Here is a 57671-nt window from a genome sequence, read left to right on the forward strand (position 1 = left end):
AATGCCGGTATGAGTAGCGAAAGACAAGTGAGAATCTTGTCCACCGAATGCCTAAGGTTTCCTGAGGAAGGCTCGTCCGCTCAGGGTTAGTCGGGACCTAAGCCGAGGCTGAAAAGCGTAGGCGATGGCCAACAGGTTGATATTCCTGTACCACCTCCCCGCCGTTTGAGTAATGGGGGGACGCAGTAGGATAGGGTAAGCGCGCTGCTGGATATGCGCGTTCAAGCAGTTAGGCTGATGAGTAGGCAAATCCGCTCATCATAAAGGCTGAGCTGTGATGACGAGGGAATTATAGTACCGAAGTTCCTGATTCCACACTGCCAAGAAAAGCCTCTAGCGAGGCGGGAGGTGCCCGTACCGCAAACCGACACAGGTAGGCGAGGAGAGAATCCTAAGGTGATCGAGAGAACTCTCGTTAAGGAACTCGGCAAAATGACCCCGTAACTTCGGGAGAAGGGGTGCTCTGGTAGGGTGTATAGCCCGAGAGAGCCGCAGTGAATAGGCCCAGGCGACTGTTTAGCAAAACACAGGTCTCTGCGAAGCCGCAAGGCGAAGTATAGGGGCTGACGCCTGCCCGGTGCTGGAAGGTTAAGAGGAGGGGTTATCCTTTGGGAGAAGCTCTGAATCGAAGCCCCAGTAAACGGCGGCCGTAACTATAACGGTCCTAAGGTAGCGAAATTCCTTGTCGGGTAAGTTCCGACCCGCACGAAAGGCGTAACGATCTGGGCACTGTCTCAACGAGAGACTCGGTGAAATTATAGTACCTGTGAAGATGCAGGTTACCCGCGACAGGACGGAAAGACCCCGTGGAGCTTTACTGTAGCCTGATATTGAATTTTGGTACAGCTTGTACAGGATAGGTAGGAGCCTGAGAAGCCGGAGCGCTAGCTTCGGTGGAGGCGTCGGTGGGATACTACCCTGGCTGTATTGAAATTCTAACCCGCGGCCCTGATCGGGCCGGGAGACAGTGTCAGGTGGGCAGTTTGACTGGGGCGGTCGCCTCCTAAAATGTAACGGAGGCGCCCAAAGGTTCCCTCAGAATGGTTGGAAATCATTCGTAGAGTGTAAAGGCACAAGGGAGCTTGACTGCGAGACCTACAAGTCGAGCAGGGACGAAAGTCGGGCTTAGTGATCCGGTGGTTCCGCATGGAAGGGCCATCGCTCAACGGATAAAAGCTACCCGGGGATAACAGGCTTATCTCCCCAAGAGTCCACATCGACGGGGAGGTTTGGCACCTCGATGTCGGCTCATCGCATCCTGGGGCTGTAGTCGGTCCCAAGGGTTGGGCTGTTCGCCCATTAAAGCGGTACGCGAGCTGGGTTCAGAACGTCGTGAGACAGTTCGGTCCCTATCCGTCGTGGGCGTAGGAAATTTGAGAGGAGCTGTCCTTAGTACGAGAGGACCGGGATGGACACACCGCTGGTGTACCAGTTGTCTTGCCAAAGGCATCGCTGGGTAGCTATGTGTGGACGGGATAAGTGCTGAAAGCATCTAAGCATGAAGCCCCCCTCAAGATGAGATTTCCCATAGCGCAAGCTAGTAAGATCCCTGAAAGATGATCAGGTTGATAGGTCAGAGGTGGAAGCGTGGCGACATGTGTAGCTGACTGATACTAATCGATCGAGGACTTAACCAAACTTTTAAAAGCGTAAGCTTTACTCAGCAAACTGTTATCTAGTTTTGAGAGAGCAATCTCTTGTCTGGTGGCGATAGCGAAGAGGTCACACCCGTTCCCATACCGAACACGGAAGTTAAGCTCTTTAGCGCCAATGGTAGTTGGGACTTTGTCCCTGTGAGAGTAGGACGTTGCCAGGCCAATAAAAAGACTAGTCATTCAATGACTAGTCTTTTTTGTTTCTAAAAATTACAGCGTGAATTTAACTTTTAAATTATGTTACACTATAGTGGATTCATTTAATTTTTTAGTATAAAAGTTCTTTTTGACGTTGTAAGAAACTTCTTTCAAACTGGAGGCTGCATTTTGGGTAAGAAATCAAAAAAAGTACTATACGAATTACAGGAAAATGAAACAATCGCAAGTTGTTTAGATCGGATGAAAAAAGATGGGTATATGCCCGTTCGACGAATGGAAAAGCCTATCTTTGAAGAAAAAGAAATAAATGGTAAAAAAGAGTATATTCCGGTAAAGCAACAGATTGTTTTCGAGGGGAAAAGTCTCTAAATACGAACATTTTAATGATAAAAATAGTAAACATTCGATTTTCGGGTTGACTTTTTTCTGGTTTGGCTGTTATTATTAAGTTGTCAATTGAGATATCCGAAACCTCATATAATAGTGGGAATATGGCCCACGAGTTTCTACCCGATGACCGTAAATCATTGGACTATGAGGAGAGTACAATTACTAAATAGGTAAACATGATTCCTTTTCAAAAGGAATGTTGATACATGAAACCTAGGGTAGTTGTGGCTTTCCTTTAGTGAGCCATAACATACCCTAGGTTTTTTTATAACGTGAAAAAGGAGCTTTTATTCATGAATGTAAAAGTTGCTGTTGTAATGGGCAGTCAGTCAGACTGGAGCACTATGAAATATGCGTGTGACATTTTAGATGAATTAAATATTGAATATGAAAAGAAAGTTGTATCAGCACATCGAACGCCGGATTATATGTTTGAGTATGCTGAAACTGCTAAAGAACGAGGGATTAAAGTTATTATTGCTGGCGCTGGTGGCGCTGCTCACTTACCTGGTATGATTGCTGCAAAAACAATTTTACCTGTAATAGGTGTACCAGTTAAATCAAGTAACTTAAACGGTTTAGATTCACTTTTATCGATTGTTCAAATGCCAGGCGGCGTACCGGTAGCTACAGTAGCTATTGGAAAAGCTGGTTCTACGAACGCTGGGTTGCTAGCAGCACAAATCTTAGCAACACAGGATCCAACGTTAAGTGATCAACTTGAAAATCGTAGAGAGTCTATTAAATCATCTGTGTTAGAAAGTAGTGATCAACTTGTCTAATTTACTTATACCTCCTGGTAAAACAATTGGAATCGTAGGCGGTGGACAGCTTGGGAGAATGATTGCACTATCTGCTAAAGAAATGGGTTATTACATTGCAGTGCTTGAACCAACAGAAGATTCTCCTTGCGGTCAAGTAGCAGATATTAAAGTCATTGGCAACTATGATGATAGAAAAGCGGTTGAAAAGCTTGCTGAAGTGTCAGATGTCATCACCTATGAATTTGAAAACGTTGATGTTGAGATGATGAAATGGCTAGAAACAAAATGCTACGTGCCACAGGGCAGTCATTTACTAGCCGTTACACAAAATCGCCGTTTAGAAAAAGAAATGATTACAAAGCTTAATCTAGACGTTCCTGACTACGCAATCGTTACGACTGAAGAAGAACTTTTAAAAGCTGTCGAAACAATTGGTTATCCTTGTGTTGTAAAAACTTGCCGAGGCGGATATGACGGTAAAGGGCAAGTTCTAGTGAAAAATGAAAATAATATTCGTGAAGCAGCTGAGCTATTAGCGCAATCGGAATGTATTGTAGAACAGTGGATGAATTTAGATAAAGAAGTATCAGTTATTGTGCACCGCAATGCAAAAGGCGAAACGGTATGTTTACCAGTAGCTGAGAACATTCATAAGCATCATATTTTACACCAAACAATTGTTCCAGCACGTATTACAGCAGATCAAGAAGCGAAAGCTCTTCAATATGCACAAGAAATAGCAAAAGGATTAGATTTAGTTGGTACATTAGCAGTTGAGATGTTCCTAACTAAAGAAGGTCAGCTTTATATAAATGAAATGGCACCTAGACCTCATAATTCAGGTCATTATTCAATCAATGCTTGTGATCTTTCTCAATTTCAGCAGCATGTAAGAGCCATTTGTAACTGGACCCTAGCACAGCCAACTTTATTAAAACCTGCTGTTATGGTTAACCTATTAGGGGAACATATTGAGAACACAATGGCAAAAATCGAATGTTTAGATGATATGCACTTGCATTTGTACGGAAAAAAAGTTGCAAAAGAGAAGAGAAAAATGGGACATATCACGGTATTAGCTGATAAGATAGATGAGGCGATAGAAAAAGCCGAATCTCTAGGAATTTGGGAAAGAACGGAGGAAGTAACAACATGATTGAACGTTATACAAGACCAGAAATGGCAGCTATTTGGACAGAAGAAAATAAATTTAAAGCTTGGTTAGAAGTTGAAATTCTAGCTTGCGAAGCATGGTCAGAATTAGGACACATTCCGAAAGAAGATGTGAAGTTAATTCGTCAAAATGCATCTTTTGATATTAACCGCATCAATGAAATTGAACTAGAAACGCGTCATGACGTAGTAGCTTTCACTCGTGCAGTATCTGAAACGCTTGGTGAAGAGCGCAAGTGGGTACACTACGGTTTGACTTCAACTGACGTAGTTGATACAGCTCTATCTTATTTATTAAAGCAAGCTAATGAAATCTTGCTAAGTGACGTAGAGCGCTTTGTAGAAGTACTAAAGGAAAAAGCTCAAGAACATAAGTATACGGTTATGATGGGACGTACGCACGGTGTACACGCTGAGCCAACGACATTTGGTTTGAAAATGGGATTATGGTACGAAGAAATGAAGCGTAACCTAGAGCGTTTAAAACGTGCTGCAGCTGAAGTGGAATTCGGTAAAATGTCAGGAGCAGTTGGAACGTTCGCTAACATCGATCCTTTCGTTGAAAAATACGTATGTGAGAAGTTAGGAATTTCACCAGCACCAATCTCTACGCAAACATTACAGCGTGACCGTCATGCACACTATATGTCAGTACTAGCGTTAATTGCGACATCTATTGAGAAATTTGCAGTAGAAGTTCGCGGTCTTCAAAAGAGTGAAACACGTGAGGTTGAAGAGTACTTTGCAAAAGGTCAAAAAGGATCATCTGCAATGCCTCATAAACGTAATCCAATCGGTTCTGAGAACGTAACGGGACTTGCTCGCTTAATTCGCGGCTACATGGTTACAGCTTATGATAATGTACCGCTTTGGCATGAACGTGACATCTCTCATTCATCAGCAGAGCGTGTCATCTTACCTGATGCAACGATTGCTTTAAATTACATGTTAAATCGTTTTGCAAACATTGTTAAAAACTTAACAGTATTCCCTGACAACATGAAGCGCAACATGGATCGTACACTAGGATTAATTTACTCACAGCGTGTACTGTTAACACTAATCAATAAAGGCATGGTACGCGAAGAAGCATACGACTTAGTACAGCCAAAAGCAATGGAAGCATGGGAAACGCAAGTTCCTTTCCGTTCTTTAATTGAAGGCGAAGAGCGCATTACTCGCCACTTATCACCAGAAGAGATTGAAGATTGCTTCGATCATAAGCACCATTTAAAAAATGTAGATATGATTTTTGAACGTTTAGGTCTTTAATAAAAAAGGCAAGGCACGTCCTTGCCTTTATCTAAGAACGTGTATCTGAATATTCTGTATGTAGAGGTGACAGCATGGAAAAGCAAGAGTTACTTTATGAAGGAAAAGCGAAAAAAATTTACGCTACTGATGAGCAAGATGTATTGTGGGTTGCTTATAAAAATGAAGCTACAGCATTCAACGGTCAGAAAAAAGCAGAGATTAGCGGAAAAGCACAGTTGAACAATCAAATTAGTAGTTTACTATTTTCAATGTTACATGAGCAAGGGATTACAACTCACTTTGTGAAGCAGCTTTCAGATCATGAACAAGCGGTTAAGAAAGTAGAAATTGTCCCGCTTGAAGTTGTTGTACGAAATGCTACAGCAGGAAGCCTTGCGAAGCGAATTGGCGTAGAAGAAGGTATTCGTTTTGAACAGCCAATCGTTGAACTTTACTACAAAGATGATGCGCTTGGTGATCCATTAATTCTTGCAGAACATGCGATTTTCCTTAAGGCTGCAACTCAAGAAGAGATTGATAGTTTAAAGGCACAAGCACTTCAAATCAACGAAGTATTATCGAAATTTTTCAAAGATAAAGACATTTTCTTAGTGGATTTTAAATTAGAATTCGGCCGTACTTCTCAAGGCGACATTATTTTAGCGGATGAAATTTCACCTGACACTTGCCGCTTCTGGGATGTTCATACGAACGAAAAATTAGATAAAGATGTATTCCGCAGAGATTTAGGCGGTTTAACAGAAGCATACGAAAAAATCTTACAGCGAATCGGAGGATAACCCAACCATGTATAAAGTAAAAGTATTTGTCACATTAAGAGAAAGTGTATTAGACCCTCAAGGAGTAGCCGTTAAAAATTCATTGCACCGTATGTCTTATGAAGAAGTAGAAGAAGTACGCATCGGTAAATTTTTAGAGCTAACAATCGACAGCACAGATTCATTAGATGAACGCGTAAAAGAAATGTGTGAAAAGCTTTTAGTTAATACAGTAATTGAAGATTACCGTTACGAGGTTGAGGAGGTTGTCGTACAGTGAAATTTGCTGTAATTGTTTTTCCAGGATCAAACTGTGACGTCGATATGTATCATGCCATCAAAGATGAGCTTGGTGAAGAAGTAGATTACGTTTGGCACGATACAGAATCATTAGATCAATATGATGGTATCTTGCTTCCAGGTGGTTTCTCATATGGAGATTACCTTCGTTCAGGTGCTATCGCTCGTTTCTCAAATGTAATGGACGCTGTAAAAAAAGCAGCAAGCCAAGGAAAGCCAGTACTAGGTGTATGTAATGGATTCCAAATTTTATTAGAAGCAGGATTACTGCCAGGTGCTATGCGCCGTAATGAAAACTTAAAATTCATCTGTAAAACAGTGAATTTGAAAGTAGCTAATAACGAAACAATGTTTACAAATGCTTATGGCAAAGATGAAGTAATTGCTATTCCAGTGGCACACGGTGAAGGCAACTACTATTGTGATGAACACACGTTACAAAAATTGATTGAAAACAACCAGATTCTTTTCCAATACGCAGGTGATAATCCAAACGGAAGTCTTCAAGATATTGCAGGGATTACGAACGAAACAGGCAACGTATTAGGAATGATGCCTCACCCAGAAAGAGCGGTAAGCGATCTTTTAGGAAGCGCGGACGGACTTAAATTATTTCAATCAATCGTAAAGCAGTGGAGGGAACAAAATGTCGTTACTTCTTGAACCAAATGTAGAGCAAATTAAAGAACAAAAGTTATATCGAGACATGGGATTAACAGACGAAGAGTTTGCGAATGTAGAGCAACTGCTTGGTCGTACTCCTAATTATACAGAAACAGGCTTATTCTCTGTTATGTGGTCAGAGCACTGCAGTTATAAAAACTCTAAGCCTGTACTGAAAAAATTCCCTATCACGGGTGAAAAAGTATTACAAGGTCCTGGTGAAGGAGCTGGTATCGTTGATATTGGTGACAACCAAGCCGTTGTATTTAAAATCGAAAGTCATAACCATCCATCAGCAATTGAACCTTATCAAGGAGCAGCAACTGGTGTAGGTGGTATCATTCGTGACGTCTTTTCAATGGGAGCAAGACCGATTGCACTTTTAAACTCTTTGCGTTTTGGTGAATTAACTTCTCCAAAGGTTCGTCATTTGTTTGAGGAAGTAGTAGCGGGAATCGCAGGTTACGGTAACTGTGTAGGAATCCCAACAGTAGGCGGAGAAATTCAGTTTGAAGCTTCATATGAAGGAAATCCGCTTGTTAACGCTATGTGTGTGGGTTTAATTAATCACGAAGACATTCAAAAAGGTCAAGCTAAAGGCGTTGGCAACACGGTTATGTATGTAGGGGCAAAAACGGGCCGCGACGGTATCCACGGGGCAACATTTGCTTCTGAAGAACTATCTGATCAGTCAGATGAAAAGCGTCCTGCTGTACAAGTAGGAGATCCATTTATGGAAAAACTTCTTCTTGAAGCTTGCTTAGAACTTATCAAGTGTGACGCTTTAGTCGGTATTCAAGATATGGGCGCTGCGGGCTTAACAAGTTCTTCAGCAGAGATGGCAAGTAAAGCAGGTTCTGGTATTGAAATGAACCTTGATCTTGTACCTCAGCGTGAAACAGGTATGACACCATATGAAATGATGCTTTCAGAATCTCAAGAGCGCATGCTCATCGTTGTTGAAAAAGGCCGTGAAAATGAAATCGTAGAAATCGTAGAAAAATACGGATTAGAAGCTGTTTCAGTTGGTCACGTAACCGACGATAAGCGCCTTCGTTTAACTCATAACGGAGAAGTAGTAGCAGATGTTCCTGTAGATGCATTAGCAGAAGATGCACCGGTATACCACAAGCCATCTCAAGAACCAGCATACTATCGTGAGTTCCAAGAGCAATCAGCATATGCTCCTACTGTTGAAAATCACAGTGATATGTTAGTAACACTTTTAAAACAGCCTACTATTGCAAACAAAGAGTGGGTTTACAACCAATATGACTATCAAGTACGTACAAACACAGTTGTATCTCCTGGATCTGACGCGGCGGTTGTTCGTGTACGTGATACAAATAAAGCATTAGCGATGACAACAGACTGTAACTCTCGCTATTTATACCTAGACCCAGAAGTAGGCGGCCGTATTGCAGTAGCAGAAGCTGCTCGTAACCTTGTATGTTCAGGTGCACAGCCTCTTGCAATTACAGACTGCTTAAACTTCGGTAACCCTGAAAAACCAGAAATCTTCTGGCAAATTGAAAAAGCAACAGACGGTATGAGCGACGCTTGCCGTGAGCTATCGACTCCGGTTATCGGCGGTAACGTATCTCTTTACAATGAAACAAAAGGTGAAGCAATTTACCCAACTCCTGTTATCGGAATGGTTGGTTTGATCGACGATATCAACCATATTACAACTCAATATGCGAAGCAAAAAGATGACTTAATCTATATTATTGGTAAAGCAGAAGCAGAATTCGCAGGTACTGAACTTCAAAAAGTACTAGAAAACGGTACAGTATTTGGCCATTCACCTAAATTAGATTTAGCAGTTGAAAAAACACGTCAAGATCAGCTTCTTCAAGCAATTCGTGAAGGTGCAGTTCAATCTGCTCACGATATTGCAGAAGGAGGATTCGCAGTAGCCTTAGCTGAAAAAGTGATGAACGGCAGCGGATTAGGTGTGGACGTAACGGTAGATGGCGAAGCAACAGCAGAGCTATTCAGTGAAACACAATCACGCTTTATCGTAACGGTTTCTCCAGAGAATAAAGAAAAATTCGAAATGCTTGTACAAGATGCAACATTAGTAGGACGCGTAACAGAAGACGCAACATTAACTGTTAAACATCAAGAAAATGTTCTTGTTCAATTATCAGTTGAAGAATTAACTACTGCTTGGAAAGGAGCGCTTCCATGCTTGCTGAAATCAAAGGCTTAAACGAAGAATGTGGCGTATTCGGTGTATGGGGACATGAAAATGCAAGCCAGATTGCTTATTACGGTTTGCATAGCTTGCAACACCGCGGACAAGAAGGCGCTGGAATTGCTGTAACAGACGGTGAAAAAGTGACAGTAATGAAAGGCGTTGGTCTTGTTAACGAAGTATTTGGCCACGGAGAGTTAGAGCAATTAAACGGTAAAGCAGCAATTGGACACGTTCGTTATGCAACAGCTGGAGGCGGAGGGTTTGAAAATGTTCAACCCCTTCACTTCCGCTCTCATAGCGGAAGCATTGCGTTAGCTCATAATGGAAACTTGGTTAATGCAAATGCATTAAAGCATCAGCTAGAAAACCAAGGGAGTATTTTTCAATCAACATCTGATACAGAAGTACTGGCTCATTTAATTAAACGAAGCGGCTATGAAGATATGAAAGATAAAGTGAAAAATGCTTTATCAATGGTTAAAGGCGCATACGCATTCGTTATTTTAACAGAAGATACGATGATGGTTGCACTTGACCCTCACGGACTGCGTCCGTTATCAATTGGACGATTAGGTGATGCTTATGTAGTAGCTTCCGAAACGTGTGCGTTTGATATTGTTGGAGCAGTTCATGAGCGTGATGTAGAGCCTGGTGAATTACTCATTATTAACGATGAAGGTATTCAATCAGAACGTTTCACATTAAACGTAAACCGTGCCATTTGCAGTATGGAATATATTTATTTCTCAAGACCAGATAGTAATATTGATGGAATCAATGTTCACTCTGCTCGTAAAAACCTTGGGAAACAACTTGCAGTTGAGTCACCGATTGAAGCAGACGTTGTAACAGGCGTTCCGGATTCAAGTATTTCAGCAGCGATTGGTTTTGCAGAACAGTCAGGGATTCCATACGAATTAGGTTTAATTAAGAATCGATACGTAGGCCGTACATTCATTCAGCCTTCACAAGAATTGCGTGAACAAGGTGTAAAAATGAAGCTGTCTCCCGTACGTAAAATTGTAGAGGGTAAACGTGTTGTCATGGTAGATGATTCTATTGTTCGCGGCACAACAAGCCGTCGCATTGTTCGTATGCTTCGAGAAGCAGGAGCAACTGAAGTACATGTACGCATCAGTTCACCACCTATTAAAAATCCATGTTTTTATGGAATTGACACGTCGTCGTCCTCTGAGCTAATTGCTGCTACGCGCTCTGTTGAAGAAATTCGTGAATTGATTGAAGCTGATTCACTTGTTTTCTTAAGCAACGAAGGGTTAGTAGATGCAATCGGCAGACAGTATGAAGGCAACGGCGGACAGTGTATGGCATGTTTCACTGGAAAGTATCCAACTGAAATTTATCCAGATACTGTACACCCTCATGAAAAGGTAACTTGTTAGTTTTAACGTAAAAAAGGAGTGACAACATGTCATATTCATATAAACAAGCTGGAGTTGACTTAGAAGCAGGATATGAAGCTGTTTCACGTATTAAAAAGCACGTAGAACGCACTGCTCGTGCAGGTATTATGGGAACAGTCGGCGGCTTTGGCGGAATGTTCGATTTATCTACATTGAATTTAAAAGAGCCTGTTCTTGTTTCTGGTACAGATGGAGTAGGAACAAAATTGAAACTTGCTTTTCAAATGGATAAGCATGACACAATCGGTGTGGATGCAGTGGCCATGTGTGTAAACGACGTTTTAGCACAAGGAGCAGAGCCTCTTTACTTCTTAGATTATATTGCTTGCGGGAAAGCAGTTCCTGAAAAAATTGAATCGATTGTAAAAGGAATTGCAGACGGCTGTGAACAATCCAACTGTGCGTTAATTGGCGGAGAAACAGCTGAAATGCCAGGTTTATACGAAGAAGATGAATATGATCTTGCAGGGTTTACAGTAGGAGCAGTAGAAAAGTCAGAAATTATTACTGGAGATGAGATTAAAGCTGGACAGCTGTTGATCGGTATTTCATCTAGCGGTATTCACAGCAACGGCTACTCTCTTGTACGTAAAATCGTTGATGATCAAGGATTAAATCTTCACGAAACTTACGCTGGTTTTAATGAAAAGCTCGGAGTTGAGTTATTAACGCCAACAAAAATATACGTGAAGCCGGTCCTAAAAGCATTACATGCAGCTAAGATTGCAGGTATGGCTCATATTACTGGAGGCGGATTTGTTGAAAATATCCCTCGTATGCTTCCTGAAGGTTTAGGTGTAGAAATCGATTACGGTTCTTGGCCAATTCCATACGTGTTTGATTTCCTTGAAGAGCAAGGCAAGCTGGACCGTAAAGAAATGTTTGAAGTATTCAACATGGGAATCGGATTTGTTTTAGCTGTTGAACCTGAAGATATGAATAAAGTCATTGAAGCAATTGAAAACGAAGGCGAAAAAGCATTTGTTATCGGACGTGTAAAAGAAGGAACAGGTGTTGAATTTGCTGGAGGGACGTTTGCATGATAAATATTGCAGTGTTTGCTTCTGGAAACGGCAGTAACTTTCAATCCATCTACGAAGCAACTCAGTCAGGTCGATTAAAAGCAAATATTGCGCTTGTTGTTTGTAATAAACCGGATGCATACGTAATTGAACGAGCAAAAGCATGTGGAATACCATGCTTTGTTTGTTCGCCTAAAAACTATGAAAATAAAGAAGCGTATGAAGCAGCAATTCTTGCAGAGCTTACATCAGCTAAAGTAGAATTTCTTGTTTTAGCAGGATATATGCGATTAGTTGGTTCGACGTTGCTTAAGCCATACAAAAATCGTATTGTTAATATTCATCCGTCGCTTTTACCTGCATTTCCTGGGATTGATGCTATTGGTCAAGCTTTTGATGCAGGAGTAAAAGTGATTGGAATTACCGTGCATTTTGTAGATGAAGGAATGGATACAGGACCAATTATTGATCAGCAGGCTATTCGCATCGAAAAAGGCGATACAAGAGAAACAGTTGAGGCCCGTATTCATGAAATTGAACATCAATTTTATCCCGCGGTACTGAATGAATTATTTGAACAAGCCGCAGTTAAATAAATAGGATGTAACCTTGTCAAAAAAGTTTTAATCCTTTACTATGGTAGAGTAGTAGTGAAAGAAAGATTTTAAATGAGAGATCGGATCAGGAGGAGTTTACAAAATGACAGCAAAACGCGCACTTATTAGCGTATCTGATAAAGAAGGTATTGTTTCATTTGCACAAGAACTAAAGGACTTAGGAGTAGAAATTATTTCAACTGGCGGTACAAAACGTACCCTAGAAGAAAACGGCATTGACGTTATCGGAATTTCTGAAGTAACTGATTTCCCAGAAATTTTAGATGGCCGTTTAAAAACGTTGCATCCTAATGTTCACGGTGCTTTATTAGCGTTACGCGATAATGAAGAGCATCAAGCACAAATGAAAGAGCATAATATCTCGCCAATCGACTTTGTAGTTGTAAACTTATATCCATTTAAAAAGACAATTGAAAAAGAGGATGTAACGCTTGCTGAAGCGATTGAGAATATTGACATCGGTGGACCTACAATGCTTCGTTCAGCTGCGAAAAACTATCGTTCTGTCTCAGTTGTAGTAGATCCAAGCGATTACGCAACCGTAGTAGAAGAGCTAAAAGCTGATGGCAATGTTTCATTTGAAACCAATCAACGATTAGCAGCAAAAGTATTCCGTCATACGGCAGCTTATGATGCATTAATCGCTGAATACTTAACAAACATTACAGGTGAAACAACTCCTGAGAAATTAACAGTAACGTATGAGCGTGTTCAAGGCTTACGATACGGAGAAAACCCTCACCAACAAGCTTCTTTCTATAAAAAGCCGTTAACACAAAAAGGTTCTATTGCAACAGCTACGCAGCTGCATGGAAAAGAGTTATCATACAATAATATCAACGATGCAAATGCAGCTCTTCAAATCGTAAAAGAATTCAAAGAGCCGGCTATCGTAGCGATCAAACATATGAATCCTTGCGGTGTAGGTGTGGGTGAAACAATTGCTCAAGCTTATCAAAAAGCATACGAAGCGGATCCTACATCTATCTTTGGCGGCATCGTAGCAGCTAACCGTCCTATCGACCGTGAAACGGCTATTCAGTTAAAAGAAATTTTCTTAGAAATCATCATTGCTCCTGCGTTCGATCAAGAAGCATTAGATGTATTAACAGCTAAGAAAAACCTTCGTTTACTAACGATAGAGCTTGATGAAAAAGCAGAAAAAGAAGCATTCTTAACATCTGTAAAAGGCGGCGTGCTCGTTCAGGATGAAGACGTGTTCGGATTTGATGATGCAACAATTACTGTTCCAACGAAACGTGAGCCAACAGAAAAAGAGTGGGCAGATTTAAAATTAGCATGGAAAGTTGTTAAAAATGTTAAGTCTAATGCTATTGTACTTGCAAAAGATGACATGACAATCGGCGTAGGGGCTGGTCAAATGAATCGCGTAGGCGCTGCAAAAATTGCGATTGAACAAGCTGGTGAAAAAGCACAAGGTTCAGCTTTAGGTTCAGATGCGTTCTTCCCAATGGGCGATACAGTAGAAGCAGCAGCTAAAGCAGGAATCACAGCTATTATTCAGCCAGGCGGATCAATTCGTGATGAAGAGTCAATTGCAAAAGCAGATGAATACGGTATTGCAATGGTATTTACAGGCGTAAGACATTTTAAACATTAATGAGGTGAAGAACGTGAATGTTTTAGTTATTGGAAAAGGCGGAAGAGAGCATACAATTGCATGGAAAGCTTCAAAAAGTCCACTTGTTAACGAAGTGTTTGTAGCACCAGGAAATCCGGGCATGAGAGATGTGGCAACGATTGTACCAATCGATGAAAGCAGCCAAGAAGAGCTTGTGCTATTTGCAAGAGAAAACAAGATTGGATTAACAATTGTTGGACCAGAAAATCCGCTAATTGAAGGCATTGTTGATCGATTTGAACAAGAAGGTCTTCCAGTCTTTGGACCGCGCAAACAAGCAGCGATGATTGAAGGAAGCAAAAGCTTTGCAAAAGAGCTCATGAAAAAGTATGATATTCCAACCGCAGCGTATGAAACATTTACGTCTTACGAGGAAGCAAAAGCATATGTGGAAAAGCAAGGCGCTCCAATTGTTATTAAAGCAGACGGCTTAGCGGCTGGTAAAGGTGTAACTGTTGCTTTAACAGTGGAAGAAGCTGTAGATACATTACGTGATTTTCTAGTTGACCAAAAATTTAAAGAAGCAAGTGCAAAAGTAGTTGTAGAAGAATTTTTGGATGGTGAAGAATTTTCATTAATGGCATTTGTACGCGGTACAAATGTATATCCAATGGTAATTGCACAAGATCATAAGCGTGCTTTTGACGGGGATCAAGGTCCGAACACAGGAGGCATGGGAGCTTACTCTCCTGTTCCGCAAATCAGTGATGCAGAAGTACAAGAGGCTGTGGAAAACATCTTACTTCCAATGGCTAAAGGATTAGCTGAAGAAGGCTGTGAGTATACCGGAATTCTATATGCTGGTCTGATTCAAACACAAAAAGGACCAAAAGTTATTGAATTTAATGCGCGTTTTGGAGATCCTGAAACACAGGTTGTACTGCCGCGTATGAAAAGCGATTTAGTCGATGTGCTTCTTCGCATTTTGAAAGAAGAAAAAGTAGAAATTGAATGGGATGACGAAGCGGCTATCGGAATCGTATTAGCAGCAGCAGGCTACCCAGAAGATTATCAAAAGGGTGCGCCAATTAACGGGTTGGATGCGATTAGTGAAGACGCGCTTGTTTTCCACGCTGGTACAGCTTTAAAAAACGACACATACGTTTCAAACGGCGGCCGTGTTCTATTAGTAGGTGCTAAAGGAGCAACTCTTCAAGAAGCGCAGCAAGAAGTATACAAACAAATGGCTCATATCGATGTAGAAAAAGGCTTTTTCTATCGCAAAGACATCGGCCATCGTGCATTAACAAAAGCAGCTTTAAAATAAAAAAGGAGAGCTCCGGCTCTCCTTTTTACCTTATGAAGGATTATACGTTTCTTCATTTCCATTTGGATGGTGTTCATGTTCATCGTGTTTTTGACATGAATCATATGCGTACGTAAGGGGGCAAAAACGCGTGATGCCTTCTGCCACTTTTAAAGCTCCCATTAATCCTAAGAAGATGTATGAATCTTTGTACGGTCTGCGAGATAAACGAGATGTTGTCCAAGAAAGAAGGGTAAATCCCAGTGTAAGTCGAATTAATGCGTTAACAATGCCGATATTTGGTTTCATGTTTTATCACCTTTATTCATAAAATTAATAACAGTTTCTGAATGCGTTTACATCACGGATGTGTTACGATAAAAATACATAGTAAATTAGGGGGAATTTAGCATGCCGGAACAAAGATACCGCTGGAAAAGCAAACATATTAGACAGCAGCTTTTAGTGTTAAACGGTCAAAAAGCACCAACTATTGTTTTAAAAGATGCAACATATTTGAACGCTCGAATGAAGCAGTGGAAAAAAGCGCATATTTGGGTTTACCAAGATCGTATTGTATACGTTGGCTCAGAGATGCCTAAGCACACAGACGCTTCCACAGAGATTATAGACTGTCGTGAGAAATATGTGGTTCCTGGGTATATTGAGCCGCATGTTCACCCGTTTCAGTTATATAATCCCCAGACTTTTTCCCAATATGCAGCCAAGCACGGAACAACGACTTTATTTAATGATAATTTAATTCTCGCTTTACAGCTTGAACAAAAAACGGCATTTTCATTGATTGAAGAAATGAAAACGTTACCACAATCGCTGTATTGGTGGTGCAGATTTGATTCGCAGACGGAAATTGATGAAGAGGCTGACATCTTCTCACATACGAACATTACTTCTTGGCTACAAAATGAAGCTGTCTTACAAGGAGGCGAACTGACAAGTTGGCCGAAGCTTTTAGACGGAGATGATTTAATGCTTCACTGGGTTCAAGAGACAAAACGGATGAGAAAGCACATTGAAGGACATTTCCCAGGGGCGTCAGCATTTACTTTGGCAAAAATGAAATTGCTCGGGGCAGACAGCGATCATGAGTCTATGACAGGGGAAGATGTTGTTGCTCGGTTAACGCAAGGCTATGACGTTGCTTTGCGCCACTCTTCAATTCGTCCGGATTTGCCAAAATTACTGCAGGAGTTAAAAGAGCTGCAGGTAGATTATTTTGACCATATTACGATGAATACAGACGGTTCTCCGCCTTCTTTTTACCAAAATGGCGTGTCAGATATGTTAATTACATTAGCTATTTCAGAAGGGGTTCCCGTGTTAGATGCTTATAATATGGTGTCTGTAAATATTGCTCGCTATTATAACATGGAACATTTGCACGGGCATGTAGCAACAGGCTGTGTGGCTAATATTAATATTTTAGAAGATCCTATGCGGCCTACTCCGGTATCTGTGCTAGCAAAAGGAAAGTGGATGAAAAAAGAAGGCAAAGAACAAGCATTAGCCTCAGTAGAATTTCCTTGGGAAAAGTTTGGTTTTTCACCGTTAAAGTTGGACTTTGATTTAACGATGGACGATTTTCAATTTTCAATGCCAGTAGGCGTAAAAATGAAAAATGCTGTTATTATGGAGCCGTATTCAATTCACTTGAATGTGAGCGGAGATGTATTAGCCTCTGATCATGATGAAAGCTTTTTAGTGCTGGTGGACCGAGAAGGCAAGTGGCGGATCAATACGCTGTTAAAAGGATTTGCGACAAATGTATCGGGACTGGCGAGTTCATTTTCAAATACAGGTGATTTTATTTTAATTGGAAAATCGAAAAAAGATATGATGTGTGCATTTAAACGTATGAAAGAAATTGGAGGCGGTATTGTCATTACGGAAGATGAGAAAGTAGTATATGAACTGGATCTTCCGTTAAAAGGAGTCATGTCGAATCTGCCAATGGAGGAGTTAAGTAAACGAGAGGTAGAACTCAAGAAAGTGCTGGGTGAGCGAGGATACAAACACGATGATCCTGTCTATTCACTGCTGTTCTTTTCGTCTACACATTTGCCTTATATTCGTATCACGCCAGTAGGAATTTATGACGTTATGAATAAAAAAGTACTTTTTCCGTCTATAATGCGTTAAAATATAAAAGTATCAAAGGAATTTGAAATTTGTATGAAATTGGCTGTCTTCATACAGAATGAATGTATGTGCAAATAAATATAGAAACTGTATTTTATAGATAGAAACAACCAGTAAAGAAAGCCAATGATAAAGGAGTTCGATACGATGCAAATCAACAAACTACGAGGAAAAGAATTAGATCAGCTATTTCAAGCGATTTTATCATTAGAAAACATTGAAGAATGCTATCAATTTTTTGATGACCTATGTACAGTTAATGAAATTCAATCATTAGCACAGCGCTTAGAAGTGGCAAGAATGCTAAGAGAAGGCAACACGTACCATAAAATTGAGACGGAAACTGGAGCAAGCACAGCGACTATTTCCCGTGTTAAACGCTGCTTGAATTATGGAAGCGATGCGTATCAAATGGTGTTAGAACGCCTTCAAGAAGATTCAAATCAAAAGTAAAGCGTATGGCTGAAGCAGCCATACGCTTATTTTTTTTATTAAAATTGAGTTGCTTCTTCAATGATATTTTTAAGGTCGCTAATTGCTACACGTTTTTGTTCCATTGTGTCGCGGTTACGGATTGTTACTTGATTGTCTTCTAATGAATCGAAGTCAAATGTAATACAGAACGGCGTACCGATTTCATCATGGCGACGGTAACGTTTACCGATTGAACCAGCATCATCATAGTCAATCATAAAGTATTTTGCTAAATCTTCAAAGACAGCGCGAGCTTCGTTAGAAAGCTTTTTAGAAAGTGGCAATACAGCAGCTTTAAATGGTGCTAAAGCAGGGTGAAGCTGCATAACTGTACGAGAAGAGCCATCTTCTAACGTTTCTTCTTCATACGCATCAATCATATAAGCTAATGTTACACGGTCTGCGCCTAAAGAAGGCTCGATGCAGTAAGGTACATAGCGTTCGTTTGTTTCTTGATCAACATATTGGAAGTCTTCTCCAGAATGTTCCATATGCTGCTTTAAGTCATAGTCTGTACGAGAAGCTACGCCCCATAGTTCGCCCCAGCCGAATGGGAACTTGTATTCAAAGTCTGTTGTTGCATTACTGTAGTGAGAAAGTTCATCATCATCATGGTCGCGAAGACGAACGTTTTCTTCTTTCATACCAAGAGAAAGAAGCCATTTGTTACATGTTTCTTTCCAGTAGTTAAACCACTCTAATTCGGTGCCTGGTTTACAGAAGAATTCAAGTTCCATTTGTTCAAATTCACGCGTACGGAATGTGAAGTTACCAGGTGTAATTTCGTTACGGAAGCTTTTACCCACTTGGCCGATACCGAACGGAAGCTTTTTACGCATTGAGCGCTGAACGTTTTTAAAGTTTACGAAAATACCTTGAGCTGTTTCAGGACGAAGGTAAATTTCATTTGTTGATGTTTCAGTTACACCTTGGTGCGTTTTGAACATTAAGTTAAATTGACGAATTTCAGTGAAGTTAGCTGAACCACACTCAGGACATGTAATTTCATGTTCTTTAATTAAGTCAGCCATTGCATCAAATGAAAGGCCGTCTACGATCATTTCAATGCCTTTTTCTTGAAGTTTTTCTTCAATTAATTTATCGGCACGATGACGAGCTTTACAATCCTTACAGTCGATCATTGGGTCATTAAAGTTTCCTAAGTGACCAGAAGCTTCCCATGTTTTTGGATTCATTAAAATCGCAGCGTCTAAACCAACGTTGTATGGAGATTCTTGAATGAATTTTTTCCACCATGCTTTTTTAATATTGTTTTTTAATTCTACGCCAAGCGGGCCGTAATCCCATGTATTTGCAAGACCGCCGTAAATTTCAGATCCTTGAAATACAAAGCCGCGGTGTTTAGCGTGAGATACGATTTGATCCATTGTTTTTGACATTCTAATTCCTCCTGTAAATGGTAGTGATTCAAGCGAAACAAAAAGAGCGGGTACAAAAAAACTCTCGTCCCTGGGCATATCAACAATATGCCCAGGGACGAGAGTTTTTCCCGCGGTTCCACCCTGGTTGATACAAAATGTATCCACCTTTGTCTGTATATACTCCAGATTGCCTTTTCTTTAAACCATTCTCTAGGCTCCCACCGTCCCTAGTTCGCTTTGTGAAGAGGATTTAAGTACTATTGATCCTTCAGCGTATATCATATGAATTTTAGTAGCTATATATTAGCATATCCTATGCAGAGAAACAATAACCTTGTGCAAAATGGGCTTTTTTTGTGATGTTTTCTTCCGAAATTTGAGGATAAAACCATATCTTTTAACCATATTTTTTGAAAACAAAAAACGTGATGAAAAGTTCGGTTTTCCTTTCATTTCACCCTCTTAGTTTTGTTATAATGAACAAATGGACGAGCGCGAACTTTTAAGTGTAAAGAAATGGAGGAACATATATGTATGATATTAAAGAGTGGAGACATGTCTTTAAATTAGATCCTAATAAAGAGATTTCAGATGCAGATTTAGAGAAAATTTGCGAATCCGGCACGGATGCGGTTCTCGTCGGAGGATCTGACGGAGTGACTCTAGACAATGTACTGCAGCTGTTAATGCGGATTCGCCGCTACACGGTGCCGTGTGCGCTTGAAGTATCAACAATTGACTCTGTAACACCTGGTTTTGATTCTTATTTTATTCCGACCGTTTTAAACAGTAAGGATCCAAAGTGGATTGTTGACTTACATCACGCGGCGATGAAGGAATACGGAGAGATCATGGACTGGGATGAAATTTTTGTAGAAGGATACTGCGTACTTAATCCCGAAGCAAAAGTAGCTGCGCTAACGGAAGCAAAAACAGATTTGGATGCAGAAGATGTTGTAGCGTATGCTCGTATGGCTGAACGCATGTTTCATTTGCCCGTTTTTTATCTAGAATACAGCGGAAAATATGGAGACCCTGCATTAGTGGCAGAAGTGAAAAATTCGCTAAATGAGACGAAGTTATTTTACGGCGGGGGTATTGAGATAAAAGAGCAAGCGAGTGAGATGGGAGAGCTAGCCGATACAGTTATTGTAGGAAATGTTATTTATACAAATTTATCGGAAGCGTTAAAAACTGTAAAAGCGGTAAAAAAGAATATTGCACAGTGAAAAATAAATAAAGTAGAATAGAGAATATATGTTCGATATAGGCGGTGAAAACGTGAATTTTTTAAGTGAAAAATTATTAACAGGATTAAACCCTCAGCAGCAAGAGGCAGTTAAAACAACAGACGGACCACTATTACTTATGGCCGGTGCAGGAAGTGGAAAAACACGTGTATTAACGCATCGAATTGCGTTTTTAATGGCAGAAAAAGAAGTTGCACCTTGGAATATTTTAGCCATTACCTTTACAAACAAAGCAGCTCGTGAAATGAGAGAGCGTGTGGCAAGTATCGTTGGCGGAGTGGCAGAAGATATCTGGATTTCAACGTTCCACTCGATGTGCGTGCGTATTTTACGAAGAGATATTGATCGTATTGGCTTTAATCGTAACTTTACGATTTTAGATTCAACGGATCAGCTGTCCGTTATTAAAAACATTTTAAAAGATCAAAACATCGATCCAAAAAAATTCGATCCGCGCTCGTTATTAGGAAGCATTAGTTCAGCTAAAAATGAACTGAAAGTAGCGGAAGAATTTGATAAAACAGCAGCGGGACCATATGAAGAAGTTGTAAGCAAAGTCTACAAAGAGTATGAAAAGCGTTTAAAGAAAAACCAAGCGCTCGATTTTGATGATTTGATTATGACAACGATTCAGTTATTTAAACGAGTTCCTGAAGTGTTAACTTACTATCAGCGCAAGTTTCAATATATTCATGTGGACGAGTATCAAGATACAAACCATGCACAATATATGCTGGTTCGCTTGCTAGCTGCAAGATTTGAAAATGTATGCGTAGTAGGGGATTCAGATCAGTCTATTTATCGCTGGCGCGGGGCTGATATTACAAATATCTTGTCATTTGAAAAAGATTACCCAAAAGCCAAAACCATTTTGCTTGAACAAAATTATCGTTCCACGAAAACGATTTTGGCTGCGGCAAACGGCGTCATTGCAAACAATATGAATCGTAAAGTGAAAAACTTATGGACGGAAAACGATGAAGGCCAGAAGATTTATCATTACCAAGCAATGAGTGAGCATGATGAGGCACAGTTTGTAGCACGTAAAATTAAAGAAGCAGTAGACAGCGGAAAGCGTAAATATAGTGATTTTGCCATTTTGTATCGTACAAATGCACAGTCTCGTGTGATGGAGGAAGTGCTGTTAAAATCCAATATTAATTATACAATTGTCGGCGGCATTAAGTTCTACGACCGCAAAGAGATTAAAGATTTGCTTGCATACTTGCGCTTAATTGCCAACCAAGATGATGACATTAGCTTAGCTCGTATTGTGAACGTTCCAAAGCGCGGAGTTGGAGCTACTTCAGTCGATAAAGTGGCCAATTACGGAAACGTTCATGACATTTCTATTTTTAAAGCGCTGGATGAAGTAGAATTAATGGGGTTAACAGGCAAAGCAACAAAGGCCCTTCGTGATTTCCAATCGATGATTTCGAACTTAGCTCAAATGCAAGACTATATGTCTGTTACAGAGCTTGTGGAACAAGTATTAGAAAGAACAGGATACCGTGAAGCGCTTAAAGTGGAAAAAACAATTGAAGCACAAAGCCGCTTAGAGAATATTGATGAGTTTTTATCTGTCACAAAAACGTTTGAAGAAGCAAGTGAAGATAAAAGCTTAGTAGCATTTTTAACCGATTTAGCACTTGTTGCTGATATCGATAAGCTTGACGACGAGGAAGAAGAAGAGAACGAACAAGTGATTCTGATGACGCTTCACTCGGCAAAAGGTCTAGAGTTCCCGGTTGTTTTTCTAATGGGTATGGAAGAAGGCGTATTCCCTCATAGCCGATCATTATTCGAAGATAATGAAATGGAAGAGGAACGACGCTTAGCCTACGTAGGGATTACACGTGCTGAACAAGAATTGTATTTATTAAATGCTCAAATGCGTACACTATTTGGTAAAACAAACGTCAATCCAAAATCGCGCTTCATTGGAGAAATCCCAAGCGAGCTTGTGGAATCTTTAAATGAAGCAATGCGCAAACCTGCTGCTGGTCGTTCAGGGGCTTCAGCTTCGCCGTTTGCAGCGCGCCGACAAGCGGCCGTGGCAAAAACGAAGCTTGTGTCAACAGGCAGTGAATCAATTGGATGGAGCGTTGGAGATAAGGCCGAGCATAAAAAATGGGGAATTGGTACAGTTGTAAGTGTAAAAGGAGAAGGAGATTCAAAAGAATTAGACATTGCTTTTCCTAGTCCTACAGGTGTAAAAAGACTGCTTGCTAAATTTGCCCCGGTTACGAAAGTGTAATCGTGAAAAGGAGCTAGAATATGGAGTTTGAGACAGCAAAATCACGCGTTCAAGAATTACGTGACTTATTAAATCAATATGGTTATGAATATTATGTGTTAGATCAGCCATCTGTTCCAGATGCAGAATACGATAAATTAATGAATGAGTTAATTGAGATAGAAGAATCATTTCCAGAATTAAAAACAGCTGACTCACCTACTCAGCGCATCGGCGGCCAAGTGCTCGATGCGTTTGAGAAGGTTCAGCATCAAACGTCTATGCTAAGTTTAGGAAATGCATTTAATGAAGAAGACCTTCGGGATTTTGATCGCCGAGTGCGCCAAGCCGTTGGAGATGAGTTTTCTTATGTATGCGAACTTAAAATTGACGGGCTTGCTGTATCTCTTCGCTATGAAGATGGATACTTAGTGCTGGGGGCTACGCGCGGAGACGGTACGACTGGTGAAAATATTACTGAAAACTTAAAAACAATTCGCTCTATTCCACTGCGAATTAAAGAACCGTTATCAATGGAAGTTCGCGGAGAAGCATTTATGCCGAGAAAATCATTCGAAGCACTTAATGAAGCAAAAATGGAAAGGGATGAAGTTCCGTTTGCTAACCCGCGTAACGCAGCTGCAGGCTCACTGCGTCAGCTAGATCCTAAAATTGCGGCAAAACGTAATTTAGATATCTTTGTATATGCCATGACTGATACAGGAGAGTTAGAAATCGACTCTCACAGCGAAAGTTTGAATTTACTCGATGAGCTTGGTTTTAAAACAAATAAGGAAAGACAGACGTGTGAAACCATTGATGATGTGATTGCTTACATCGAAAGCTGGCAAACGCAACGTCCAGAACTATCTTATGATATTGATGGCATTGTTGTAAAAGTAGATTCATTTGATCAGCAGGCTGAGCTTGGAACAACGGCCAAAAGTCCACGCTGGGCTATTGCTTATAAGTTTCCTGCTGAAGAAGTTGTAACCAAGCTTGTAAATATTGAACTGACGGTAGGCCGGACAGGTGTCATTACGCCAACAGCTATTTTGGAGCCGGTTCAAGTAGCAGGTACGACGGTACAGCGTGCGTCTCTTCACAATGAAGATTTGATTCGTGAAAAAGACATTCGCATCGGAGATTATGTCGTGGTGAAAAAAGCAGGAGATATTATTCCTGAAGTAGTGAATGTGATTGAGGAGAAGCGAACGGGAGAAGAGCAAGAGTTTACGATGCCTACTCACTGTCCGGAATGTGAAAGTGAACTGGTGCGTTTAGAAGGAGAAGTTGCGCTTCGCTGCATTAATCCAAGCTGTCCTGCTCAAATTCGTGAAGGACTTATTCATTTCGTGTCCCGCAATGCGATGAACATTGATGGACTTGGTGAAAAAGTTATATCACAATTATTTCGCGAGCAGTTAATTAAAGATGTAGCGGATATTTATACGCTGACAAAACAGCAGTTAATCGAGCTTGAGCGCATGGGTGAGAAATCTGCTGATAATTTGATTGCGGCCATCGAAGCCTCTAAAGAAAATTCGCTTGAGCGTTTGCTTTTTGGTTTGGGCATTCGCCATGTCGGAGCAAAAGCTGCAAAGACGTTAGCTCAGCACTTTGAAACCATAGACAAGTTAACAAAAGCAACGTATGATGAATTAGTGGCAATTAATGAAATTGGTGCCAAAATGGCTGATGCTATTGTCGCTTACTTTACACAAGAAGAGGTTCAAGAACTTATACATGAATTAAAAGAGTATGGAGTAAACCTTACATACAAAGGACCCAAGCTTGTAAGTGTAGAAAATGTAGATTCTGTTTTTGCTGGTAAAACCGTTGTATTAACAGGTAAGCTTGAACAGCTATCTCGCAATGAGGCAAAAGCACAAATTGAAGCACTTGGCGGTAAAGTCACAGGAAGCGTAAGTAAAAAGACAGACCTTGTTGTGGCAGGGGAAGAGGCTGGTTCCAAACTGACAAAAGCTAACGAGCTTGAAATTGAAGTATGGGATGAGGCAAGGCTACTTACGGAATTAAATAAATAAGAGGTGTGTGTAGTTGAAAAAGATATTGTTACTTTCTCTTGCGGTCATGCTTGTAACTTCAGCGTGTGCACCGAACCTTTCGGACGATAAAGAGACTGTTCAACAAACCAACAACAAGAAAGAAAAAGCAGTTATTCCGAAGTATAGTATTTCAGACGATTATTATCGAACAATTCTTCCATTTAAAGCGGGAGTGGCAAGAGGCTTAGTCGCAGCTAACTTAAACAACCGCTTGGATGCGCAAGAATTTGAAACAGGCTTAATGCGCTTATCGACAGATAGCTATTCTCCGAAAAAATATGTGTATCAAGAAGGCCAGTACCTTGATAAAGATACTATTCGCTCATGGTTAAGCCGTAAGCTGAGTGATAAACAGTTTAAAGATCTTCAAAGCAAAACAAAAGATAATACGGCGAAAAAGAAGCTTAAAAACAATGGGTTAAACCCAATTGATACAGAAAAAGGCGATTTGAAAACTCGTAACGAAACAAGTCCAATGTACTTAGCGAACATTACTGAGCAAGATTACCTTATCCAAGACGGAGACGACAAGGTCAAACTTGGAGGCGTCACAATTGGCCTGGCGATGAATTCTGTTCATTATTATACAGAAGAAAATGGTTATGCCCGTGAAGTGAAGCTTACAAATAAAGAGATTGAAGCCCAAGGAAAGCAAATGGCAGATGAGATTGTTAAGCGTATGCGCGACATCAAAGGCTTAGAAAATGTGCCAGTTCGAGTAGCGCTATTCAAACAAAGTGCTAAGTCCTCTTTAACACCGGGTAACTTTATAGCTGTCGGAAATGCAGGTTCAAATGATACGGCCGTTGGCAGCTGGGATAATTTAGACGAGCAATATTATTTATTCCCATCATCAGATGCAACAAAAGATCATCGAGACGATGCGATGAAATTTGATGAGTTTAAAGCGCAAATCGAAGACTACTTTCCGAACTTTACAAGCGTAGTAGGGAAAGGGTATTACAAAGATGGACAGCTTCAAAAAATGACGATTGATATTCCCGTACAATTTTACGGAAAAGGTGAAATTGTAGGATTTACTCAGTACGTTGCTGGTTTAATGCTTGATCATTTCCCTTCATATATGGAAACGAGTATCTCTATTAACTCAGTAAGCGGACCGGAAGCTCTCATTGTTAGAAAAGCAGATGAAGACAAGCCGTTCGTTCATATTTACGAAGAGTAAGCAAAGAAGACACTGCGAAAGCAGTGTCTTTTTCTATTTATATGAATTTGTCCCTTATGAAGGAATAGCGTGAGGATTTTGTCTTGTAAACTTAGCAAGATAATAAGCAGCAAATGCAAACGCATCTTGTTCGGTTGTCCGCTCTTCATACGGGCGCTGTTTATCCAGCTCAAATTCTTTCTGATAATAAGGGATGTGATCTTGAATATAGTGGCGCAGCTCGTGAAAGATAGTTTCAATAAGCGGAAGATAGTCATCAAATTTAAAAATAAATATAATGCCTACTTCTCGCCAGTAAACGCCCGATGCAAACTGCAGGTATTCTGCTTCTTCTTCTCCAAGAGCAGAGACAATTTTATTGGCTTCGCATGAATCACAAAAAATTATAGGAATATGAAAGGCTTTATTTAAACAAGCAAAAACATCTTTTTGCAAGGTGGGCAAATCCCACTTGAATTCTTCATCTAATACAAACCATCTTCCGCTTTGCTGATACACAGGGCGCTGGTGGATGACTGACTGTATAAGTATTTTATTCAATTTTTATAGCACCTCTTTTACGGTAAAGTAGTTATTCGTTTTCTTTACTTTCCCAAAGACTAGTGAAATTAAAACATGGTGGTGTGTTCATCTAAAGCATGTTTCTCTTTCTATCTATCTTTTCTAAAAAGAAGGTTATTTTATACCTATGCAAGAGAAAAATATTTTATGACGAAGGAAAAGTATGGAATGTTGTTTGAATGAAATAGATTTGGTATAAAATAGAAGTGATAAATGTAAGACCTGTCTTGCCTGGCGGGGTTTTTAATATTTTAGGAACTAGTCTCAGAAATGTTGCCTGTTGCTAGTGAAGTTTGGTATTATCAGTATATTGTAGTGGGACGAATATTCGGAGGTGAAGGAACATGTCAAGAATTTCTGTTGATCAAGTAAAACACGTTGCAAACTTAGCGAGACTTGCGGTGACGGATGACGAAGCAGAACTATTTACAAAACAATTAGATGCTATTATTACATATGCAGAACAATTAGATGAGTTAGATACTACAAATGTAAAACCAACTTCTCACGTATTGGATATGAAAAACGTAATGCGTGAAGATAAGCCAGCTAAAGGTTTACCAATTGAAGACGTAGTAAAAAACGCGCCAGACCACAAGGATGGCTACATTCGAGTACCAACTATTTTAGAATAAGGAAGGAGGCTTTACGATGTCTTTATTCGATCGTAAACTTTCAGAACTACATAGCCTTTTACACAAGAAAGAAGTACGTGTACAAGATTTAGTAGACGAATCATACAAACGTATTAATGAAGTAGATGATAAAGTAGGTGCGTTCTTAGCGCTTAATGAAGACAATGCTCGTGCTTATGCAAAAGAGCTAGATGAAGCACTACAAACAAAAGATGAATTTGGCCTATTATTTGGTATGCCAATCGGTGTAAAAGATAATATTGTCACAAAAGATTTACGTACAACTTGCTCTAGTAAAATTCTAGCAAACTTTGATCCGATTTATGATGCAACAGTTGTTCAAAAACTGCAGGCAGCTGAAGCAGTAACAATCGGTAAATTAAATATGGATGAATTCGCAATGGGTTCTTCAACTGAAAACTCAGGTCTTCAGTTAACGCGCAACCCATGGAATTTAGATTACGTACCAGGTGGATCTAGCGGTGGTTCAGCCGCAGCTGTAGCAGCAGGCGAAGTTCCGTTTTCTTTAGGTTCTGATACAGGTGGTTCAATTCGTCAGCCAGCTGCTTATTGCGGTGTTGTAGGATTAAAACCAACATATGGTCGCGTATCTCGTTACGGATTAGTGGCATTTGCGTCTTCTTTAGATCAAATCGGGCCAATCACAAATTCTGTTGAAGACAATGCATACTTACTTCAAGCAATTTCAGGCGTAGACCCAATGGATTCTACTTCTGCTAATGTTAATGTACCGGATTATGTATCTGCTTTAACAGGTGACGTAAAAGGTCTTAAAATTGCTGTTCCAAAAGAATACTTAGGTGAAGGTGTGGGCGAAGAAGCTCGCCAGTCAGTTTTAGATGCGCTAAAAGTGTTAGAAGGACTAGGCGCAACTTGGGAAGAAGTATCGCTTCCACACTCTAAATACGCATTAGCTACGTATTATCTATTATCTTCTTCTGAAGCGTCTGCGAACTTATCTCGTTTTGACGGCGTTCGCTACGGATACCGTACAGATAATGCTGAGAACTTAATCGAAATGTACAAGCAGTCTCGAAGCGAAGGCTTTGGAAACGAAGTAAAACGCCGTATCATGCTTGGAACATTTGCGTTAAGCTCTGGTTATTATGATGCTTACTACAAAAAAGCACAGCAAGTACGTACGTTAATCAAGCAAGACTTTGAGTCTGTATTTGAAAACTATGACGTTATCATTGGACCAACTACACCAACTCCATCATTCAAAATTGGTGAGAAAACAGATGATCCATTAACAATGTATGCAAACGATATTTTAACAATCCCAGTAAACCTTGCTGGAGTACCTGGTATTTCTGTGCCTTGCGGCTTATCAAATGGATTGCCATTAGGTTTACAAATTATCGGTAAGCATTTCGACGAAAGCACAATCTATCGTGTTGCTCATGCATTCGAACAAGCAACTGAGCATCATAAAGCGAAACCAGCACTGTAAGGGGTGAGATAAAGATGAACTTTGAAACGATTATTGGTCTTGAAGTACACGTTGAGCTTAAGACAAAATCTAAAATTTTCTCAGCAAGTCCAAACGCATTTGGTGCGGCTCCAAATGCTAACACAAGTGTAATCGACTTAGGTTATCCTGGCGTATTACCTGTGTTAAACAAAGAAGCAGTTGATTTTGCAATGAAAGCAGCGCTTGCGCTAAACTGTGAAATCGCAACAGATACAAAGTTTGATCGTAAAAACTATTTCTATCCGGATAACCCAAAAGCTTATCAAATCTCTCAATTTGATAAACCAATTGGCGAGAACGGTTGGATTGAAGTAGAAGTTAAAGGTGAAACGAAGCGTATTCGTATCAACCGACTTCATTTAGAAGAAGATGCTGGTAAGTTAACGCATACAGGCGATGGCTATTCACTAGTAGACTTCAACCGTCAAGGTACACCTCTAATTGAGATTGTATCAGAAGCAGATATGCGTTCCCCTGAAGAAGCATATGCTTATTTAGAAAAATTAAAATCAATCATTCAATATACAGGCGTATCTGATTGTAAAATGGAAGAAGGTTCACTTCGCTGTGATGCCAATATTTCTTTACGTCCAGTTGGACAAGAAGAGTTCGGTACAAAAGCTGAGTTAAAGAACTTAAACTCATTTAACTATGTTCGCCGCGGTCTTGAACACGAAGAAATTCGTCAAGAAAAAGTGTTATTATCTGGTGGTCTAATTGAGCAGGAAACACGCCGTTTTGACGAGTCTACGGGCGAAACAATTCTGATGCGTGTAAAAGAAGGATCTGACGACTACCGCTACTTCCCAGAGCCTGACTTATTAGAATTACACATCGACGAAGAGTGGAAAGAGCGCGTTCGTGCTTCGATTCCTGAACTTCCAGATGCTCGTAAAAAGCGCTATGTAGAAGAGCTTGGCTTACCTGCTTATGATGCAATGGTATTAACGCTAACAAAAGAAATGTCTGATTTCTTTGAAGCAACGCTTGCTGCGGGCGGAGACGCGAAGCTATCTTCTAACTGGTTAATGGGTGAAGTTTCTGCTTACTTAAACTCAAACCAAAAAGAAATTTCAGATGTAGCCTTAACACCTGAAGGTCTAGCTGGTATGATTCAATTAATTCAAGAAGGTACAATTTCGTCTAAAATTGCGAAAAAAGTATTCAAAGAGTTAATTGAAAATGGCGGAGATGCAAAGAAAATTGTAAAAGAAAAAGGTCTTGTACAAATTTCTGATGATGCAACTTTACGTAAATTCGTAACAGATGCATTAGATGCAAACCCTCAATCTATTGAAGATTTCAAAAACGGTAAGGATCGTGCAATTGGCTTCTTAGTTGGTCAAATTATGAAAGCTTCAAAAGGCCAAGCGAACCCACCGATGGTTAATAAAATTCTTTTAGAAGAAATTAATAAACGCTAAATTTGATAACTAAATGTGAGGTGGGTATCCATCTCACATTTATTATGAGTAAGGGCGATCGCGCTGAAGGTATGAATAAAAACCGAAACGTGAATATTGTATATCAAGGTTAATTTCTTTATAATATGTTTGTTCATGCCCCCTCTTGTTGATGATGTAATGTGAGGGGGCATTCTTTCACTGATAAAAGTAGGCAAAGATTTGTGACAAATTATCATTATTAGGATGATGAATATGAAAAGAGCGAGAATTATTTATAACCCGACATCGGGCCGTGAAATTTTTAAGAAAAACTTACCGGAAGTCTTGCAAAAGCTAGAGCAAGCAGGCTACGAAACATCTTGTCATGCTACAACTTGCGCTGGTGATGCAACAGAAGCTGCTAAAGTAGCAGTAGAACGTCGTTTTGACGTTGTAATTGCAGCTGGTGGAGACGGTACCATCAATGAAGTCGTAAACGGTATCGCTGGACAAGACTATCGTCCGCAGCTAGGTATTATTCCTGTTGGAACAACCAATGACTTTGCTCGTGCCATTAATGTGCCGCGCACGATTGAAGGCGCTATTGATGTCATTGTAGAAGGTGTAACGAAGCCAATTGACTTGGGCTGTGTAACAAACGACGGAGAAACGCATTATTTTGTAAATATCGCCGGAGGCGGCCGTTTAACTGAATTAACGTATGAAGTGCCAAGCAAGTTAAAAACAATGCTTGGACAGCTAGCTTACTATTTAAAAGGCATGGAAATGCTTCCTTCTATTAAACCAACATCTGTTGAAATTGAGTATGACGGAAAATTCTTTGGCGGCGAGATTATGTTCTTCCTCGTTTCCTTAACGAACTCAGTCGGCGGTTTTGAAAAGCTGGCACCAGATTCTTCTTTAGATGACGGCATGTTTGATTTAATTATTTTAAAGAAAGCAAATTTAGCTGAATTTATTCGAATTGCGACACTTGCGCTGCGAGGAGAACATATCAATGATCCTCATATTATTTATACAAAAGCGAACCGTGTTAAAATTCATACGAATGATAAAATGCAGCTAAATCTAGATGGCGAGTACGGAGGGTTATTGCCTGGGGAATTTGTAAACTTATATCGCCATGTAGAAATCTTTGTTCCAAAAGCAACAGCTGAATTGATGGAAAAAAATGAGATCGCCTAATTGCGATCTTTTTTCATGCTTTTCTTTGTTTGGCTTTCGCTCTTATGGTACAATCAGTTCAGCATTTTCAAATGACTAAAAGGATGTAACGATAAATGGAAAAATTAAAACCACCTGTAGAAAAAAATGAATATATAGATGTTGCGTTTGAAGATTTAACGCATGACGGAGCGGGTGTAGCGAAAGTGAACGGATTTCCTATTTTCGTTCAAAATGCGCTGCCCGGCGAAAGCGGCCAAGTAAAAGTCATTAATGTAAAAAAAGGCTATGCGTTTGGCAAGCTTATCAAGCACCATACAATTAGTAAACAGCGTGTAGAAGCACCCTGTCCGGTCTACAAGCAGTGCGGAGGCTGTCAGCTGCAGCATGTAAGCTATGAAGGACAGCTGCAATTTAAACAAAAGCAAGTAAAAGACGTCATGACGCGAATTGGTCATTTACCTGACGTTCCGGTACATTCGACGCTAGGGATGAACGATCCTTGGCGCTATCGAAACAAAGCTCAAGTTCCCGTAGCAGAACGAGAAGGCGGTTTGGTCGCTGGGTTTTATCAGCAGCGAAGCCACGACATCATTAACATGGATGCCTGTTTGATTCAGCAGCAGGCAAATGATGATGTTGTTCAAGCTGTCAAATCAATCTGTGAAAAGCATGGGGTTTCTGCTTACCAGGAACAAAAGCATAAAGGCTCGCTTCGTCATATCATGGCGCGCTACGGACTTGTAACGGGTGAAATCATGGTTGTAATTGTGACTCGTACAGCTGAGCTGCCAAACAAAAAGCGTATTATAGAAGACATTATCGAAGCCGTGCCGAACGTGAAATCAATTGTTCAAAACGTCAACAATAAGCGCACTAACGTCATTTTAGGGAACCAGACGAACGTACTTTGGGGAGAAGAATATATTTACGACTATATCGGCGACGTTAAATTTGCCATTTCAGCAAAATCATTCTACCAAGTAAACCCTGAGCAAACGAAAGTGCTTTATGACAAAGCGCTTGAGTATGCAAACTTAACAGGAGAAGAAACGGTAATTGACGCCTACTGTGGAATCGGAACAATCTCGTTATTTCTCGCTCAAAAAGCGAAAAAAGTATATGGCGTTGAAATCGTGCCTGAAGCGATTGAAGATGCAAAGCGCAACGCTGAGCTAAACGGTATTCACAACGCTGAATTTGAAGTAGGCGAAGCAGAAGTCGTCATTCCAAACTGGTACAAACAAGGCATCAAAGCGGACGTCATCGTCGTAGACCCGCCGCGAAAAGGATGCGACGAAGCCCTTTTGAATACCATCATCGACATGAAGCCAAAAAAAGTGGTCTACGTTTCATGTGGACCAGCAACTCTTGCGCGTGATTTAGCTATTTTAGAAAAAGGCGGATATAAGACGGTTGAAGTTCAGCCTGTTGATATGTTTCCGCATACGACGCATGTGGAGAATGTGGCGGTATTAAAATTAAAATAACTCTTCATCAAAGCTGCTATCTTAGTAAAGATAGCAGCTTTTTTGCTTAAACAAGTACGAAAAAAGTAAAGTCAGAATTTCTATACTAAAAGCATTGACTGCTTGTATGTCCGTTTTATTTGGCCTTTTGTCCACCCCACCAACACAGTAAATTTCTGAATATACTTTTTTTAAGGTTTTCAATATTTTAGGAATTATAATAAAGAAGCAATAAATGAAAACATTATATTTGTGGTAAGAGGTGAAGGGACATCATGTATAGAGCAATTGCTATTATAGCAGGTTCTGTGTTAATTGGATTTGCATACAATTGGTTTTTAATCCCCCATAAAGTGTTAAGCAGCGGCATTAGCGGTATTGCTATGATTATCGGAATTTTGACGCCTGCAAGCACGGGAACAATGAATTTTTTGTTGAATTTACCCCTTTTAATTATTGGTTTTATGAAGTTAGGAAAGCGGTTTGTTTTACATACGCTGCTGTCCGTTGTGGCTTTATCAATTGCTTTATACGTGATTCCCTTGAGAGCTGTTAGTACAGATCCTATTCTGTCAGCTGTTTTTGGAGGAGTTTTAACTGGAATTGGCGTAGGGTTTGTTTTTCGTCAGTCGGCTTCGACAGGTGGATTTGATATTATTGCGATGCTTCTTACGCATAAAAAAGAATTTCCGCTTGGCGCTATATTATCAGCGATGAATGCCGTAGTTGTATTTGTTTCAGGTTTTTTTGTGAACTGGGACGCGGCTTTATATACGATGCTTTCGATTTTCGTGACTGGAAAAGTAGTGGATGCGATTCATACTCGCCATATTAAGCTCACGTTAACCATCATTACGAGAAAAGGCGAAGAGATGAAGCAGCAGCTTCTTACCAATTTGGTGCGCGGCGTGACGTTAATGAACGGTGAAGGAGCTTATTCAAGAGAAGACCGTAAAATATTAATGACGGTGATTTCGCGCTATGAACTTGCAAATCTCAAACAGTTAATTCAATCTGTGGATCCTGAAGCTTTCGTGAATATTACGGAAACGGTAGAAGTAATGGGGCTGTTTCGACGGGATGCCTATTAATTTATTTGTTATTTCAGATCCGATTTATGATAAATAGCCATTTTTATAGTATAAAAGTTATAAAAAAAGCCTTAAGAGTAGTTCTTGAGGCTTTTTTTGCGTAAAATATGAGTAAGAAAATATCGTGTATGAAAAGTATAAAAAAGGGAATTTGATAGAGTACATAAAATATTGACATCAAAAAGGAGAGACTATATGACGGTAGAATATCAGTTAACGAAAAAGAAATATTATGAAACGTTTATGCAAGAAAATGAAAATCAGCCGCCTGTAAAAGTCCTTGGACAAGCTTATTACGAAGAGCAGCAAAAAGAGTGGTACGACTTATCGCTCATTCGCTTAGCCCAAGGAGAAGTGTACTTCCATAACCAAGATTTTGAGTCCGCGATTTTTAAGTGGGAAAATGTAAATGGCGAATTTAAGCTGTGGGCGAAGAAAAATACAGCCGACGCGCATTATGAACTGGGGTTGTCTACGCTCGCTGAAGAGCTTTACTTATCCATTGAAACGGATTCGAAAGTATTAAAAGCTGAAATAGCGCTAAAGCTGTTTTCACTTTATACGGATTATAACAATATCGAACGAGCTTATGAAGTCATTAACGAGCTGGTTGCTTCTCAGCCGGATTATCCAAACGTCACGGCAATTGCGCGAAGATTTTATGAAGAGCAAGAAGATTTTAATAGCGCAGTGGAGCTTGCGGTAGATGAGTGTATTCGAACAGAATCGCTAAATTGGTTTGCGGTATTAAAGGCTTACGTAGATAAAGGATATACAGCAAACTTTATCCCTAACTATTTTTATCAAGTGATGATTGCATTTTACAAAGTGGATCAAGTGTATTTCAAACAGCTTGTCTCAGCTTTATGGAAACAATATAAGAGCCAGCCTCCTTATCTTGCTTGGATTAAAACCATCAATGATATTTTCTTGAATATTGAAGTGGGCCTCTATGATTATTGGCAAGAGATTTCAACTCTTTATCAAGAGACGTACACCGACTTAATGGAAAGTAATCATTCTGTAAAAGAATTGCATGAAGTCATTCCAAACGTATTAACAAACTGGCTTAAAATTACAAATAAGTCACGTGCATTATTTCCGTCTGCAGCCGTGCTTTCATGGAATGAAAAGTTTCCGTCAACTATCGATACAATCACCATCGAAAATGCAGGCAGATTAATTTTTGAGGCGCGTAACGACATTGATGGTCTCGAATATCACTACAAGCTTTGCCATGGCATTATTAAATGGGCCAATGAAAATGGTTTAGAAGTGGGACACACGTTTAAATGGTGGGTAGATTTTCTATTAGATGCTCATACGACACACTTATTAATTACAGGAACAAATGCCGTAACTTCATCATTTGTGGGATCGATTACAGAAGAAAAGGTACCGCAAAATCACGAAACAACCTTTGTGTTCATTCATGATGATGAAGAATCTATCCAGCAAATCGCTGATCAAGAAATCATTCCGATGGAAACGATTGACGGAGCGGAGCAATCTCCTCACCAGGCGCTTATAGAAGTGAAAAAACCTTTTGCGTTCCTTGATAAGCATAATTGTTCATGCATTGTTACGCCAAGCTTTACAGAACAAGAGGCATGTGAGCAGGATGCATTTAAGTATGCTCCTGTAGCAGATGGTTTACTGTTTGTGCTTGATGCAAAAGAATCGCTGCTTGATGAAGAAAGAGAATTATTGCTGAAGATTAAAGAGCATGCGCCAAATACGCCAGTTCATTTTGTTATCAACAATATGGACAGTCTTTATAATCAAGCAACGATTGAGCGAATTACAAAAGAATTTGAAGCAAGCATTGGAGCTGATTTCCCGCAGGCGCATGTGTTAGCCTATACGCCTCACTACGTATCGAGTCAGCACCACGGAGACTTGGCTCAGTTTATTAAAGCTAATTTCTATTACGATCCAAACGACGTTGGAGTAGAAGAGCGTGCGCGCAGACTGCTGTTCTTCATTCAAAGCATGCTAAAGAGCTTAGTGGAGAAGAGAAATCAAACAGAAAATCATTTGATTGAAAGCATTAAATGGAACGAAGATATGCTTGTGCGATTAAATGGCTTCTTGCATCGAGTGGATGACTTAGAACAAGAAAAAGCGAGTAGTATTGTTTTGGCTTATCACGGCATCAAAGAGGATATTAGCAAAAAGCTAAAAAATAAAATTCCTCGTTTACTCAAAAAGTCTTCAGAATTAGTGAAGGAAGACAGTGATTTTAGTACGGTTCATATTGAGCTGAATAAACAAATGAATATGCGCGTGGAAGAGCACTTGCAGCAAGATGTCCTACCCAAGTTCCGCATTTCTTTAAAGGACTGGATTGCTACATCAAATGAAGAGCTGATTGCGAGTCAAGTAGATATTGAAGAAGTAGCAGAGTCATTAAATAAGATGTACAATGAGCAAAAATTAACGTTAGCCTGCGATTTTAAAGTGCTGGACGACTGGCGCCGCGACGTTAATCGTATGGCTAATCGGGTTCAGCTGGATGAAGAAAATATTTTACTTCGCGTTAATCCAACGCAGCTCTTGTTAAAAGGAGCAGGAAAACTGTTTTCTTCCATTCTTCAAAACCAAACGCTGCTTTATAATCAATATAAAAAGTACATTGAAAGTCAAGACTATCAAGATATCACAGAATCTATGCTGGCAAAGTTTTTTATGCAATTTAATTTATTTGAGAAAAATTTAGAAGTTGATATTGAACTATTCTTTGAAAAGCCAAAAGAGGTTTTAAAAGAAACGATTGAAGAAACACAGGCGCATATTAATGAAAATCAAGACGTGTTAAGTCATATGAAAGCCAATCCTGAAGCTTACTATGATCCGTTAACATTATTCCAGCTTCGCTTGCGTCAGTATGAGTTAATGGTTAAAGCTACAGAAGAAGTACACTACAACGTATAAAAGGTGGAGCAGGATGTATTTAACGATAAAAGAAGCAGCAGAGTATCTATCTTTTCCTGAAGAATATGTGAAGAAATTGATTCAAGAAGGAAAAGTACGAGCTATATTTGATGGTGAAAACTACTTATTAAATAAAGAGCAGTTTAACACTCATTTAGAGCAAATGGAAAAGTACAAAAAACAAATTGAAGAATACCTAAATGATCCTATCCCTGAAGATATGGACGTAAAAGATGAAGATTGAAGGCAGAAGCAGAAAACAGATGTTTTCTGCTTTTTTCTTTTGGAATGAAAGTGTTAAAAAAGGTAAGATATGAAAGAAATGTCGAAAAAAGTTGGAATTTCGTTAAAGATGTAGTCTTTTTAGATGCTTTTTTTATATAATGAAAGTATGCTAAACAAAAAGGAGAAGGTCTATGCAACGATCAAGACAGTTAAGGCTGATTTTATTGCTTGCCCTGATTGTTGTCGCTTCGTTTTTAATTATTATTATTTCGAAAACACACGGGATTATAAGTCAGCAAACGACAAAAAAAGTAGAAAACACAAGCGTTGCAATTCTCACCTCTGATGTACTGACAGATCAAAGCTGGGGCAGTCTAGCTTATAAAGGGAAAATCAACATTGAGCAGCAGCACCCTGTTGCGGCTCAAGTTATTAGCGAAGTAAATACGAACCAAAAAATGAAGGAAGCTGCTGAAAAAGTTATTGGAAATGGAACAAAAGTCGTAATTGGACATGGAAGAGAATTTTCTACCGTTTTTACAGAACTCGCTCCTAAGTATCCTCATGTTCATTTCGTCACCATTCACGGTACTTCAAGGTATAAAAACCAAACTGTATATACATTTGATCAAACAAAAATAGAGCATCTGGCAGGCACGGCAGCTGCCATGAAGACAAAAACGAAAAAAATTGGATTAATTGATACATTTGCAAAAGAAAAGAATCCAGGATTTGAACAAGGAATCAAAGCGTATGATTCATCAATTGCTTTTGATTATCGAGTTGTAAACAGCCGAGACGATGGAGCAAAAGCAGTAAAGCTGCTTCGTGAGTTGAAAAATCAAGGGGTCGATATCGTCTATGCTAAAGGAAATTCGTATAATCAAGAAGTTATTCAAGAAGCAAAAGCACAAGGAATGTACGTAATAGGATATTTAGATGATCAGGCGTACATGGGTAGGTCTGTTATTTTAACCAGTGTGATCAATGATGTTCCTCAAGCTTACAACGTGATTATGAAAGACTATTTCAGTAAAAAGGGTCTTCCATCTGGGGAAGTCACACTTGACGCCCGGGACGGTGTCTATAAACTTGCGCCTTTTGGACCGATGTACAGTAAACGGGAAAAACAAATTTTATATTCGAAAGTTAGAATGTCTACACAGCCGAAGTAACTATGAAAAAGAAAGAGATGATTATGAATCAATTATTTCGCAACATGTCATTCCGTAGCCAAATATTAACGATTCTGCTTTTGATTACATTCATGTTAAGCGGGTTCTCTTTAGTTTTAGTGCATGCCATTGATAAAATGAATCATGTAAGCAACGAAATTAAAGATGAAGATGTTCCTCAAATGGTGTGGCTTTCTTATTGGGAAGAGCAGCTGAACATAAAAGAATACATTGTGAAAAATAATCTAAAGAACCCCACTGTCTCTTTGATAGAAGAATATCAATCATATGATACACGAGTTATCGAAAATAATGAAAGATATAAGCAGCCTGTGCCAAAATCGTTGATTCCACTGAAGGAAAAAATTGAGCTGCTGGATTTTAAGATTTCTAATAACGTGCAAGGACTGCTGAAGTACGGAGATATAGAGGGAGCAAAAGAGTATCTTAAGGAAAATTATTTGCCGGATTTGCATCAGATAAAAAAAGATATTAATAGTTCAAAAGAAGAGACGGTTGATTCACTTGATACACTATCAGATACACTGTCTGTCATTATTAAAGATTCATTAATTTTACTATTAATTTTAACAGTAAGTGCTATTGTGGCTTCTCTTTATGTTTCTTATCGTATGAGTGCGAGCCTTACGAAACCAATTGAACAAATGATTGAAAAAGTGAATGACATTGCAGATGGAGAATACGGTCTTGTTCTTCAAGACACAAAGCAAATCGAGCTGAAGCAGCTTTCGGCTTCTATCAATCAAATGTCGGTTAGTTTAGAAGATTCATTTTGGAAAATTATTAAAGATAAAGCGTATCGCCAGCAGATCTTAAATTCACTGCCTGTTGGAATTATCACAATGGAAGATGAGACAAATAGTATATTTGCCAATACCTCAGCAAAGCAGTTTTTAGATCTCGACGAAAAGGATATTTGCGGGTATATGGAGGAATGTCCTGAATATAATACTGAATTTTGGAGCATGTTGAATTCGGGAGAAATTCACGAAAATAAAAAAGTATTATTTGGAACGAAAGAGACGTGCTATTGCTTTTTAGCCTCTCAAACGCAGCTGTTTAATGAGAAGAACGAAAGCATCGGAAGAATTTTTTATTTCATTGATATATCGGATACCGAAGAATTAGAAAAGCGAATGCATCAGTCTGAGAAACTTGCTCTAGTTGGAGAAGTGGCAGCCGGAGCTGCTCATGAGATTCGTAATCCTCTTGCCGTGATTCATGGATTTATATCTCTTATGAATCAGTCTCTTTCTGATGAGGAGAAAAAGCGTTTTTACCTGCCTCTGCTTATGAAAGAGCTAGAGAGGATTAATTACATCATTGAAGAAATGCTGTTGTTATCAAAACCAGGGACTCCGGTGATGAAAAAAGTCAGCATGCAGGATATTATTAATGAGCTATTGCCTTTGATTACTCACTCAAGCAAATTTACAGAAAAAGATAAGCTTATCTTCGATGTGAAACTGCAGCCGTATATACTAAAAGTAGATGAAAAACAAATCAAACAAGTTCTTCATAATTTAATTCGAAACAGTATGGAAGCCATGGATGGAGAAGGAGTCATTACAATCTACTCGCAGGTTCATGAAGATAGCTACTGTCTATACATTGAAGATACTGGAAAAGGAATTCCTTTGCATATGCAGCAGTCGCTGTATCAGCCGTTTTCCACTTCAAAAGATAGTGGAACAGGTCTTGGTCTGCCAATTGCTCAGCGTATTCTAGAAAGCCACGGAGGACAGATTAAATTATTATCTACTTCTTCCCGCGGCACAGTTTTTGTTATTAAATTTCCTCTATATTAAGAAAACAGCCTCAAAAGGGCTGTTTTTTTAATGTGCTGTTAAAATAAGAGGACCGTTTTTCGTAATCGCAAGTGTATGTTCAAATTGAGCGGATAATTTACCGTCTGTTGTACGAGCAGTCCAACCGTTTTTATCCATTTTAGAATGCCATGTACCAGCGTTTACCATTGGCTCAATTGTAATAACCATACCTTCTTTTAAACGTGTACCTTTGCCAGCTTTTCCGTAGTGAAGAATTGTAGGCGCTTCGTGCATGGTATTTCCAATTCCGTGTCCTGTGAAGTCGCGTACCACAGAGAATTTTTCGCCTTCTACATAGCTTTGAATAGCGTGGCCAATGTCACCTGTGCGATTTCCTGGCTGTGCTTGCTCGATTCCTTTTAAAAGCGCTTCGTATGTAACATCTACTAGACGCTGTGCTTCGTCTGAAATGTCTCCAACGGTATGAGTCCATGCGGAATCTGCTAAGCCTCCGTTTAAATTTACAACCATATCAATGGTTACGATATCACCGTCTTTTAACGGTTTAGTTGTTGGAAAACCGTGGCAAATTTCATCATTTAAAGAAGCGCACGTTGCATATTGATATCCTTTGTATCCTTTTTGTTCCGGCGTTGCTCCGTGCTTTGCTAAGTATTCTTCAACAAATTTATCAATTTGCATTGTTGTTATGCCTGGTTTGATCATTTTAGCGATTTCTTTATGACAAGAAGCTAATAATTTACCTGCTTCGTGCATTAAATTAATTTCGCGTTCACTTTTTAATGTGATCATTGTTGTTCACTCCTTTTTTGATGTAACTTTACGACAAAAGTTGAGCAGCGGTTATAGCGATGAAAGTCGACTATTCATCAGTCCATTCTTCTTTATTTGAAAATCTAAAAAATACAGAAGCCGTCTGCTATTGGGCGATATAAAATCATCCTTAATCATAACGCCCAATGGTAGGAAAATGCAAGATGCAGGCTTAAAAAGGAAGGGTTTGACGATAGGCATGTAGGGAAAACTGATAAATGAACGTTGAATTGGAGCATTCTCTATAACAAATGCGGTATGATATAGTAAAATAAATGAAACAAAACAATTCTTTAGGAGGGGTATAGGAAAATGAGTGAACATGGAAAATTTATTGGATTTGCAGGTACATATACAAAAGCAGGCAGTGAAGGTGTCTATACATTTACGTTAGATACGAAGGCTAAAAAAATTGTAGAAGTAAAAGCCGTGGCTAAAATTGAAAATCCTACATACTTAAATGCAAGCAAAGACAATGAACATCTTTATACAGTTATTAAAGAAGGAGAAAAAGGCGGCGTAGCTGCTTTTAAGATTGATCCAAACACAGGGCAATTGAAATTTGTAAACAAACAGCTGCTAGACGGCGCGCCTCCTTGCTATGTTTCAGTGAATAAAGATAATACGCTTGTTTTATCTGCTAATTTTCATAAAGGGAGCGTTGAGACGTATTCTGTTAATGAAGAAACAGGAGAAATTGAATATGTAGCATCCGTAGTGGAACATCCTCATTCAGACCTCAAAAAAGGACAACAAGGAAAACCACACGTACACTATGCCGATTTTACTCCTGGAGAAAAGCATGTGGCCGTTGTGGACTTAGGTATTGATGAAATTGTGACATATGAAGTGGAAGAGAATAAATTGAAGGAAGTCAGCAGCCTTTCTACATCTGTTGGTTCGGGCCCTAGACATTTAACGTTCCATCCAAATGGCCGCTATGCGTATGCAATGACAGAATTCAGTTCAGAAGTCTTATTTCTAACTTATGATGAAAGCAAAGGAAGCTTTACTCAACAACAAGCTACTTTAGCGATCCCGGCTGATTTTACAGAAAATAATCAAGGGAGTGCGATCCACATTTCTTCAGATGGCCGCTTTGTCTATGCAGGAAACCGCGGACATAACTCGATTGCAACATTCAAAGTAGATCAGGATTCTGGACAGTTAACATTTGTAGAATGGACAGGCACTGAAGGCGACTGGCCGCGCGATTTTGTTTTGGATCCAACGGAACAATTTATTGTAGCGTCTAATCAAGAAACAGGAAACTTGGTACTGTTTGAAAGAGACCAAGAAAGTGGAAAGCTAACGCTTCTTCAATCTAACGTTACGGTTCCAGAAGCTGTGTGCGTAAAGTTCCTCCACTATAAGTAATCGATGTAGACAATAAAGCATAATCAAAGAACGACTATGCTTTATTGCCTAGACCTAAGCGGATGTCACTCCCCTTGCGGGGTTAGTGTCATCCGCTTAGGTGAACCTTTGAGGGAATAGTCAGGTAGTGTGCGTTCCTTAGCATGATTTATGATCGTGATTTTTGAAACGAGCATAATCTATATATGGAAGAAAAGCCCTTTTGGAGGGCTTTTTTTTCTGGGGTTGTAGTAGAATGAAGAGAGAATGCATGAAAGGCTGAGGTGATAAGTGTGGAAAATATATGTGAGTATCCAATTGTACAAGCTCCCATGGCAGGAGGGGTTTCGACGCCTAAACTAGCTGCAGCAGTATCTAATAGCGGAGGGCTAGGGTTTTTAGCTGCGGGATATAAAAGTGCGCGTGAATTGGAGCAGGAAATTATAGAGATGCACTCACTTACGAAAAAACCTTTTGGAGTGAATCTGTTTGTTCCGACAAATGAAAAAGTAGCAGTTGATGCAATTGATTGTTATCAAAAAGAACTGTCAAAAGCAGCTGAATATTTGGAGTGTCAAGTTGGTATACCAAAGAATGATGATGATGATGAATGGAGTGTCAAGCTCGACATCATTCAAAAACATCGAGTACCTGCTGTGAGCTTTACATTTGGGTGCCCGGATCGAGAGATTGTAGCAAGTTTAAAAGGAATTGGAAGCCGTGTTTTCGTTACGATTACAACACCTCAAGAAGCCGAAGTGGCTTTGAGAGCAGGAGCGGATGCGCTATGTTTGCAAGGAATTGAAGCCGGCGGCCATCGATCTACTTTTTTAGAGAGTTCGGTGGACTATCCGCTTATGAATTTGCTAAAAGAAGTTCGTCTAATCACTAAAAAGCCATTGATTGCTGCGGGAGGGTTGATGAGGGGGTCTGACATTAAACGCGTGTTACAAGAAGGAGCTTCTGCTGCACAGTTAGGTACGGCTTTTATTTGTTGTCCAGAAAGCGGAGCGAGTGCTCTTCATAAAGAAAGCATTCTTCAAAAGCGTTTTAATAAAACAGGTGTCACACGAGCTTTTACAGGGAAACGTGCTAGGGGATTTGTGAATGCCTTTTTTATTTCCTATGATAAATCAGCACCACCTGCCTACCCTCATATTCATTACATGACAAAGCCTATTCGAACAAAAGCTACACAAATGAATAATTCAGAGTACACTTCTTTGTGGGCAGGAACCGGATTTGCGCTAGCAAAAGACCTGCCTGCACATCTTATTGTGGAAGGGCTAGTGCAAGAATTAAATACATGACAAGAATGAAGGTGTTGCTTGCTGTAAGTGCAAGCAGCTTTACATAAAGAAGGTGAACTTATAGTGCAAAACAAATTTACGATTGGACAAATGGCCAGACTACATGATATTCCGGTTAAAACACTTCGCTATTATGATGAAATTGGCCTGTTCGAGCCTTACGAAGTTGATCCACAAACCGGTTATCGATATTATACGTTAGAACAATTTAAGAAATTAGATATCATTGTCTATTTAAAGCTGATGGGAGTTCCGTTAAAAGAAATTAAAAGAAAGATGGAGCACAGCAGCTTGGATGAATTTATTGAAACCTTAGCGGAATATCAGAAGGTAACAAAAGAAAAAATTCGTCACCTTCAAAGAGTGAATGCGCAGTTAACAACTCGAATGAAGGAATTAGAACAGACGAGACATATTAACCAAATAGGAGCCCCGTTCATCAAACACCTTTCTTCTCGTGAAGTTGTGCAAGTAAAAGCGGAGGTAGGTACGTTAGACGGGACTGAAAGTGTTCTGCGTGATTTAAAAAAGAAAATCAGCCATATTACCCCGATTATGATTGGGAAAGTAGGATTTATGCTATCGGTAGAAAACACGAAAAAACACCAATTTACAGATTACGATGGCATCTTTTTATTAGTTGAAAGCGATGTTTCTTTTAAGCATGAGCTCGTTACGTTAATACCCGAAGGTAATTACGCATCTATTTATATGAGAGAAAAGAGAGACACCACAGGAGTCTATTACGATGCGTTACTGAACTTTATTAAAGCGGAAGGATACAAAGCAGAAGGTCCTTTCTTAATTCGGCGGATTGTAGATTCATTTATTTCACATCATGAAGAAGAGCGGCTGACGGAAATTCAAATTCGAATTACGTCTTGACTATCCAGTAGCTGGAGGGTTTAAGATGAGACTATTGTAAAACTGCTGAAGGGAGAGACAACAATAGATGAATCAGCAAAGTATTTCCCAAGGAATGTCTTTAAGCCGAGGAAATCGAATTTTATTTATTTTAATTTTGGGTTCACTGAGCGCATTTGGACCGTTATCAATCGATATGTATTTGCCAGCGCTGCCCACGCTTGCGAAAGAACTGCATACTTCAGCTTCTTTAGCGCAGGTCAGTCTGACAGCTTGCTTATTAGGCTTAGCATTTGGGCAAGTGGTAATGGGGCCATTCAGTGATATTCGTGGAAGGAAAAAGCCGCTTGTAGCAGCATTAATCACCTATGCGATTGCCTCTATTTTATGCGTGTTTGCGCCTTCTATTTGGATTTTTATCGTTTTGCGATTTATTCAAGGAATGGCAGGAGCAGCAGGAATGGTTATTTCAAGAGCGAGCGTGCGAGACTTGTTTTCAGGTTCAGATTTAACAAAGTTTTTCTCCATGCTTATGCTTGTAAATGGTTTAGCTCCTATTTTAGCTCCGGTTGCTGGTGGACAGCTGCTGACGATTATGTCGTGGCGAGGAGTATTTGGTGTGTTAGCAGTGATTGGTGCACTAATGTTTTTTGCCGTTTTATTTGGTTTAAAAGAAACGCTGCCGCTTGAACGTCGTAAAGAAGGTGGATTAACAGAAGTACTGCGCACATTTGGCGTATTGCTAAAAGATGGCGTCTTCGTGGGATATGCGCTGGCGCAAGGTTTTATTATGAGTGCTATGTTTGCTTATATCTCAGGTTCTACATTCGCCCTTCAAGACATTTACGGACTGTCTCCGCAGATGTTTAGCTTTGTTTTTGCCATTAACGGTTTTGGGCTAATTATAGCTACTCAAGTGACGGGACGTTTAGCGGGTAAAGTAAAAGAATCTGCGCTTCTTATTTATGGATTGCTCCAAGCAGCTGTTGGAAGCGTGCTTTTAGTGGCCGTGATTGCTACTCACATGTCCGTTATTTTGGTCTGTATCTTGCTTTTCTTTGTTGTATCAAGCGTAGGAATTGTGAACACAACTGTTTTTTCACTTGCTATGCAAAATCAAGCTTCTAATGCGGGAAGTGCTTCAGCGCTTCTAGGATTGCTGCCGTTCTTGCTCGGAGCAGCCGTAGCTCCCCTTGTTGGTCTTGGAGGAGGGCAAAATGCACTGCCGATGGGCCTTGTAATTATGGTTTGTGATTTATTAGCATTAGGTGTATACATGGTGTTAGTAAGACGGAAAACTGCATCATAAAAAAAGCTACTTGGCTTTCAGCAGCCAAGTAGCTTTTTTAGTTATTGAGCTTTGTGCTCGTGATTTTCAAACGGCATTGTAACGCCAAGCTTTTGAATTTCTTTTTTTGCATTTTCTAAAATGGTTTCAGCTTTCGCTTTCGTTTCAGCATCTAACCCACTTAGAAAATCTTTCTTTTTAGCAGGAAAATTTACGCCAAGTTCTTTTAATTTGGCTTCAGCTTGTTCCTTAGTCAGCGTGCCGTCGCGAAGCTGATCCATAATAGCTTTGGCTTTTTCCTTTGTAGCCGCATCTAAATTGTTAAAAGAACCGCCTTTATGTTCAAGAAAATCTACGCCAAGTTCTTTTAATTTGGCTTCAGCTTGTTCCTTAGTCAGCGTGCCGTCGCGAAGCTGATCCATAATAGCTTTGGCTTTTTTCTTAGTAGCCGCATCTAAATTGTTAAAGGGACCGCCTTTATGTTCAGGAAAATTCACGCCAAGTTCTTTTAATTTGGCTTCAGCTTGTTCCTTAGTCAGCGTGCCGTCGCGAAGCTGATTCATAATAGCTTTGGCTTTTTTCTTTGTAGCTGCATCTAGATTGCTGAAGGGGGCGTCTTTGTGCTGAGGCAAGCTTACGCCGAGTTTCTGTAATTTTTCCTGTGCTTTTTTCATAATATCATCAACTTTTTGCTGTGTTGCATCATCTGTATTTGTTGTACTGTCATTTGTTCGCTCTACAACTGTTGAAGAGCTTGTTTCATCTTTGCTTGCTGCAAATGCCGTGGAATTTGCAGCGGCCATAACTCCTAGTGTTAAACCGCTTGCCATGATATAACCGAATAGTTTCTTTTTCATGCTGTTGTCACTCCTTAAAAGTTATAGGGGTGTGGTACAGAGCTGTCCACAATTGTTAATGTAACCACCAATAGTGAAAAAATGGTGAAAATAGATAAAAAACGAAAAAATATAGACGTTTGTTGAACACTACAACTCTTTTATTGGATAACAAAATGAAATTCGATATGATTTTATCTAAACAACAGCAAAAAAGAATGGAGACTTTATATAGATGAACGTTCTTAAAAAATTGGCAATAGCTTTGATAGTTATGATAGCGGTAAGCCTGGTATTTTTGTTTCGCGATGAGTTAAAGCCAGGTCCAACGCTAGAAGATTTTTCAGGAGCAACTGAGCTGCATCCTGTCGTAGAAGAAAAGAAAAATAAACTTGTTCAACAAGCAAGTGACCAAGGAATCTCGATTGTAATTACGGAAGGTTTCCGTTCAAAAGAAGAACAAGATAAGCTTTATGCAAAAGGCAGGACGGAAGAAGGCAACATTGTGACCTATTCAAAGGGCGGCCAGTCTTATCACAACTATGGACTGGCTATTGATTTTGCTATTCAGTCAAAAGACGGACGAGTTATTTGGGACATGGAATATGACGGTAATAACAACAATAAATCTGATTGGATGGAAGTTGTAGCTATAGCAAAAAATTTAGGATTCGAATGGGGAGGAGATTGGCAAGGTTTTAAAGATTATCCGCATTTTCAAATGAGTCCGGAAAATATAACAGACGACACACGCTAATAAAGCGTGTGTTTTTTAAAGGGATAATATAATTTCACTATATTTATGTCAGAAACTCTAACACGACTGAAATCTTGTAATTTCTTTTTTGTTAATTTTTTGGTAAGAGAATTATATATATTAATATAATAAAAAACACAAACGGATGATTAGAAAGAAAAGTGATTAGAGAGAAATGCCCTATAAAAATGAAAGACAATTCGTATAAAGATATGCGTTAACTAATATAATCTATTGATTAAGCTTATACAAGTACCTTCAGCCTAGCGAACGTATGCTTACATATCGGCAAATGCCAACAAAACCTTTTATTTTTCTAGCATATTTTATTTGAAGATAGTGCATTTTGATTACAAAAAAGAGATAATTTGTCAACTGTTGACTTTGCTTTAAGGGTAAGAATATAATTTTTAACATATTTTAAATATTTTAAAAATTTAAATATTTATTGTTGTTCGCAGATTAGGAGGGGGAAAATGATTGTTTTTGACGGAGTGAATAAATATTACGGTGATTTTCACGTATTAAAAGATATCAATTTAACGATTAAAAAAGGTGAAGTTGTCGTCGTAATTGGACCTTCGGGTTCGGGGAAAAGCACGATGCTGCGATGCATAAATTATTTGGAAACAATATCTAACGGACAATTGACGGTAAATAATATATTGGTTGCGGATAAAAAAACAAATATTAATAAACTGCGCCGCAATATAGGTATGGTGTTTCAGCATTTTTATTTATATCCGCATAAAACGGTTTTAGAAAATATCACTTTAGCACCTATGAAAGTACTGGGCCAGTCGTCAGAAGAAGCTAAGAAAACAGCCCTATACTATTTAGATAAAGTAGGAATCGGTGAAAAAGCTAACGCCTACCCATCCCAGCTTTCAGGCGGCCAGCAGCAGCGTGTAGCCATTGCGAGGGGACTTGCGATGAAACCAGAGATTATGCTTTTTGATGAGCCTACTTCTGCTCTTGATCCAGAAATGATTGGAGAAGTGCTGGATGTTATGAAAACATTGGCTAAAGAAGGAATGACGATGGTGGTTGTAACTCATGAAATGGGGTTTGCGAAAGAAGTAGCGGACCGCATTGTATTTATGGATCAAGGAAAAATCTTAGAAGAGGCAACTCCGGCTGAGTTTTACGAAAACCCGCAAGAAGAAAGGGCACGTTTATTTCTTAGCCGTATTTTAAATCATTAATTGTTTAATAGGGGGAGTAACATGAAGAAATCAAAAACGTTTTTAAAGGCAGCTGTGCTTTCATTAGCAGCGGCTATGATGTTAGCAGCTTGTGGAGGGAAAAGTGAAGAAACGAGTGGATCATCAGCTAAAAAAGATGCGCTCACTGAAATCAAAGACCGAGGGAAAATCGTCATTGGGGTCAAAAATGATACGCGTTTGTTTGGCTTAAAGAATCCAAAGACGGGTGAAGTAGAAGGTTTTGATGTTGATATTTCTAAGCAGCTGGCTAAAGAGATTTTAGGCGATGAAAACAAGGTAGAATTTAAAGAAGTTACGTCTAAAACAAGGGTTCCTCTTCTTCAAAAAGGAGATATTGATGCTGTTGTTGCGACAATGACTATTACAGATGAGCGTAAAAAAGAAGTAGACTTTACGGATGTATATTTCCAAGCTGGACAGTCTCTTCTTGTGAAAAAAGGCAGTAAAATTAAAAGCATTGATGATTTGAAAAAGGGTACTAAGGTGTTGGCTGTTAAAGGATCAACTTCGGCTATTAACATTCGTGAAAAAGCACCAGAGGCAACTGTATTAGAGTTTGAAAACTATGCAGAAGCATTTACGGCTTTAAAATCTAAGCAAGGAGATGCTTTAACAACCGATGATGCTATTCTTTATGGAATGGCTGATGAAGACCCTTCTTATGAATTAGTAGGAAAGCCGTTCACAGAAGAGCCTTATGGCATTGCTGTGAAAAAAGGAAACAAAGAGCTGGTAGATGCATTAAACGATGCGCTTAAAAAGATAAAAGACTCTGGAAAATATGATGAAATTCACGACAAGTGGATCAAACAATAAGCGTACAGTTTTCTTTTCTCAGGATGAGCAGCATTATGCTCATCCTGCTTGTTTAGTTGAAAGGAGGAAGAAAATTGTTGGATTTTTCAATTCTGACGAACAATATGGATCTTTATTTAGAAGGTTTTAAGTACACCATTATCGCCAGTCTGATCGCTTTAGTGGCCAGTTTTGTACTTGGTACAATCATTGCGGTAATGCGAATAGCCCCTCTCAAAATAGTAAATGTAATTGGTACGGTCTATGTAGAGTTCATTCGAAATATTCCACTTGTGGTTATCGTCTTTTTTATTTTTATTGTGGCCGGAATCAGCGGTACAGCAGCCGGAGTGCTGGGACTAACTATTTATACGGCAGCTTTTATCGCCGAAGCTATACGAGCAGGGATTATGGCTGTTCCAAAAGGGCAGCTTGAAGCGGCGCGTTCATCCGGCCTTACGTACGGTCAGGCGATGCGATTCATTATATTGCCTCAAGCCATTAAAATCGTCATTCCTCCTCTTGGGAATCAATTTATTAATTTAGTAAAAAACTCATCCGTGTTAGGGATTGTTGCTGGTTTTGATTTAATGTATCAGGCAGATCTTGTTTCCTCTCAAACTTATGTAGTGTTTGATGTGTATATTTTTGTGGCTCTGTTCTATTTAGTTCTAACCATTCCGTTGAGTTTAGGAGTTGGTTATCTTGAGAAACGTCTTGGTAAAACAAGCTGAAAGGAGTGAAAGTGATGGATTTTATGGGTGCTTATTCTCCTGATCACCTTTCCTTCTTAATGGAAGGATTTTGGGTCACTTTAAAAGTGGCATTCATTTCGATTGTGTTAAGTTTTCTTATTGGAAGTATAGTAGGTATTTTAAGGTATGCCCGCATTCCAGTTCTGTCTCATGTACTCGCTTTTGTCGTAGAAATTATCCGGAATTTGCCGCTGCTTTTAATCATCTTTTTTACATACTTTGCTTTACCTGAAATCGGAATTGATATGGAAATTACGTCAGCAGCGATTGTGGCCCTTACTGTATTTGAATCAGCTATGATTTCAGAGATTATCCGCAGCGGATTGAAATCAGTTGAAAAAGGACAAATTGAAGCGGCACGTTCATCAGGTTTAAACTATTACCAAACGCTTCGTTTTATTGTATTGCCACAAGCTTTGCGCCGAATGGTACCTCCTTTAGTTAGTCAATTTATTTCATTATTAAAAGATACGTCGCTTGCCGTGGTCATCGCACTTCCTGATTTGCTGCATAACGCTCAAATTATTTACGGCCAGAAACAAAGTTATGTGGTGCCAATGTTTTTGATCATCGCGATGATGTACTTTATTGTGAATTATGCTTTATCAATCATTGCACGAAAACTAGAAGTCAAAAGGGTATAGAGGCTCTTTTGACTTTATTTTTGGAAAATAAATAACATTGACAATGTATTGATTCAACGCATAAAATGACTAAAGTAACAGTGGTTAAATCAGATCATTTTCATTCATCATATAGAAGAAAAACAGTGTTGGTTCAACCCCTACTGAATATCCGGTAGGGGTTTTTGAGCAAGAAGTGATTTGGTTAAACTAACACGTAAAATGAACAGAAGGGACGGGCATCATGGAAAAACAAGATCAAAATTTAAAAAAAGGTCTGTTGCCTCGTCATGTGCAGCTCATTGCACTTGCCGGCATGATTGGGACAGGCATTTTTAAAGGTAGCGCTGACACGCTAGGTATTGCAGGACCAAGTGTTGTACTTGCGTATTTATTTGGCGGCCTTATCTTATTTATTGTAATGACAGCACTAGCAGAGATGGCAATTGTCTATCCGAATATGAACGTACAAAATTTAGTGCATAAGGCATTCGGTACGCAAACCTCTTTTATTGTAGGGTGGCTGTACTGGGTGAACTGGATTGTTGTGACGGTTGTTGAACTGCTTGCGGGAGGAAGCTTTTTGAAGTTTTGGTTCCCTTCTGTACCTCTTTGGCTCTTAAGCTTTCTCTGTGCAGTATTGATTGTAGGAATGAATTTATTTCAAGTAAAATATTATGGAGAAATTGAATTTTGGTTTGCCGGTATTAAAGTAATTGCTCTTACCGCTTTTATCATCTTGGGAGCTTTCATTTTATTCGGTGTGATTCCAAGCGATGTGCAAAATCCTTGGGCAAATTATACGGCTCATGGAGGGTTTTTCCCTCACGGCATGAGCGGTGTGCTAAGTGCCTTTTTAATTGTGATGTTCTCTTACGGGGGAGCTGAACTAATTGGTGTGGCCGTAACGGAAACAAAAGATGTAAAAAACGTGTTACCGAAAGTGATCAAAGGCACAGTATGGCGAGTGATTGGATTTTATATTTTGCCTATTTTAATTATTTGCGGCCTTATGCCCTGGAATTCTGTATCAGGGCAAGACAGTCCGTTTGTGCAAGTGTTTAGTATCACCGGACTGCCAGGTGCGGCTCATATTATGAACTTCGTTTTATTGACGGCTGTTTTATCAGCAGCGAATTCAGGAATGTATGCAACTTCGCGTACGCTCTATGCTATGGCTCAAAGCGGAGAAGCATCAAAGCGCTTCTTGAAAGTTTCAAAAAATGGTATTCCGATTAATGGGTTAATGATTACGGCTGTTTGTATTTTAATGGGTGTGTTTTTAGCCTATAAGACGCCGGATAATGTAATTAGTTATTTAATGACTATTCCTGGCTTCACGATCATTCTCATTTGGATGAGCATTTGTTTAGCTCAATTAAAGCTGCGTAAAGGGTATAAAGAAAAGCCGTTTTTCGCACTAAAGTGGTTTCCTTATACAACGCTCTTTGCAACAGCAGCACTGCTTGTTATTTTTGTATCATTTATGTTTAACAAAAACAATGTGATTGGATCAAGCGTATGTGCGGTTATTCTAGTCGTACTCCTCATTTTTTCATTTATTAATAAAAGTCGAAAAGAAAAAAAGTTTGAAGTATAGCAAAAAGGCAATATACTAGAAAGACGAGGGTAAAAGCTTGTCTTTCTTTTTTTGCGGAAATTTCTGTATCGCGTTACATATTTCTAGATGAAATGTTTAGTTAAATAAATAAAGGATGAGGACTACAATGGAATCAAATAATGTATTTACAACAAACCCAAAAAAGAAATCAAAGCACTTAGCCATGATTTCTTTGGCGATTATGGGAGTGGGCTTCGTTGCCACAATGCCTTTTGGTGATTCAATTTGGGGTCGGTTGCTTCAAGGTGGATTCGAAGCTGGATTAGTCGGCGGATTAGCGGATTGGTTTGCTGTTACGGCTCTTTTTCGTCACCCTTTAGGCATTCCTATTCCACACACTGCGCTGCTTCCTAAAAACAGACAGCGTATTACAAGAGGGTTAGTCTCAACGCTTGAAAACGACTGGCTGTCAAAAGAAAGTATTCAAGAAAAAGTAAAAAGAATTGCGTTTACAAAGCGGTTGCTTCCTATCGTTCGAAAAGGTGTTCATTCGGAAACGATTCAAACAAAAGGAACAGCACTGCTTGTTGATGCGATTAATCGTGTGGATACAGAGAAAGTCGTTCCTATTATTGAAAAAGAGCTTAAATCATCGCTTTCAGCAATAGAGTTAAAGACTATTGTGCATTCAATTGTCGGAGAAGTGGTAAAAAATCAGTATGATGAAAAAGCGCTTGATGTTCTTTTAAATAAAGGAGAGAGCTGGATCAGAAAAGAAGAAACGCAGTACCAGCTTGGAAGTATTGCTAAAAATGCGCTGGATAATATTGAGCTTGATGGTATTTTACAATTTGCTCTCAAATCATTTCAAAGCATGATTAACGAAGAGAAGCTAGGGTCTATTTTGCAAAATTTATTGCTTTCTATTACGGGACGTCTTCGTAACGAAGATGATGAATACCGTCTTGCTTTGGTAAATGGAATTAGAAAAGAGCTGCAAGGCTTGGAGCAGAATGAAGAACTTCTTGAAAAATTAGAAGCGTGGAAACAAAAAACGATTAATGAATTAAATGTAACGAATAAATTAACAGAAATCGTCGATAAAATGAAAGCGAAAGTGACAGCATTCATTGAAAGCCCTGAATTTATGAAAAGCTACGCCGTTCCTTACGTAGAGAGCTGGCTGAATGCTCTTGAAGGGGATGCACAGCGTCAAGAAGCAATCGATACGGCTATTCAAAAGCAAATCATGAGCTTTGTAGACGAGAATCATTCGAAAATTGGACAGCTTGTTCAAGAAAACTTAGATAAATTAGATGATGAAACGCTTGTGGATATGATGGAAAACAATGTCGGAAAAGATTTGCAGTGGATTCGAGTGAACGGAGCTCTATGTGGATTCTTGATTGGTATTGTGTTAACGGTTATTAAATTAGCGGTATAAAAGAGAAGCACGCTCCTTTTGGAGTGTGCTTTTTCTATTAATCATCTATTTCTACACTGATTACGTCGCCATTTTTGGCATCTACTGAAACAGTTGCTTCACGTTTATCGGCCGTGTCAATTTCAATTTCATATACTAAACGGTTGTTTTCTTGGTCTAGATCCGTTTCATTGACGGTTCCTTTAGCACTCTTTAAAGCTGTTTTTATCGCTTGATCTAATGAAATAGGAGGGGAAACGTTTTGAAGTTCCTCTTCTTTCTCATCTTCATCGTCTTTTTGCTCTTCATCAAATTCAATGATTTTACCGCTGCTGCTGTCAATGTCTACATCGTATGCTTTATTACCTTTTGTAATGTCTACTTCATATTGTTTAACGCCGTCATCTACGGCTAATTGAATATTTTTAATGTCGCCGCCGTCTGTTTTTTGAAGGGCAATGTCTTTTGCCTTTGCTTCTTCAATCGTTGTTGTTTGCTTCTTGTCATTGCTTTTGGACTGGTCTGTCATTGCATATGCGCTTGCACCTAATCCACCGACTAGTACTGCACTGGCTAAAACGGTTGTAATAACTTTCATATGTTATGGCCTCCTCGATTTGTTGTTAAGACTATCTTAGCCAATGAACTTTAAAGGAAAAGAAGAAGAAGTTTAAAATTTTCTTAGAAATAAATAAAAATGGATAAAAAAAGCACAGCTTTCCGCTGTACTTTTAATCATCGTCATTTTCATAGGTGATGGAATCTACATGTCCAGAGTAAGCATTTATCATCACTTTAGCTTCTCTTGTTTTAGACTGATCAATTTCGACTTCGTAGAAGGTTTGGCCTTCTTCCTCCTCTATTTCAACTGAGGAAAACGTTCCTTTTACTTTTTGTAAAGCAATGTCTCTTGCTTGTTCCATTGAAATGAGAGGCTCGTCGGATGTAGGAGAAACTGGTGGCTGCTCGCTCTTTTTTTGTTCTTCTTCTGTATTATTTTTAGTTTGAGTAGACGTTTGTTTCTCTACTTTTTGTTTGATTAATGACTGGACTTCTCCATTTTCTCCATTTACTGTGATGTGGTATGGAATATCATCTTTAAGCAAAGTGATTCGATAAATCGGTTCATCATCTTTTTGAGAAAAGCTTGCATTTTCAATAGTGCCGCCATATTTTTGCTGAATCATACTGCTGACGTCAGATTCGGATAAAATTGTATCAGGCCGATTCACTGCTTTTGCTATTCCGTAAAAGCTAGCTGAACCAACGGCAAGAAAAATAAGTATAAAAAGCACCGTTTTCTTCATACATTCACCTCCAGTATCTTAAAAAGTAGTATAGCAGGCAATTCTTAAAAATCGCTAAGAAAAAGCAAGAAATCAAAGAGGAAAGCAAACCGTTACTGATGTCCCTTTTCCTTCTTGGCTGCTAATCTCAATACGCCCGCTATGAGCTTCTACAATCTTTCGAGCAATGGATAATCCAAGTCCAGAACCACCGGTTTCTCGATTTCTTGCTTTATCTACGCGAAAAAAGCGTTCATACACGTTTGATAAGTCTTCTTTTGGAATACCAATTCCTTGATCTGTGACCATAATCATAAAGCTTTCGCTTCTTGTTATAGTTACTTCCACTGCTTTTTCACTATATTTAATGGCATTATCTAAGAGGATGTACAGCAGCTGCTTTAAGCGTTTTTCATCGGCTGTTACGATGGGCTGATCGGTTTTTACGTTTAAATAAATGGTTCGTTCAAAGGCTTGTTCTAGATGCTTGATTGTTTGGTTACAGACGGCGGCCGCATCTACGTGTTCCATGTGAAGCTCCCACTGCGACTCATCTTTCGCAAGCACCAGCATTTGAGACGTAAGCTGTTTCATGCGCAAAGACTCAGAGTGAATGGCTTCGATGGCTTCTTCTAAAATATCCGGACGCTTCATTCCCCATCGTTTTAGCATATTGGCATAGCTTTCTACAACGGTCAGGGGTGTTTTTAATTCATGAGAAGCATCGGATACGAACTGCTCTTGCTTTTTATAGTTTTCCTCTAATAAATCCATCATATTATTGAAGGTGTTGGCCATTTGATCTAACTCATCTTTAGAAGGAGAAGAGAGGTCAATTTTTTTGAATGTGCGAGACACTTGAATTTCTTCCATAGTATGAATAAGAGATTTGATAGGTCGCAAAATAATTTTACTTAAAAGCCGTCCAGCAAATATAGTTGGAATTAATATAACAAGAGAGGCAATGAGCAAGATAAATTTTAATGTCTGCAGAGATTGTTCCACATCTGCCAGTTGTTCCGTGACTTCCAAAGAAACAACTTCACCGTTCGTCCAAATGACGGGGGTATGTGAAATTGCGTATAGGTGGCCGTCATCTTCTTTGATGCTTGTTTGTTCATTTGAATAATAGGAATAAGGTAAGTCCTGAAGCTCTTTCGTTTGATCAGTAACCGATACAACTAAAGGACTTCTGGATTTAGGTAAAATACGAATCATCCCGTTAGGAGGCAAATAGGCACGAAGCAAATTGGCTTGTTTAACCGTCGCACTCGTTTGCTTTAGCCCGTTTGTTACATTGCTTGTTTCTGCTTGCAAACGTTCAATTGCATTGTCCTCCATGGTCTTCTTGAAAATGAAGTAAATCGAACTGTTTGCAATCACTAGCAGAATAAAAAGCAGCGCAGTTGATGTAAGAATAATCTTTGTTTGTAGTTTCATAAGCTACTCCTTAAGCATATAGCCAACGCCGCGCACTGTTTGAATGTAAGGTGTTGAAAATGAAGCATCAATTTTTTTACGCAAATAACGAATGTATACGTATACAATATTTGTGTCTCCGTAGTAATCAAATCCCCAAACATTTGTAAGAAGCTGTTCAAAGCTCAGCACTTGATTTTTGTTTTGAAGCATATAGACAAGCAAATCATATTCTTTAGGAGTCAGCTCAATAGCTTCATTTTCACGCGTGACTTCTCGCGTTTTTTCGTTAACGACTAAATTGCCTAGTTGCAGAGTGGCCGTTTCTTGTTCAGCAGGCGATGTTGATGCAGGATGGCGAAGCCATACGCGAATGCGTGCAAAAAGCTCTTCAATTTGGAAAGGCTTTGTAATGTAGTCGTTTGCTCCTAAATCTAGTCCGCTTACCTTATCAGGAAGGGCGTCTCGGGCTGTTAACAAAATAACGGGCGTTTGATCATCATTTGCTCGAATGCGACGAAGTACTTCGAGTCCGCTCAGTTCAGGAAGCATCACATCTAAAAGCAGCAAATCCCAATCGTGTTCTTGAAACTCTGCCAATCCTTCTGTCCCCGTATAAGCCATGCCTGTTTCGTACCCTTCATGTTCAAGCTCGAGCTGAATTAAACGAGCAATTTTGCGTTCATCTTCTACTATTAAAATTCTGCCTTTACTCAACAAAAATTCCCCCTTGTGTCTATGTATAGTTGCGTACATTATAGCACGGAGAGATTGGAGGTGTATAAAAACAGCCGGAGGTTAGTCCGGCTGTTGATCTGCTGAAAGAGGAAGGTGCAAGATAATGGCAGTGCCTTCGTGAAGAGTAGATCTTACTTCGATATGGCCTTTATGAAGTTCACAAATAGCTTTTGCGATGCTCATGCCAAGTCCAGCACCTTCTGTTTTTTCGGTTGTATTTGTGCCGCGGTAATAGCGGTCAAATAAATTTTTCTGCGTTTCTTCATCCATTCCAATTCCATCATCTTGAATCGTAATCAAGACGCGGTCACTTTTTATCGCGGTCGAAATCGTAATGGTAGTGTTCTTAGGGTTATGTTTAATAGCATTAAAAATTAAATTATCAAGCATTCGTTCAAACCAGCGCGGGTCAGCTTGAATAAAAGGTTGAAGATGAGCGGGCACATAAGAGAAGTGAACATTTTCAATGGTTCTATCGTTAACGAATTTTAAAACAATATGCTGAAGTAATTGATGAACGTCCACTTTTTTTGTTTCTAAAACAACCACGTTATTTTTAAGCTTAAAGGCCAATGAAAAATCCTCTACAAGCTCCACCATGTATTCA

The 57671-nt window shown here is 39.4% G+C and carries 50 protein-coding genes, 2 rRNA genes and 1 riboswitch (2 of these 53 only partly in view); of the genes, 42 read left to right on the forward strand and 10 right to left on the reverse strand.

Annotated features, from left to right (window positions below):
• From LIS78_RS01400 to purD, 15 genes are all read left to right on the forward strand, one after another.
• Positions 1-1637 (forward strand): 23S ribosomal RNA (locus LIS78_RS01400); it begins 1295 nt to the left of the window's first position.
• Between the two features lie 63 nt (positions 1638-1700).
• A 5S ribosomal RNA gene (gene rrf / locus LIS78_RS01405) occupies positions 1701-1816 on the forward strand.
• 166 nt (positions 1817-1982) lie between these two features.
• Positions 1983-2183: an NETI motif-containing protein gene (locus LIS78_RS01410; RefSeq protein ID WP_013055033.1), complete on the forward strand. Its 201-nt coding sequence runs from the start codon at positions 1983-1985 to the stop codon at positions 2181-2183.
• An 84-nt stretch (positions 2184-2267) separates the two neighbouring features.
• Positions 2268-2369: riboswitch (purine riboswitch) on the forward strand.
• 128 nt (positions 2370-2497) lie between these two features.
• Positions 2498-2986 carry a 5-(carboxyamino)imidazole ribonucleotide mutase gene (purE, locus tag LIS78_RS01415; protein WP_013055034.1) on the forward strand — a complete coding sequence of 163 codons (489 nt, stop codon included), beginning with the start codon at positions 2498-2500 and terminating at the stop codon, positions 2984-2986.
• Positions 2979-4124, forward strand: a complete 1146-nt coding sequence (gene purK / locus LIS78_RS01420) for a 5-(carboxyamino)imidazole ribonucleotide synthase (protein WP_053488218.1) — start codon at positions 2979-2981, stop codon at positions 4122-4124. The genes purE and purK overlap by 8 nt, the downstream gene beginning before the upstream one ends.
• Entirely contained in the window at positions 4121-5413 is a 1293-nt protein-coding gene (gene purB / locus LIS78_RS01425; protein WP_013055036.1) for an adenylosuccinate lyase, read from the forward strand. Before purK ends, purB begins: the two co-directional genes overlap by 4 nt.
• A gap of 74 nt (positions 5414-5487) precedes the next feature.
• The gene (gene purC / locus LIS78_RS01430; RefSeq protein WP_028412531.1) at positions 5488-6195 is read left to right on the forward strand and encodes a phosphoribosylaminoimidazolesuccinocarboxamide synthase; all 708 of its coding nucleotides are present in this window, start codon (positions 5488-5490) and stop codon (positions 6193-6195) included.
• Positions 6196-6202: 7 nt separating this feature from the next.
• Complete coding sequence (gene purS / locus LIS78_RS01435) at positions 6203-6454, forward strand: phosphoribosylformylglycinamidine synthase subunit PurS (RefSeq protein WP_013055038.1); 252 nt, start codon at positions 6203-6205, stop codon at positions 6452-6454.
• A complete protein-coding gene (gene purQ / locus LIS78_RS01440; RefSeq protein WP_013055039.1) occupies positions 6451-7137 on the forward strand; it encodes a phosphoribosylformylglycinamidine synthase subunit PurQ in 687 nt (228 codons plus the stop codon). Before purS ends, purQ begins: the two co-directional genes overlap by 4 nt.
• Positions 7121-9352 carry a phosphoribosylformylglycinamidine synthase subunit PurL gene (gene purL, locus LIS78_RS01445; RefSeq protein ID WP_195781414.1) on the forward strand — a complete coding sequence of 744 codons (2232 nt, stop codon included), beginning with the start codon at positions 7121-7123 and terminating at the stop codon, positions 9350-9352. Before purQ ends, purL begins: the two co-directional genes overlap by 17 nt.
• Complete coding sequence (gene purF, locus LIS78_RS01450; protein ID WP_042992377.1) at positions 9328-10743, forward strand: amidophosphoribosyltransferase; 1416 nt, start codon at positions 9328-9330, stop codon at positions 10741-10743. The genes purL and purF overlap by 25 nt, the downstream gene beginning before the upstream one ends.
• Before the next feature lie 26 nt (positions 10744-10769).
• A complete protein-coding gene (purM, locus tag LIS78_RS01455) occupies positions 10770-11807 on the forward strand; it encodes a phosphoribosylformylglycinamidine cyclo-ligase (protein WP_028412529.1) in 1038 nt (345 codons plus the stop codon).
• Entirely contained in the window at positions 11804-12382 is a 579-nt protein-coding gene (purN, locus tag LIS78_RS01460) for a phosphoribosylglycinamide formyltransferase (protein ID WP_014461934.1), read from the forward strand. The genes purM and purN overlap by 4 nt, the downstream gene beginning before the upstream one ends.
• 103 nt (positions 12383-12485) lie before the next feature.
• Entirely contained in the window at positions 12486-14024 is a 1539-nt protein-coding gene (gene purH, locus LIS78_RS01465; RefSeq protein WP_013081443.1) for a bifunctional phosphoribosylaminoimidazolecarboxamide formyltransferase/IMP cyclohydrolase, read from the forward strand.
• 13 nt (positions 14025-14037) lie between these two features.
• Positions 14038-15312 (forward strand): phosphoribosylamine--glycine ligase, encoded by a 1275-nt coding sequence (purD, locus tag LIS78_RS01470; RefSeq protein ID WP_252284548.1) that lies wholly within the window; start codon positions 14038-14040, stop codon positions 15310-15312.
• Positions 15313-15342: 30 nt separating this feature from the next.
• Here purD and LIS78_RS01475 read toward each other — a convergent pair whose 3' ends face one another.
• Positions 15343-15600: a YgaP family membrane protein gene (locus tag LIS78_RS01475; RefSeq protein WP_016762773.1), complete on the reverse strand. Its 258-nt coding sequence runs from the start codon at positions 15598-15600 to the stop codon at positions 15343-15345.
• Between the two features lie 102 nt (positions 15601-15702).
• On the opposite strand from LIS78_RS01475, the gene LIS78_RS01480 reads away from it, so the two are divergent.
• Together LIS78_RS01480 and LIS78_RS01485 are read left to right on the forward strand one after the other, a co-directional pair.
• Positions 15703-17451 (forward strand): adenine deaminase C-terminal domain-containing protein, encoded by a 1749-nt coding sequence (locus LIS78_RS01480; protein ID WP_252284549.1) that lies wholly within the window; start codon positions 15703-15705, stop codon positions 17449-17451.
• Between the two features lie 147 nt (positions 17452-17598).
• Entirely contained in the window at positions 17599-17904 is a 306-nt protein-coding gene (locus LIS78_RS01485) for a YerC/YecD family TrpR-related protein (protein ID WP_013055048.1), read from the forward strand.
• 38 nt (positions 17905-17942) lie between these two features.
• Here the strand turns inward: LIS78_RS01485 and LIS78_RS01490 are convergent, their stop codons facing one another.
• Positions 17943-19325 carry a glycine--tRNA ligase gene (locus tag LIS78_RS01490; RefSeq protein ID WP_013055049.1) on the reverse strand — a complete coding sequence of 461 codons (1383 nt, stop codon included), beginning with the start codon at positions 19323-19325 and terminating at the stop codon, positions 17943-17945.
• A gap of 512 nt (positions 19326-19837) precedes the next feature.
• Between LIS78_RS01490 and pcrB the strand changes: the two genes are divergently transcribed.
• From pcrB to LIS78_RS01510, 4 genes are read left to right on the forward strand one after another with little or no spacing between them, the layout of a single operon-like run.
• Positions 19838-20536, forward strand: a complete 699-nt coding sequence (pcrB, locus tag LIS78_RS01495; RefSeq protein ID WP_252284550.1) for a heptaprenylglyceryl phosphate synthase — start codon at positions 19838-19840, stop codon at positions 20534-20536.
• Between the two features lie 52 nt (positions 20537-20588).
• A complete protein-coding gene (gene pcrA / locus LIS78_RS01500; RefSeq protein WP_013055051.1) occupies positions 20589-22814 on the forward strand; it encodes a DNA helicase PcrA in 2226 nt (741 codons plus the stop codon).
• 20 nt (positions 22815-22834) lie between these two features.
• A complete protein-coding gene (gene ligA / locus LIS78_RS01505) occupies positions 22835-24841 on the forward strand; it encodes an NAD-dependent DNA ligase LigA (protein WP_195781409.1) in 2007 nt (668 codons plus the stop codon).
• 13 nt (positions 24842-24854) lie between these two features.
• Positions 24855-26048 carry a CamS family sex pheromone protein gene (locus LIS78_RS01510; RefSeq protein WP_252284551.1) on the forward strand — a complete coding sequence of 398 codons (1194 nt, stop codon included), beginning with the start codon at positions 24855-24857 and terminating at the stop codon, positions 26046-26048.
• A 54-nt stretch (positions 26049-26102) separates the two neighbouring features.
• Here the strand turns inward: LIS78_RS01510 and LIS78_RS01515 are convergent, their stop codons facing one another.
• Positions 26103-26588: a DUF3920 family protein gene (locus tag LIS78_RS01515; RefSeq protein WP_252284552.1), complete on the reverse strand. Its 486-nt coding sequence runs from the start codon at positions 26586-26588 to the stop codon at positions 26103-26105.
• A 365-nt stretch (positions 26589-26953) separates the two neighbouring features.
• Between LIS78_RS01515 and gatC the strand changes: the two genes are divergently transcribed.
• The 10 genes from gatC to LIS78_RS01565 all read left to right on the forward strand — a co-directional run bounded on the left by gatC (position 26954) and on the right by LIS78_RS01565 (position 40032).
• The gene (gene gatC, locus LIS78_RS01520) at positions 26954-27244 is read left to right on the forward strand and encodes an Asp-tRNA(Asn)/Glu-tRNA(Gln) amidotransferase subunit GatC (protein ID WP_013055055.1); all 291 of its coding nucleotides are present in this window, start codon (positions 26954-26956) and stop codon (positions 27242-27244) included.
• 16 nt (positions 27245-27260) lie between these two features.
• Positions 27261-28718 carry an Asp-tRNA(Asn)/Glu-tRNA(Gln) amidotransferase subunit GatA gene (gene gatA / locus LIS78_RS01525; RefSeq protein ID WP_252284553.1) on the forward strand — a complete coding sequence of 486 codons (1458 nt, stop codon included), beginning with the start codon at positions 27261-27263 and terminating at the stop codon, positions 28716-28718.
• Positions 28719-28732: 14 nt separating this feature from the next.
• The gene (gene gatB, locus LIS78_RS01530) at positions 28733-30163 is read left to right on the forward strand and encodes an Asp-tRNA(Asn)/Glu-tRNA(Gln) amidotransferase subunit GatB (RefSeq protein ID WP_252284554.1); all 1431 of its coding nucleotides are present in this window, start codon (positions 28733-28735) and stop codon (positions 30161-30163) included.
• A gap of 234 nt (positions 30164-30397) precedes the next feature.
• Positions 30398-31330 (forward strand): diacylglycerol kinase, encoded by a 933-nt coding sequence (locus LIS78_RS01535; RefSeq protein ID WP_016762783.1) that lies wholly within the window; start codon positions 30398-30400, stop codon positions 31328-31330.
• A 95-nt stretch (positions 31331-31425) separates the two neighbouring features.
• The gene (rlmD, locus tag LIS78_RS01540; RefSeq protein ID WP_252284555.1) at positions 31426-32799 is read left to right on the forward strand and encodes a 23S rRNA (uracil(1939)-C(5))-methyltransferase RlmD; all 1374 of its coding nucleotides are present in this window, start codon (positions 31426-31428) and stop codon (positions 32797-32799) included.
• 254 nt (positions 32800-33053) lie between these two features.
• Positions 33054-33869, forward strand: a complete 816-nt coding sequence (locus LIS78_RS01545; RefSeq protein WP_013055060.1) for a YitT family protein — start codon at positions 33054-33056, stop codon at positions 33867-33869.
• Positions 33870-34064: 195 nt separating this feature from the next.
• Positions 34065-36803, forward strand: a complete 2739-nt coding sequence (locus tag LIS78_RS01550; protein WP_252284556.1) for a GTPase domain-containing protein — start codon at positions 34065-34067, stop codon at positions 36801-36803.
• A 13-nt stretch (positions 36804-36816) separates the two neighbouring features.
• A complete protein-coding gene (locus tag LIS78_RS01555; RefSeq protein ID WP_252284557.1) occupies positions 36817-37047 on the forward strand; it encodes a helix-turn-helix domain-containing protein in 231 nt (76 codons plus the stop codon).
• A gap of 172 nt (positions 37048-37219) precedes the next feature.
• Complete coding sequence (locus tag LIS78_RS01560; RefSeq protein ID WP_195781402.1) at positions 37220-38203, forward strand: BMP family ABC transporter substrate-binding protein; 984 nt, start codon at positions 37220-37222, stop codon at positions 38201-38203.
• Between the two features lie 23 nt (positions 38204-38226).
• Complete coding sequence (locus LIS78_RS01565) at positions 38227-40032, forward strand: ATP-binding protein (protein WP_195781401.1); 1806 nt, start codon at positions 38227-38229, stop codon at positions 40030-40032.
• Positions 40033-40059: 27 nt separating this feature from the next.
• On the opposite strand, the gene map is transcribed toward LIS78_RS01565, so the two are convergent.
• On the reverse strand, positions 40060-40806 hold the full coding sequence (map, locus tag LIS78_RS01570; RefSeq protein ID WP_025752900.1) for a type I methionyl aminopeptidase: 747 nt from the start codon (positions 40804-40806) through the stop codon (positions 40060-40062).
• A gap of 333 nt (positions 40807-41139) precedes the next feature.
• On the opposite strand from map, the gene LIS78_RS01575 reads away from it, so the two are divergent.
• The 4 genes from LIS78_RS01575 (at position 41140) to LIS78_RS01590 (ending at position 45666) form a co-directional block, all read left to right on the forward strand.
• Positions 41140-42204, forward strand: coding sequence for a lactonase family protein (locus LIS78_RS01575; RefSeq protein WP_252284558.1), 1065 nt, complete (start codon positions 41140-41142; stop codon positions 42202-42204).
• A 272-nt stretch (positions 42205-42476) separates the two neighbouring features.
• Positions 42477-43493 (forward strand): nitronate monooxygenase, encoded by a 1017-nt coding sequence (locus LIS78_RS01580; protein WP_252284559.1) that lies wholly within the window; start codon positions 42477-42479, stop codon positions 43491-43493.
• Between the two features lie 63 nt (positions 43494-43556).
• Positions 43557-44378 (forward strand): MerR family transcriptional regulator, encoded by an 822-nt coding sequence (locus LIS78_RS01585; RefSeq protein WP_195781399.1) that lies wholly within the window; start codon positions 43557-43559, stop codon positions 44376-44378.
• A 67-nt stretch (positions 44379-44445) separates the two neighbouring features.
• Positions 44446-45666, forward strand: a complete 1221-nt coding sequence (locus LIS78_RS01590) for a multidrug effflux MFS transporter (RefSeq protein WP_195781398.1) — start codon at positions 44446-44448, stop codon at positions 45664-45666.
• Positions 45667-45707: 41 nt separating this feature from the next.
• On the opposite strand, the gene LIS78_RS01595 is transcribed toward LIS78_RS01590, so the two are convergent.
• Positions 45708-46502: a hypothetical protein gene (locus LIS78_RS01595; protein WP_252284560.1), complete on the reverse strand. Its 795-nt coding sequence runs from the start codon at positions 46500-46502 to the stop codon at positions 45708-45710.
• Positions 46503-46716: 214 nt separating this feature from the next.
• Between LIS78_RS01595 and LIS78_RS01600 the strand changes: the two genes are divergently transcribed.
• The 7 genes from LIS78_RS01600 (at position 46717) to LIS78_RS01630 (ending at position 53642) form a co-directional block, all read left to right on the forward strand.
• Complete coding sequence (locus tag LIS78_RS01600; RefSeq protein WP_252284561.1) at positions 46717-47238, forward strand: M15 family metallopeptidase; 522 nt, start codon at positions 46717-46719, stop codon at positions 47236-47238.
• A gap of 476 nt (positions 47239-47714) precedes the next feature.
• On the forward strand, positions 47715-48443 hold the full coding sequence (locus LIS78_RS01605; RefSeq protein ID WP_028410185.1) for an amino acid ABC transporter ATP-binding protein: 729 nt from the start codon (positions 47715-47717) through the stop codon (positions 48441-48443).
• Positions 48444-48464: 21 nt separating this feature from the next.
• Complete coding sequence (locus LIS78_RS01610) at positions 48465-49280, forward strand: transporter substrate-binding domain-containing protein (protein WP_195781395.1); 816 nt, start codon at positions 48465-48467, stop codon at positions 49278-49280.
• Positions 49281-49354: 74 nt separating this feature from the next.
• Positions 49355-49993 (forward strand): amino acid ABC transporter permease, encoded by a 639-nt coding sequence (locus LIS78_RS01615; protein WP_013055074.1) that lies wholly within the window; start codon positions 49355-49357, stop codon positions 49991-49993.
• 14 nt (positions 49994-50007) lie between these two features.
• On the forward strand, positions 50008-50658 hold the full coding sequence (locus tag LIS78_RS01620; protein ID WP_252284562.1) for an amino acid ABC transporter permease: 651 nt from the start codon (positions 50008-50010) through the stop codon (positions 50656-50658).
• Positions 50659-50881: 223 nt separating this feature from the next.
• Entirely contained in the window at positions 50882-52237 is a 1356-nt protein-coding gene (locus LIS78_RS01625; protein ID WP_252284563.1) for an amino acid permease, read from the forward strand.
• 127 nt (positions 52238-52364) lie between these two features.
• A complete protein-coding gene (locus tag LIS78_RS01630) occupies positions 52365-53642 on the forward strand; it encodes a DUF445 domain-containing protein (RefSeq protein WP_252284564.1) in 1278 nt (425 codons plus the stop codon).
• Positions 53643-53679: 37 nt separating this feature from the next.
• Here the strand turns inward: LIS78_RS01630 and LIS78_RS01635 are convergent, their stop codons facing one another.
• From LIS78_RS01635 to LIS78_RS01655, 5 genes are all read right to left on the reverse strand, one after another.
• On the reverse strand, positions 53680-54219 hold the full coding sequence (locus LIS78_RS01635; RefSeq protein WP_195781392.1) for a PepSY domain-containing protein: 540 nt from the start codon (positions 54217-54219) through the stop codon (positions 53680-53682).
• A gap of 133 nt (positions 54220-54352) precedes the next feature.
• Positions 54353-54928, reverse strand: a complete 576-nt coding sequence (locus LIS78_RS01640; RefSeq protein ID WP_195781391.1) for a PepSY domain-containing protein — start codon at positions 54926-54928, stop codon at positions 54353-54355.
• Positions 54929-55000: 72 nt separating this feature from the next.
• Complete coding sequence (locus LIS78_RS01645) at positions 55001-56347, reverse strand: HAMP domain-containing sensor histidine kinase (protein ID WP_252284565.1); 1347 nt, start codon at positions 56345-56347, stop codon at positions 55001-55003.
• Between the two features lie 3 nt (positions 56348-56350).
• On the reverse strand, positions 56351-57082 hold the full coding sequence (locus LIS78_RS01650) for a response regulator transcription factor (RefSeq protein WP_272767659.1): 732 nt from the start codon (positions 57080-57082) through the stop codon (positions 56351-56353).
• Between the two features lie 42 nt (positions 57083-57124).
• Positions 57125-57671 carry the final stretch of a sensor histidine kinase gene (locus LIS78_RS01655; RefSeq protein ID WP_252284566.1) on the reverse strand. 1208 nt of this gene lie beyond the right edge of the window, so only the last 547 of its 1755 coding nucleotides appear in the window; the start codon falls outside the window, past its right edge; it ends in the stop codon at positions 57125-57127.

It is taken from the genome of Priestia megaterium (assembly GCF_023824195.1).
Lineage (GTDB): Bacteria > Bacillota > Bacilli > Bacillales > Bacillaceae_H > Priestia > Priestia megaterium_D.

What these genes read in the sequence shown, in the direction of transcription:
- LIS78_RS01645 (WP_252284565.1), bottom strand. Translation starts at nt 56,347, where the DNA reads ATGAAACTACAAACAAAGATTATTCTTACATCAACTGCGCTGCTTTTT.
- purB (WP_013055036.1), top strand. Translation starts at nt 4,121, where the DNA reads ATGATTGAACGTTATACAAGACCAGAAATGGCAGCTATTTGGACAGAA.
- LIS78_RS01575 (WP_252284558.1), top strand. Translation starts at nt 41,140, where the DNA reads ATGAGTGAACATGGAAAATTTATTGGATTTGCAGGTACATATACAAAA.
- rlmD (WP_252284555.1), top strand. Translation starts at nt 31,426, where the DNA reads ATGGAAAAATTAAAACCACCTGTAGAAAAAAATGAATATATAGATGTT.
- purM (WP_028412529.1), top strand. Translation starts at nt 10,770, where the DNA reads ATGTCATATTCATATAAACAAGCTGGAGTTGACTTAGAAGCAGGATAT.
- purF (WP_042992377.1), top strand. Translation starts at nt 9,328, where the DNA reads ATGCTTGCTGAAATCAAAGGCTTAAACGAAGAATGTGGCGTATTCGGT.
- purH (WP_013081443.1), top strand. Translation starts at nt 12,486, where the DNA reads ATGACAGCAAAACGCGCACTTATTAGCGTATCTGATAAAGAAGGTATT.
- LIS78_RS01635 (WP_195781392.1), bottom strand. Translation starts at nt 54,219, where the DNA reads ATGAAAGTTATTACAACCGTTTTAGCCAGTGCAGTACTAGTCGGTGGA.
- purC (WP_028412531.1), top strand. Translation starts at nt 5,488, where the DNA reads ATGGAAAAGCAAGAGTTACTTTATGAAGGAAAAGCGAAAAAAATTTAC.
- LIS78_RS01485 (WP_013055048.1), top strand. Translation starts at nt 17,599, where the DNA reads ATGCAAATCAACAAACTACGAGGAAAAGAATTAGATCAGCTATTTCAA.
- LIS78_RS01590 (WP_195781398.1), top strand. Translation starts at nt 44,446, where the DNA reads ATGAATCAGCAAAGTATTTCCCAAGGAATGTCTTTAAGCCGAGGAAAT.
- purN (WP_014461934.1), top strand. Translation starts at nt 11,804, where the DNA reads ATGATAAATATTGCAGTGTTTGCTTCTGGAAACGGCAGTAACTTTCAA.
- purE (WP_013055034.1), top strand. Translation starts at nt 2,498, where the DNA reads ATGAATGTAAAAGTTGCTGTTGTAATGGGCAGTCAGTCAGACTGGAGC.
- ligA (WP_195781409.1), top strand. Translation starts at nt 22,835, where the DNA reads ATGGAGTTTGAGACAGCAAAATCACGCGTTCAAGAATTACGTGACTTA.
- LIS78_RS01600 (WP_252284561.1), top strand. Translation starts at nt 46,717, where the DNA reads ATGAACGTTCTTAAAAAATTGGCAATAGCTTTGATAGTTATGATAGCG.
- LIS78_RS01555 (WP_252284557.1), top strand. Translation starts at nt 36,817, where the DNA reads ATGTATTTAACGATAAAAGAAGCAGCAGAGTATCTATCTTTTCCTGAA.
- LIS78_RS01550 (WP_252284556.1), top strand. Translation starts at nt 34,065, where the DNA reads ATGACGGTAGAATATCAGTTAACGAAAAAGAAATATTATGAAACGTTT.
- LIS78_RS01625 (WP_252284563.1), top strand. Translation starts at nt 50,882, where the DNA reads ATGGAAAAACAAGATCAAAATTTAAAAAAAGGTCTGTTGCCTCGTCAT.
- gatB (WP_252284554.1), top strand. Translation starts at nt 28,733, where the DNA reads ATGAACTTTGAAACGATTATTGGTCTTGAAGTACACGTTGAGCTTAAG.
- LIS78_RS01650 (WP_272767659.1), bottom strand. Translation starts at nt 57,082, where the DNA reads ATGTACGCAACTATACATAGACACAAGGGGGAATTTTTGTTGAGTAAA.
- LIS78_RS01560 (WP_195781402.1), top strand. Translation starts at nt 37,220, where the DNA reads ATGCAACGATCAAGACAGTTAAGGCTGATTTTATTGCTTGCCCTGATT.
- gatC (WP_013055055.1), top strand. Translation starts at nt 26,954, where the DNA reads ATGTCAAGAATTTCTGTTGATCAAGTAAAACACGTTGCAAACTTAGCG.
- pcrB (WP_252284550.1), top strand. Translation starts at nt 19,838, where the DNA reads ATGTATGATATTAAAGAGTGGAGACATGTCTTTAAATTAGATCCTAAT.
- LIS78_RS01490 (WP_013055049.1), bottom strand. Translation starts at nt 19,325, where the DNA reads ATGTCAAAAACAATGGATCAAATCGTATCTCACGCTAAACACCGCGGC.
- map (WP_025752900.1), bottom strand. Translation starts at nt 40,806, where the DNA reads ATGATCACATTAAAAAGTGAACGCGAAATTAATTTAATGCACGAAGCA.
- LIS78_RS01630 (WP_252284564.1), top strand. Translation starts at nt 52,365, where the DNA reads ATGGAATCAAATAATGTATTTACAACAAACCCAAAAAAGAAATCAAAG.
- LIS78_RS01545 (WP_013055060.1), top strand. Translation starts at nt 33,054, where the DNA reads ATGTATAGAGCAATTGCTATTATAGCAGGTTCTGTGTTAATTGGATTT.
- purL (WP_195781414.1), top strand. Translation starts at nt 7,121, where the DNA reads ATGTCGTTACTTCTTGAACCAAATGTAGAGCAAATTAAAGAACAAAAG.
- LIS78_RS01605 (WP_028410185.1), top strand. Translation starts at nt 47,715, where the DNA reads ATGATTGTTTTTGACGGAGTGAATAAATATTACGGTGATTTTCACGTA.
- LIS78_RS01595 (WP_252284560.1), bottom strand. Translation starts at nt 46,502, where the DNA reads ATGAAAAAGAAACTATTCGGTTATATCATGGCAAGCGGTTTAACACTA.
- LIS78_RS01640 (WP_195781391.1), bottom strand. Translation starts at nt 54,928, where the DNA reads ATGAAGAAAACGGTGCTTTTTATACTTATTTTTCTTGCCGTTGGTTCA.
- purS (WP_013055038.1), top strand. Translation starts at nt 6,203, where the DNA reads ATGTATAAAGTAAAAGTATTTGTCACATTAAGAGAAAGTGTATTAGAC.
- LIS78_RS01475 (WP_016762773.1), bottom strand. Translation starts at nt 15,600, where the DNA reads ATGAAACCAAATATCGGCATTGTTAACGCATTAATTCGACTTACACTG.
- LIS78_RS01620 (WP_252284562.1), top strand. Translation starts at nt 50,008, where the DNA reads ATGGATTTTATGGGTGCTTATTCTCCTGATCACCTTTCCTTCTTAATG.
- gatA (WP_252284553.1), top strand. Translation starts at nt 27,261, where the DNA reads ATGTCTTTATTCGATCGTAAACTTTCAGAACTACATAGCCTTTTACAC.
- LIS78_RS01480 (WP_252284549.1), top strand. Translation starts at nt 15,703, where the DNA reads ATGCCGGAACAAAGATACCGCTGGAAAAGCAAACATATTAGACAGCAG.
- LIS78_RS01610 (WP_195781395.1), top strand. Translation starts at nt 48,465, where the DNA reads ATGAAGAAATCAAAAACGTTTTTAAAGGCAGCTGTGCTTTCATTAGCA.
- LIS78_RS01565 (WP_195781401.1), top strand. Translation starts at nt 38,227, where the DNA reads ATGAATCAATTATTTCGCAACATGTCATTCCGTAGCCAAATATTAACG.
- LIS78_RS01535 (WP_016762783.1), top strand. Translation starts at nt 30,398, where the DNA reads ATGAAAAGAGCGAGAATTATTTATAACCCGACATCGGGCCGTGAAATT.